The 57391-nt window shown below is 74.2% G+C and carries 53 protein-coding genes (2 of these 53 cut by a window edge); 22 read left to right on the forward strand and 31 right to left on the reverse strand.

Features of this window, described 5'->3' with window-relative positions; genetic code table 11:
• The 6 genes from H7X46_RS21805 to H7X46_RS21830 form a co-directional block, all read right to left on the reverse strand.
• Window positions 1-196 carry the start of an ABC transporter permease gene (locus H7X46_RS21805; RefSeq protein ID WP_370588898.1) on the reverse strand. 533 nt of this gene lie to the left of the window's left edge, so the window shows 196 of its 729 coding nt (coding positions 1-196); its start codon is at window positions 194-196; the stop codon falls past the left edge of the window.
• Window positions 169-813, reverse strand: a complete 645-nt coding sequence (locus H7X46_RS21810; RefSeq protein WP_186361170.1) for an ABC transporter permease subunit — start codon at window positions 811-813, stop codon at window positions 169-171. Before H7X46_RS21810 ends, H7X46_RS21805 begins: the two co-directional genes overlap by 28 nt.
• A 13-nt stretch (window positions 814-826) precedes the next feature.
• Window positions 827-1906 (reverse strand): ABC transporter ATP-binding protein, encoded by a 1080-nt coding sequence (locus H7X46_RS21815; RefSeq protein ID WP_186361171.1) that lies wholly within the window; start codon window positions 1904-1906, stop codon window positions 827-829.
• Window positions 1907-2023: 117 nt separating this feature from the next.
• Complete coding sequence (locus H7X46_RS21820; protein ID WP_186361172.1) at window positions 2024-4666, reverse strand: GGDEF domain-containing phosphodiesterase; 2643 nt, start codon at window positions 4664-4666, stop codon at window positions 2024-2026.
• A 317-nt stretch (window positions 4667-4983) separates the two neighbouring features.
• The gene (locus H7X46_RS21825) at window positions 4984-6168 is read right to left on the reverse strand and encodes an NADP-dependent malic enzyme (protein ID WP_186361173.1); all 1185 of its coding nucleotides are present in this window, start codon (window positions 6166-6168) and stop codon (window positions 4984-4986) included.
• Between the two features lie 244 nt (window positions 6169-6412).
• A complete protein-coding gene (locus H7X46_RS21830; RefSeq protein WP_186361174.1) occupies window positions 6413-7402 on the reverse strand; it encodes a trypsin-like peptidase domain-containing protein in 990 nt (329 codons plus the stop codon).
• Window positions 7403-7562: 160 nt separating this feature from the next.
• Between H7X46_RS21830 and H7X46_RS21835 the strand changes: the two genes are divergently transcribed.
• Window positions 7563-8180 carry a histidine phosphatase family protein gene (locus H7X46_RS21835; RefSeq protein WP_186361175.1) on the forward strand — a complete coding sequence of 206 codons (618 nt, stop codon included), beginning with the start codon at window positions 7563-7565 and terminating at the stop codon, window positions 8178-8180.
• Complete coding sequence (locus tag H7X46_RS21840; protein WP_186361176.1) at window positions 8177-8662, forward strand: GNAT family N-acetyltransferase; 486 nt, start codon at window positions 8177-8179, stop codon at window positions 8660-8662. Before H7X46_RS21835 ends, H7X46_RS21840 begins: the two co-directional genes overlap by 4 nt.
• A gap of 48 nt (window positions 8663-8710) precedes the next feature.
• Here H7X46_RS21840 and H7X46_RS21845 read toward each other — a convergent pair whose 3' ends face one another.
• From H7X46_RS21845 to H7X46_RS21870, 6 genes are all read right to left on the reverse strand, one after another.
• The gene (locus H7X46_RS21845) at window positions 8711-10243 is read right to left on the reverse strand and encodes a gamma-glutamyltransferase (protein ID WP_370588899.1); all 1533 of its coding nucleotides are present in this window, start codon (window positions 10241-10243) and stop codon (window positions 8711-8713) included.
• Between the two features lie 38 nt (window positions 10244-10281).
• Window positions 10282-11616, reverse strand: a complete 1335-nt coding sequence (locus tag H7X46_RS21850) for an MFS transporter (RefSeq protein ID WP_186361178.1) — start codon at window positions 11614-11616, stop codon at window positions 10282-10284.
• 72 nt (window positions 11617-11688) lie between these two features.
• The gene (locus tag H7X46_RS21855; protein WP_186361179.1) at window positions 11689-12798 is read right to left on the reverse strand and encodes an FAD-binding oxidoreductase; all 1110 of its coding nucleotides are present in this window, start codon (window positions 12796-12798) and stop codon (window positions 11689-11691) included.
• A gap of 32 nt (window positions 12799-12830) precedes the next feature.
• Window positions 12831-13856 (reverse strand): Gfo/Idh/MocA family oxidoreductase, encoded by a 1026-nt coding sequence (locus H7X46_RS21860; RefSeq protein ID WP_186361180.1) that lies wholly within the window; start codon window positions 13854-13856, stop codon window positions 12831-12833.
• The gene (locus H7X46_RS21865; protein WP_370588900.1) at window positions 13856-15508 is read right to left on the reverse strand and encodes a hydantoinase B/oxoprolinase family protein; all 1653 of its coding nucleotides are present in this window, start codon (window positions 15506-15508) and stop codon (window positions 13856-13858) included. Before H7X46_RS21865 ends, H7X46_RS21860 begins: the two co-directional genes overlap by 1 nt.
• Window positions 15505-17568, reverse strand: coding sequence for a hydantoinase/oxoprolinase family protein (locus tag H7X46_RS21870; RefSeq protein ID WP_186361181.1), 2064 nt, complete (start codon window positions 17566-17568; stop codon window positions 15505-15507). Before H7X46_RS21870 ends, H7X46_RS21865 begins: the two co-directional genes overlap by 4 nt.
• A 130-nt stretch (window positions 17569-17698) precedes the next feature.
• Here H7X46_RS21870 and H7X46_RS21875 point away from each other — a divergent pair, with 130 nt between their 5' ends.
• Complete coding sequence (locus H7X46_RS21875) at window positions 17699-18745, forward strand: LacI family DNA-binding transcriptional regulator (protein ID WP_186361182.1); 1047 nt, start codon at window positions 17699-17701, stop codon at window positions 18743-18745.
• Window positions 18746-18767: 22 nt separating this feature from the next.
• Here the strand turns inward: H7X46_RS21875 and H7X46_RS21880 are convergent, their stop codons facing one another.
• On the reverse strand, window positions 18768-19190 hold the full coding sequence (locus H7X46_RS21880) for a hypothetical protein (protein ID WP_186361183.1): 423 nt from the start codon (window positions 19188-19190) through the stop codon (window positions 18768-18770).
• A gap of 42 nt (window positions 19191-19232) precedes the next feature.
• On the opposite strand from H7X46_RS21880, the gene H7X46_RS21885 reads away from it, so the two are divergent.
• Window positions 19233-20183, forward strand: coding sequence for a diacylglycerol kinase family protein (locus H7X46_RS21885; protein ID WP_186361184.1), 951 nt, complete (start codon window positions 19233-19235; stop codon window positions 20181-20183).
• 447 nt (window positions 20184-20630) lie between these two features.
• Window positions 20631-20882, forward strand: a complete 252-nt coding sequence (locus H7X46_RS21890) for a WhiB family transcriptional regulator (protein ID WP_093340802.1) — start codon at window positions 20631-20633, stop codon at window positions 20880-20882.
• 379 nt (window positions 20883-21261) lie between these two features.
• Here the strand turns inward: H7X46_RS21890 and H7X46_RS21895 are convergent, their stop codons facing one another.
• A complete protein-coding gene (locus H7X46_RS21895; protein ID WP_186361185.1) occupies window positions 21262-22785 on the reverse strand; it encodes a PAS domain-containing sensor histidine kinase in 1524 nt (507 codons plus the stop codon).
• A 69-nt stretch (window positions 22786-22854) separates the two neighbouring features.
• Here H7X46_RS21895 and H7X46_RS30885 point away from each other — a divergent pair, with 69 nt between their 5' ends.
• Entirely contained in the window at window positions 22855-22929 is a 75-nt protein-coding gene (locus tag H7X46_RS30885; protein WP_370589081.1) for a 50S ribosomal protein bL37, read from the forward strand.
• 69 nt (window positions 22930-22998) lie between these two features.
• On the opposite strand, the gene rsrA is transcribed toward H7X46_RS30885, so the two are convergent.
• Window positions 22999-23328, reverse strand: coding sequence for a mycothiol system anti-sigma-R factor (gene rsrA, locus H7X46_RS21900; RefSeq protein WP_186362822.1), 330 nt, complete (start codon window positions 23326-23328; stop codon window positions 22999-23001).
• 32 nt (window positions 23329-23360) lie between these two features.
• Window positions 23361-24104 (reverse strand): sigma-70 family RNA polymerase sigma factor, encoded by a 744-nt coding sequence (locus tag H7X46_RS21905; protein WP_255426192.1) that lies wholly within the window; start codon window positions 24102-24104, stop codon window positions 23361-23363.
• 210 nt (window positions 24105-24314) lie between these two features.
• Between H7X46_RS21905 and ybaK the strand changes: the two genes are divergently transcribed.
• The 3 genes from ybaK to H7X46_RS21920 all read left to right on the forward strand — a co-directional run bounded on the left by ybaK (window position 24315) and on the right by H7X46_RS21920 (window position 27930).
• On the forward strand, window positions 24315-24791 hold the full coding sequence (ybaK, locus tag H7X46_RS21910; protein ID WP_186361186.1) for a Cys-tRNA(Pro) deacylase: 477 nt from the start codon (window positions 24315-24317) through the stop codon (window positions 24789-24791).
• Window positions 24792-24858: 67 nt separating this feature from the next.
• Window positions 24859-25662: an SAM-dependent methyltransferase gene (locus H7X46_RS21915; protein WP_186361187.1), complete on the forward strand. Its 804-nt coding sequence runs from the start codon at window positions 24859-24861 to the stop codon at window positions 25660-25662.
• A 75-nt stretch (window positions 25663-25737) separates the two neighbouring features.
• Window positions 25738-27930, forward strand: a complete 2193-nt coding sequence (locus H7X46_RS21920) for a GGDEF domain-containing phosphodiesterase (RefSeq protein WP_186361188.1) — start codon at window positions 25738-25740, stop codon at window positions 27928-27930.
• Here H7X46_RS21920 and H7X46_RS21925 read toward each other — a convergent pair.
• Together H7X46_RS21925 and H7X46_RS21930 are read right to left on the reverse strand one after the other, a co-directional pair.
• Window positions 27893-28531 carry an alpha/beta family hydrolase gene (locus H7X46_RS21925; protein ID WP_186361189.1) on the reverse strand — a complete coding sequence of 213 codons (639 nt, stop codon included), beginning with the start codon at window positions 28529-28531 and terminating at the stop codon, window positions 27893-27895. The genes H7X46_RS21920 and H7X46_RS21925 overlap by 38 nt on opposite strands.
• Window positions 28528-29313 carry an SOS response-associated peptidase gene (locus tag H7X46_RS21930; RefSeq protein WP_186361190.1) on the reverse strand — a complete coding sequence of 262 codons (786 nt, stop codon included), beginning with the start codon at window positions 29311-29313 and terminating at the stop codon, window positions 28528-28530. The genes H7X46_RS21925 and H7X46_RS21930 overlap by 4 nt, the downstream gene beginning before the upstream one ends.
• Before the next feature lie 35 nt (window positions 29314-29348).
• Between H7X46_RS21930 and aroA the strand changes: the two genes are divergently transcribed.
• The 3 genes from aroA to H7X46_RS21945 are packed head-to-tail and all read left to right on the forward strand — an operon-like array spanning window position 29349 to window position 32538.
• The gene (aroA, locus tag H7X46_RS21935; protein ID WP_186361191.1) at window positions 29349-30653 is read left to right on the forward strand and encodes a 3-phosphoshikimate 1-carboxyvinyltransferase; all 1305 of its coding nucleotides are present in this window, start codon (window positions 29349-29351) and stop codon (window positions 30651-30653) included.
• Between the two features lie 2 nt (window positions 30654-30655).
• Window positions 30656-31675, forward strand: a complete 1020-nt coding sequence (rsgA, locus tag H7X46_RS21940; RefSeq protein WP_186361192.1) for a ribosome small subunit-dependent GTPase A — start codon at window positions 30656-30658, stop codon at window positions 31673-31675.
• Window positions 31676-31716: 41 nt separating this feature from the next.
• Window positions 31717-32538: a hypothetical protein gene (locus H7X46_RS21945; RefSeq protein WP_186361193.1), complete on the forward strand. Its 822-nt coding sequence runs from the start codon at window positions 31717-31719 to the stop codon at window positions 32536-32538.
• A 42-nt stretch (window positions 32539-32580) separates the two neighbouring features.
• Here H7X46_RS21945 and H7X46_RS21950 read toward each other — a convergent pair whose 3' ends face one another.
• Both H7X46_RS21950 and H7X46_RS21955 read right to left on the reverse strand, forming a co-directional pair.
• On the reverse strand, window positions 32581-33087 hold the full coding sequence (locus H7X46_RS21950) for a hypothetical protein (protein ID WP_186361194.1): 507 nt from the start codon (window positions 33085-33087) through the stop codon (window positions 32581-32583).
• A 30-nt stretch (window positions 33088-33117) separates the two neighbouring features.
• A complete protein-coding gene (locus tag H7X46_RS21955; RefSeq protein ID WP_186361195.1) occupies window positions 33118-34557 on the reverse strand; it encodes a wax ester/triacylglycerol synthase family O-acyltransferase in 1440 nt (479 codons plus the stop codon).
• Between H7X46_RS21955 and H7X46_RS21960 the strand changes: the two genes are divergently transcribed.
• The 3 genes from H7X46_RS21960 to H7X46_RS21970 are packed head-to-tail and all read left to right on the forward strand — an operon-like array spanning window position 34556 to window position 36969.
• On the forward strand, window positions 34556-35356 hold the full coding sequence (locus H7X46_RS21960) for an RNA methyltransferase (RefSeq protein WP_186361196.1): 801 nt from the start codon (window positions 34556-34558) through the stop codon (window positions 35354-35356). The two genes, H7X46_RS21955 and H7X46_RS21960, sit on opposite strands and share 2 nt — an antisense overlap.
• 20 nt (window positions 35357-35376) lie before the next feature.
• On the forward strand, window positions 35377-36648 hold the full coding sequence (locus H7X46_RS21965) for an alpha-hydroxy acid oxidase (RefSeq protein ID WP_255426193.1): 1272 nt from the start codon (window positions 35377-35379) through the stop codon (window positions 36646-36648).
• 18 nt (window positions 36649-36666) lie between these two features.
• On the forward strand, window positions 36667-36969 hold the full coding sequence (locus tag H7X46_RS21970) for an antitoxin (protein ID WP_186361198.1): 303 nt from the start codon (window positions 36667-36669) through the stop codon (window positions 36967-36969).
• 113 nt (window positions 36970-37082) lie between these two features.
• Here the strand turns inward: H7X46_RS21970 and H7X46_RS21975 are convergent, their stop codons facing one another.
• Genes H7X46_RS21975 through H7X46_RS21990 form a run of 4 tightly spaced genes read right to left on the reverse strand, consistent with a single transcriptional unit; the run spans window position 37083 to window position 39788 of the window.
• Window positions 37083-37484 (reverse strand): HAD-IA family hydrolase, encoded by a 402-nt coding sequence (locus H7X46_RS21975; protein ID WP_222131384.1) that lies wholly within the window; start codon window positions 37482-37484, stop codon window positions 37083-37085.
• A 17-nt stretch (window positions 37485-37501) separates the two neighbouring features.
• Complete coding sequence (locus tag H7X46_RS21980; protein ID WP_186361199.1) at window positions 37502-38266, reverse strand: ABC transporter permease; 765 nt, start codon at window positions 38264-38266, stop codon at window positions 37502-37504.
• A complete protein-coding gene (locus H7X46_RS21985; RefSeq protein WP_186361200.1) occupies window positions 38263-39240 on the reverse strand; it encodes an ABC transporter ATP-binding protein in 978 nt (325 codons plus the stop codon). The genes H7X46_RS21980 and H7X46_RS21985 overlap by 4 nt, the downstream gene beginning before the upstream one ends.
• 8 nt (window positions 39241-39248) lie before the next feature.
• A complete protein-coding gene (locus H7X46_RS21990; RefSeq protein WP_186361201.1) occupies window positions 39249-39788 on the reverse strand; it encodes a MarR family winged helix-turn-helix transcriptional regulator in 540 nt (179 codons plus the stop codon).
• Window positions 39789-40929: 1141 nt separating this feature from the next.
• Between H7X46_RS21990 and H7X46_RS21995 the strand changes: the two genes are divergently transcribed.
• Window positions 40930-41580, forward strand: a complete 651-nt coding sequence (locus H7X46_RS21995; protein WP_186361202.1) for an Rv3235 family protein — start codon at window positions 40930-40932, stop codon at window positions 41578-41580.
• A 79-nt stretch (window positions 41581-41659) separates the two neighbouring features.
• On the opposite strand, the gene secA is transcribed toward H7X46_RS21995, so the two are convergent.
• From secA to mtrA, 6 genes are all read right to left on the reverse strand, one after another.
• The gene (gene secA / locus H7X46_RS22000) at window positions 41660-44554 is read right to left on the reverse strand and encodes a preprotein translocase subunit SecA (RefSeq protein WP_370588901.1); all 2895 of its coding nucleotides are present in this window, start codon (window positions 44552-44554) and stop codon (window positions 41660-41662) included.
• Between the two features lie 221 nt (window positions 44555-44775).
• Window positions 44776-45435, reverse strand: coding sequence for a ribosome hibernation-promoting factor, HPF/YfiA family (gene hpf, locus H7X46_RS22005; protein ID WP_186361204.1), 660 nt, complete (start codon window positions 45433-45435; stop codon window positions 44776-44778).
• 325 nt (window positions 45436-45760) lie between these two features.
• On the reverse strand, window positions 45761-46465 hold the full coding sequence (locus H7X46_RS22010; RefSeq protein ID WP_186361205.1) for a ComF family protein: 705 nt from the start codon (window positions 46463-46465) through the stop codon (window positions 45761-45763).
• 166 nt (window positions 46466-46631) lie between these two features.
• Window positions 46632-48347: an LpqB family beta-propeller domain-containing protein gene (locus tag H7X46_RS22015; RefSeq protein ID WP_186361206.1), complete on the reverse strand. Its 1716-nt coding sequence runs from the start codon at window positions 48345-48347 to the stop codon at window positions 46632-46634.
• Window positions 48344-50155 carry an MtrAB system histidine kinase MtrB gene (gene mtrB / locus H7X46_RS22020; protein WP_186361207.1) on the reverse strand — a complete coding sequence of 604 codons (1812 nt, stop codon included), beginning with the start codon at window positions 50153-50155 and terminating at the stop codon, window positions 48344-48346. The genes H7X46_RS22015 and mtrB overlap by 4 nt, the downstream gene beginning before the upstream one ends.
• Before the next feature lie 64 nt (window positions 50156-50219).
• Window positions 50220-50897: an MtrAB system response regulator MtrA gene (gene mtrA, locus H7X46_RS22025; RefSeq protein WP_186361208.1), complete on the reverse strand. Its 678-nt coding sequence runs from the start codon at window positions 50895-50897 to the stop codon at window positions 50220-50222.
• Between the two features lie 189 nt (window positions 50898-51086).
• On the opposite strand from mtrA, the gene H7X46_RS22030 reads away from it, so the two are divergent.
• The 6 genes from H7X46_RS22030 (at window position 51087) to H7X46_RS22055 (ending at window position 57125) form a co-directional block, all read left to right on the forward strand.
• Complete coding sequence (locus H7X46_RS22030) at window positions 51087-51794, forward strand: SDR family NAD(P)-dependent oxidoreductase (protein ID WP_186361209.1); 708 nt, start codon at window positions 51087-51089, stop codon at window positions 51792-51794.
• A 143-nt stretch (window positions 51795-51937) separates the two neighbouring features.
• Window positions 51938-52813: an SDR family oxidoreductase gene (locus tag H7X46_RS22035; RefSeq protein ID WP_186361210.1), complete on the forward strand. Its 876-nt coding sequence runs from the start codon at window positions 51938-51940 to the stop codon at window positions 52811-52813.
• A gap of 42 nt (window positions 52814-52855) precedes the next feature.
• Window positions 52856-54016 (forward strand): zinc-binding dehydrogenase, encoded by a 1161-nt coding sequence (locus tag H7X46_RS22040; RefSeq protein ID WP_186362825.1) that lies wholly within the window; start codon window positions 52856-52858, stop codon window positions 54014-54016.
• A gap of 25 nt (window positions 54017-54041) precedes the next feature.
• The gene (locus H7X46_RS22045) at window positions 54042-55019 is read left to right on the forward strand and encodes an alpha/beta hydrolase (protein WP_186361211.1); all 978 of its coding nucleotides are present in this window, start codon (window positions 54042-54044) and stop codon (window positions 55017-55019) included.
• A gap of 40 nt (window positions 55020-55059) precedes the next feature.
• A complete protein-coding gene (locus H7X46_RS22050; RefSeq protein ID WP_186361212.1) occupies window positions 55060-56037 on the forward strand; it encodes an alpha/beta hydrolase in 978 nt (325 codons plus the stop codon).
• Between the two features lie 104 nt (window positions 56038-56141).
• Window positions 56142-57125 (forward strand): hypothetical protein, encoded by a 984-nt coding sequence (locus tag H7X46_RS22055; protein WP_186361213.1) that lies wholly within the window; start codon window positions 56142-56144, stop codon window positions 57123-57125.
• A 61-nt stretch (window positions 57126-57186) separates the two neighbouring features.
• On the opposite strand, the gene H7X46_RS22060 is transcribed toward H7X46_RS22055, so the two are convergent.
• Window positions 57187-57391 carry the 3' portion of an EthD family reductase gene (locus tag H7X46_RS22060; protein WP_186361214.1) on the reverse strand. Its footprint extends 104 nt past the window's final position, so only the last 205 of its 309 coding nucleotides appear in the window; the start codon falls outside the window, past its right edge; its stop codon occupies window positions 57187-57189.

Consider the following 57391-nt stretch of genomic DNA (forward strand, 5'->3'; position numbering starts at 1 on the left):
CCACGAACCCGCCGCGTCCGGTGTGCCCGATCCAGGCACCCAGCGGCAGCGCGATCGCCATCGCGACCAGCATCGTGAGCGCCGTGTAGCCGAGGTGCTCGGCCAGCCGGACCAGGATCCCCTCCGGACCGGTCCAGTGTGCACCGTCGAACAGCCAGCCCAGGTAGGTCATCGGCGTGCCCCCGCCCGCTCCCACGGCGTGAGCAGCCGGCCGGTCAGCACGAGCACGCCGTCCACCACCAGGGCCAGCAGCAGGACCAGCACGATCCCGGAGATCGTCTGCTGCGGGATCTCCCGCTGGAAGCCCTCGGTGAACATCTTCCCGAGCCCGCCGAAGCCGATCACCGAGCCGACGGTGACCAGGCTGATCGCGCTCACCGCCGCCACCCGGAGCCCGGCGACGATCACCGGGACCGACATCGGCAGTTCGACGGTGAGGAACCGGCGCACCGGCCGGTAGCCCATCGCCGTCGCCGAGTCGACCACCCGGGCCGGCACCGCCTCGAGCGCGTCGGCCACCGTCCGGACCAGCAGGGCCAGCACGTAGACGGTCAGCGCGACGATCACGTTCACCGGGTCGAGGATCCGGGTGCCGATGATCGGCGGGAGGAACACGAACAGCGCCAGCGAGGGCAGCGTGTAGAGGAATCCCGCCGCGTTGAGGGTCAGCGTCCGGGCCCACGGCCTGCGGTTCGCCAGCCAGCCGAGCGGCAGCGCGAGCAGCAGCCCGATCAGGACCGGGACCAGCGAGAACACCAGGTGCTGGCCGGTCAGTTCGAGCACGAGTGAGGAGTTGCGGAACACCCAGTCCACGGTCGCGGGCCCCTCAGGCGGCGGACTCGTCGCGGGCGGCGGGCAGCGCGGCGAGCACGTCGTCGGCGGTGACCGAGCCGGCGACCCGGCCCTCGGTGTCCACGGCCACCCCCTGCCCGGACGGCGACGACAGTGCCGCGTCCAGCGCGCCGCGCAGCGACCCGGAGCCGACCGCGTACAGCGAGCCGCCGGGGACGATCGCGTCCTCGGTGACCGGGCCGTCCCCGGCCTCCACCCAGCCCAGCGGCCGGGCGGACCCGTCGACGACGAGTGCCCACCCGCGGTCGGGGCGCGGGTCACCGACCGAGACCATGTCGAGCGAGCCGAGCGGGATGGCCTCCGACGTGAGGAAGCCGAGGCCGCGGTAGCCGCGGTCGCGGCCCACGAAGTTGTCGACGAAGCCGTCGACCGGGCGGGACAGCAGCACGCCCGGCTCGTCGTACTGGGCGAGCCTGCCGCCGACCCGGAACACCGCGACCCGGTCACCCAGCTTGATCGCCTCGTCGATGTCGTGGGTGACGAACACGATGGTCTTGTCCAGTTCGGACTGCAGCCGCAGCAGCTCGTCCTGCAGGCTCTCGCGGACCACCGGGTCGACCGCGGAGAACGGCTCGTCCATCAGCAGCACCGGCGGGTCCGCCGCGAGCGCGCGGGCCACGCCGACCCGCTGCTGCTGGCCGCCGGAGAGCTGGACCGGGTAGCGCTTCGCCATCGCCGGGTCGAGGCCGACCGTCTCCATCAGCTCCAGCGCCCGGTCCCGGGCCGCCTTCCGGCCCCGGCCGATCAGCATCGGCACGGTCGCGATGTTGTCGAGGATCGTGCGGTGCGGGAACAGCCCGGCCTGCTGGATGACGTAGCCGATGCCGCGGCGCAGCTCGGCCGGGTCCGCGCCGAGCACGTCCCGGCCGTCCACCCGGAGCTCACCCGACGTGGGCTCGACCATCCGGTTGATCATGCGGAGGGACGTCGTCTTGCCGCAGCCGGACGGGCCCACGAAGACCGTGATCCGCCCACGCTCCGCGACGAGGTCGAGCTCGTCGACCGCGACCGTCCCGTCCGGGAAGCGTTTCGTGACGCCCCGGAACTCGATCATCGCCGGTTCCCCCTGCCGTCGACTGCGACCCGCCATCGCATGGTGGCAGCACACTAACCCCGGACGTGCGCGACCGGCGACCTGCCGGCGGCTCGGCGCACCGGTGAGCCGTCCGGCCTACCAGGCGCCCGGGGTGCCGCCCGGCGGGGTCGCGGCCGTCGCCGGGGTGGGGAGCCCGCCCCCGCGCAGTACCCGGTGCAGGTCCTCCGGGCGCAGCGACCGGGCGAACAACCAGCCCTGGAACGCGTTCACCCCGAGCCCGCGCAGCACGTGGAACTGCTCGGCGGTCTCGACGCCCTCGGCCACGGTGACCCGGCCCATCGCCCGCGCCACCTCGACGACGGCGCGGGCCAGCGCGAAGTCGGCCGGGTCGGTGCCGACACCGGTGACGAACGCCCGGTCCACCTTCACCGTCTGCGCGGGCAGCTCCTTGAGCCGGGCCAGCGACGAGTACCCGGTGCCGAAGTCGTCGACGGCGAACCGGACCCCGCGCCGCACCAGCTCGCTCATGGCGTCCAGCGCGGGCCGCGGCAGCGCGACCAGGCTGGTCTCGACGAGCTCGAGCACCAGCTGGTCCCAGCCGAGCCCGGTTCCCTCCACGACGGCGGTCACCTCGTCGAGGAACGCCGGGTCCGCGGGCAGCAGCCCGGCCAGGTTGACCGCGACGCCGATCCGGCGGCCGTGCTGCGGCCAGGTCGCCGCCTCCGCGGCCGCGGTCCGCAGCACCCACAGGTCCAGATCCCGCTGCAGGCCGCTGCGCTGGGCGACCGGCAGGAACTCGCCCGGGGAGACGTCGCCGTGCACCGGGTGCGACCAGCGCAGCAGCGCCTCGGCGGACAGCACGGTGCCGTCCGGCCCGACGACCGGCTGGTACTCCAGCCGCAGCGAGTCGGACTCGATGGCGGCGCGGAGCTCGGCCTCGAGCACGAGCTGGCGCTGCGCGGGGCCGACGGTGCCGCGGTCGGCGATCGCGACGGTGCCGCGGCCCCGCTGCTTGGCCTGCTGCACCGCGACCTCGGCGGAGCGGAGCAGGTCGTCGCCGCGTGGGGCGCGCGGGCAGGCCGGCACCGACTCGGGGGTCGCGACGCCGACCGACGCGGTCAGCGTCACCGGCCGGCCGTCGACGGTGACCGATCCGCGGAGCAGGTCGGCGACCGTGCCGGCCAGCGCGGTCACGCCACCGGCCTCGTGCACGTCCGCGCAGACCACGGCGAACTCGTCCGCGGACAGCCGGGCCGGGGTGCACAGCGGCGGCAGCTCGCGCTGCAGCCGGCCCGCCAGCTCGACGAGCAGGGTGTCCCCGGCCTCGTGCCCGAGGCCGGTGTTGACCCGGGCGAAGTCGTCGACGTCCCCGCAGACCACGGCGACCCGGGCGGCGTCCGGGCCGCCGAGCAGCCGGTCGGCGAGCTCCAGCAGCCCGGCGCGGTTCGGCAGCCGGGTCAGCGGGTCGACCGTGTTCGCCTCGCGCAGCACGTCGGCGGCGCGGCGCCGCTCCCCGACGTCGGTGATCACCAGCAGCCAGAACGGGCGGCCGTCGTCGGAGGGGGCCGCGTTGACGACGACCTCGCAGTCGACCCGGGTGCCGTCGGCCCGCAGCAGCGGCAGCGAGTCGATCCGGTAGGTGGCCTCCGGGTGGGACGGGTCGCGCAGCCAGTCCGGCAGCCCGCCGCGCGCGCCCGACTGCGGCTCGGCGGACAGGCTGCGGGCGGGGACGCCGCGCAGGGTCTCCAGGTCGGCGTCGAGCAGCTGGCACAGCGCGGGGTTGGCGTCGACGATCCGGCCGCGGCCGTCGAGCATCGCGACGCCGGTGGTGATGGTGGCCACCAGGTCGGCGAACCGCTGGCCGGAGCGCTGCGCGCGGGACTCCGCTCGACGCCGGTCGGTGACGTCCTGGACGGTGCCGATCAGCCGCAGCGGGGCACCGCCGGGGGTGCGCTCGACCCGGGTGCGGCAGGACAGGACGGCGCCGCCCTCGGGGCGGATCTCCGAGGAGTGGGCGGCGCGGCCGGGCGCCGGGGAGTCCTCCGGGCCGCGGCGCAGCAGCCGGCACACCCGCTCGACCTGCTCGCCCTCGATCGGGCCGTCCGGCCCGTCCGGGCGCACGCCCAGCGCGCGGTAGAGCTCGACCAGGCCCTCGCTGCGGGTGAGGGTGCCGGCCTGCAGGTCGAACGTCCAGGTGCCGGAGCGGGTCGCCCGCTCCAGGTCCAGGGTGGGTGCCTCACCGGACGGGTCCGGGGTGGCGTCCGGGAACGCCGTCAGCAGGACGATCGTCCGGTCGCCGGGCTGGGGCCAGCGGACCACCTTCACCCGGGCGAGCCTGCGGTCCGCCCGGACCAGGCGGGCGTCGGAGTCCGGGCCGACGAGCAGCTGCGGGAGCTTCATCCCGGTCGGGTCGGCGGCCCCGGCGAGCCGGCGCAGCGCGGCGTTGGTGTGCAGGACGGTGCCGGTCGCGTCGCAGAGCATGGCCGGCGACGGCGGGAGCTGCACCGCCGAGTGGTCGGCGAGATCGGGGCGGTCGCCCGGCTCGGCGAGGCCGTCGAGGGCGTCGGCCACCGGCTCGTCCTCCGCGGCACGGGGGGTGGGCGCGGGTCGCGGCCGCGCGGCCTGCGTCCCGCCCGGCCCGGCGAACGCGCGGGCGAGGTCGCCTGCCAGCCCGGCGGGCCGGTCGAGGTCCCGGCACGCCCCGTCGATCGGGTCGTCCGACGCGCCACGGGACGCACCACCCGGACGGTGCCCCGTCCGCGGTTCCAGCTCGGCCACGCCCCGCCTCCGTTCTGCTCGGTAGCTCCACGGGGCCCAACGAGCCACCGGGCCGGGCGATCCGGCCTGGTAGCCCGATCGAGCCAGCCTGCACAGCGGGTAATGGGACCGTTCGGCGTAATCCCGGCCCGCCGGGATCCACTCACCGGCAGTGAGCCCCCGGGACCACAGGGTGAAGGGCGTGCGGAGTTCGACGAACGGTGTCCCCGGCGCCCCGTGCCCGCGGACGACCGCTCACAGCGTGACGTACCGCTCACCGCACGGACCCGTCGTGCACGCTTCGTGACCGGCTGTGCGCGAGGTCGGTCAGCCCGGCGTCACCTCTGGTTCACCCCGGATTCAGCTGCCGCACCGGCCACGGCAGCCGCGACGGCGGGCGCCACCCGCGGGTCGAACGGCCCAGGGACGATCTTCGACGGCGACAGCTCGTCGGCCACGACGTCGGCGATCGCGCGGGCCGCGGCGAGCTTCATCGGGTCGGTGATCCGGCGGGCGTGCGCGTCCAGCGCGCCCCGGAAGATCCCGGGGAACGCGAGCACGTTGTTGATCTGGTTGGGGAAGTCGCTGCGGCCGGTCGCGACGATCGCCGCGTGCCGTGCGGCGACGTCCGGGTGCACCTCGGGATCCGGGTTGGACAGCGCGAAGACCATGCCGTCCGGGGCCATCGTGGCCAGCACGTCCTCGGGCAGGGTCGCGCTGGAGAGCCCGACGAAGACGTCCGCCCCGGCGAGCGCCTCGGCGATGCCGCCGGTCACGCCGCGCGGGTTGGTCACCCCGGCCAGCTCCGCCTTCACCCCACCCCGGCCGGCGTCGACGATCCCGCGCGAGTCGAGCAGCACGACGTCCGACGCACCGGCGGCGAGCAGGATCCGCGTGCAGGCGACACCGGCCGCACCGGCGCCGGAGATCACGACCCGCAGGCCGGTCAGCGCGCGGTCCTGCACCCGGCAGGCCCCCTGCAGCGCGGCCAGCAGCACGACGGCGGTGCCGTGCTGGTCGTCGTGCATGACCGGGCAGTCGAGGGCCTCGACGAGCCGGCGCTCGAGCTCGAAGCACCGCGGGGCGGCGACGTCCTCGAGGTTGACCGCGCCGAACGTGGGCCGCAGCCGCACCAGGGTCTCGACGATCTCGTCGACGTCGGTCGTGTCCAGCACCAGCGGGATCGAGTCGAGCCCGGCGAACGACTTGAACAGCGCGGACTTGCCCTCCATCACCGGCAGCGAGGCACGCGGGCCGATGTCCCCCAGGCCGAGGACCGCGGTGCCGTCGCTGACCACCGCGACGAGCCGGTGCGCCCACGTGTAGCGGGACGCCAGCGCGGCGTCGCAGGCGATCGCCCGGCACACCTCGGCCACGCCGGGCGTGTAGGCGATCGACAGGTCCCGGGCGTCGGCGAGCGGCGTCGTGAGACCGGTGGAGAGCTTGCCGCCCTCGTGCGCGGAGAACACGTCCTGCGAGGTGGGTGCGGTGGTGGTCGCCGGCCGGTCCTGGGCGAGCGTCATCGATGACTCCATGCGGGTGGGTACGTGAGCGGCGCGAACGCGGGGCGCCTGCCGTTGCACCGAGGGTCGCGGTGTCGACCGGTTCGCGGTGCCGGACGGCCATCCCGCCGGTACGGATCCGGATGCGGCTCGGCGGCGGGACTCGGCTGTCGGGTCTCGGCGCAGTCTAACCAGGACCCCGCCCCGATCGGCGCCTCCCGCACCGTGGGATCAGGCACAGGACGGGCGTACTGCAGACCCGGGCTCAGCGCAGGGGCACGGGGGTGAGGTCGGGCAGCAGGGCCGCGGGCCCGGGCGGCAGCTCGGTGAGCGGCCCGGTGGGGGCGAACGGCCGGGTGCCCGGCACGAGGTCGAGCGCACCGACCGAGCCGTGCTCGGCCGCGTACGCGAGCGCCTGCGCGAGGTCGGTGACCCCGTTCGTGGTGGTCGGCACCATCAGGCTCGACAGCAGGCCGAACGCCCGGCCCTCGGCGTCGAGGTAGCCGGCCCCGGAGTCGCCGGGGACCCCGGGCGGGACGGTTGCGACCACGTGCGTCCGCGGGCCTTCGGGCCGGCCGAAGCTGACGCCCTGCTTGTTCGGCGTGGCCGGCTCGTTCGGGGACGGAGCCTGGTCGGGCTGGTGGCTGTAGACCCGCTCGCCGTGGACGGTGCCGTCGGTGTCCAGCGCCGTCGGGCCGCCGAAGCCGGGCACCGTCGGGTCGGCGACCGCCGCCGCCTCCGGGCTGAGCTCGATCAGCGCGAGGTCGTTGGCCAGGCACAGGTGCGGGTCCGTCTCGCCCCGCTCCTGCATGACCGTCCAGGAGTTGTAGGCGACACGGCCGGTGTAGGTGCGCCCGTCCCGGCCGGTGATCCGGACCTCGATGCCCTCCGGCTGCACCGGCTCGGTGCAGCCGTCCACCGAGGACATCGCCTCCGCGGCGGCCGTGCAGTGCGCCGCGGTGCCGAGGTAGAGCTTCCCGGTGGGCGCGCTCGGCGCGCCCGCGCCGTGGCCGTCCCGGTGGCCGTCCTGGCCGGCCACCGGGGTGTAGAGGAAGTTCGCGGTGCACACCTCCGCGCCGCCGGCGACCGGGGTCGCGATCCGGACCCCGGGGCCGATCGCGGCCGGCGCGGGCGCGGCCGATGCGGCGACGGGCACGGTCACGGCAGCGGCGACGGCGAGGCCGGCGACCGCGGCGATCCCGGCGATCCGCCGGACGGCGCTCCGCAGGACGGCGCGACGCGGCTGCGGCGACATGGCACTCCTCGGGAAGCCGGTGGACCCGGGCGGGCCCGGGTCCGGGTGCACCCGATCTCACCGGACGCCACCGCGGGCGCGGCGTTCCCACGACCGGTGGCCACCCGGACGGGTTCCGAAGCCGACCCGTCCGGGTGAGGTACGGGTAGCGTCGCCGTGCGTGACCCCGCATGCCGATCCCGCCGGCCGGATCCTGTTGTTGCGCCACGGCGAGACCGAGTGGTCGCGCACCGGCAAGCACACCAGCCACACCGACGTTCCGCTCACCGACGCCGGCCGGTCCGCCGCCCGCCGGGTCCGCGGCGCGCTGGCCCAGGTCCGGCTCGACGGCCCGCCGGCCCGTGTCTGCTGTTCCCCTCGCGCCCGCGCGCGCGACACCGCCGACCTCGCCGGGCTGGACGTCGACGAGATCGACGAGCGGCTCGTCGAGTGGGACTACGGCGACGCCGAGGGCCGCACCACCCCGCAGATCCGCGAGACGCTGCCCGGCTGGACGATCTGGGACGGCCCGTGGCCCGGCGGCGGCGAGACCCCGGACGAGGTGTGCGCCCGCGCCGACGCCGTGCTGGCCGACGCGCGGGGCCTGCTCGACGGCGGCGACGTCGTCCTGGTCGGGCACGGCCACTTCTCCCGGGTGCTGACCGCCCGCTGGATCGGGCTGCCCGCCACGGGCGGGGTGCACTTCCGGATGGACCCGGCCGGTGTGACCGTGCTGGGTTTCGAGCGCGGGGTCCCGCGCCTCGACCACGTCAACCAGCGCCCGGTGGAGGAGCGGTGAGCGGTGTCCGCGCGGCCCGCTCCGACGACGTGCCGGCGCTGATCCGGCTGGTCCACGAGCTTGCCGACTACGAGAAGGCCCCCGAGGAGTGCGGCCTCACCGACGACCAGCTGCACGCGGCGCTGTTCGGCGACGACCCGGTCGCGGGAGCGCTGGTCGCGACCGACACCGGTGGTGAGGTCGCCGGGGTCGCGATCTGGTTCCGCACGTTCTCCACCTGGGAGGGCGTCGCCGGCATGCACCTCGAGGACCTCTACGTCTCCCCCGCCCACCGCGGCGCCGGCCACGGGCGGCGGCTGCTCGCGGCGCTGGCCGCCGAGTGCACCCGCCGCGGCTGGGCCCGGCTCGAATGGAACGTCCTCGACTGGAACACCCCGGCGATCGGGTTCTACCGCTCGATCGGTGCGGGCCCGAACGAGGGCTGGACGACCTTCCGGCTCACCGGGGCGGCGCTGGCGGACCTCGCGGGGCGGAGCGCCTGACCGCGCAAGTCCCGTGCTCGCACCGGTCGGTCCCCGGCCGGTCCGGGATCACCACGCCTCGGCGGCGCCGTTCCGGCGCGGGTCGGCGCAGCTGTGCAGCTCGCCGGTCACGGTCGAGAACGTGACGGCCTCGAGATTCCCGGTGAGCGAATGCCACGGCCCGATGCTCCGGGTCCACCGGCCACGCACGGTCGCTCTGCGGTGGAACTCGGGCTCGACGCCGTCGGCGAAGCCGTGTTCCACGGTGACGCCCGGAAGCCAGCCGTGCGCGGGCTCGTGCGGGCGGACCCCGAAACGTGGCGCCTCGACCGCCTGCTCGACGGGCATCTCGAAGTCCACCACGTTCACGATGCCCTGCAGGATGCACGCGACGAGCGAGACCGACGGCGAACCGCACGCCATGACCGGCCTGCCCTCGCGGAGGACGACGGTCGGGGCGAGGTAGACGAGGGCCTTCTCCCGCGGCCAGGGCATGCCTCGCTGGAAGAACGAGCCGCCGCCGGACAGCGCGAACCCTTCCGCGAACAGCCCGTTGACCCACGGCGACGCCATGTGCGAATGCGTGATCGACGCCACGTTCCCCTCGCCGTCCAAGACGGTGATGTGGATCGTGCCCGGGCTCGGCACCGCCGCCGCCGACGGTGCACGCCCGAGCCGATCGATCCGCCGCCGTGCGAACTCCTTGGACAGCCGCCCGCCGCGGTCACCGGCGTCGCGCCGCGGTGGTGCGTAGTAGACCTCCTCGTGCACGTCCGTGAGCAGCTCGAGCGTGTCGACCGACGCCGACGGCGGCCCCATCGCGCGCAGGTCGAACAGCTCCAGCAGGTTCAGCGCCTCGATGACCTGGCTACCGCCGTCGTCCGGTGGCACGGAGGAAAGGACCTCGTTCCCGCGGTAGGTACCGCGCAGCGGCGACGACCACCGAGGGTCGTTCGCGGCGAGGTCCTCGGACGTGATCACGCCACCGCCCCGCCGCGCCTCCTCGGCGAAGGCCCGGGCGAAGTCGCCGAGGTAGTAGTCGAGGTCCTCCCCCGCCAGGCGTTCCAGGGTGCGGGCGACGCGGGGCTGCCGCAGCGTCGCGCCCGGCTCCACGAGGCTCCCTGCGGGGAGGAACACCTCCCGACCCTGGGGGTGCGAACCGAGCACGGTGCGGTTCGCGTACACCTCGCCGTACAGGTAGGGCCCGACCGGGAAACCGTCCCGGGCCACCCGGATCGCCGGGTCGAGGAGCCGCGCGAGCGGCAGCGTGCCGTGTCGCGCGCTCGCGGCCCGGAAGGCCGGCCACCACCCGGGAACCGGCACGCCACGCCCGGTGGTGAGGTCGGCGCCGGTGAACCCGGGCAGTGGCGCCGCGGGTGCGGCGACGTTGCCACCGAGGTACTCGGCCACGCCGCTGGCACCGTCCCGATGGAGCATCGACAGGCCGCCGGTGAGGGAGGTCATGTGCGGCTCGACGACGAGCTGCATCGCCGCTGCGGCGAGCGCAGCGTCGACCACCGTGCCGCCGTCGCGCATCGCCTCGCGTCCGGCCCTCGTGGCCAGCGGATGGGAGGTGACGATCGCGGCCCGTCGCCCCTGCACCGGAGGCTTCCTGCCGAACCGCGCCGGTGCGAGGTCGATCACGGCACGGTCACTGCGGAGTCGCGCTGCTCGTCGACGGCCTTCGGCATGGCGAACAGCGCCACGCCGATCGAGATCAGGCAGATCACCGTCATGTACCAGCCGAAGGCCACATCGGAGCCGGTCAGCCCGTACAGCCAGGACGCGATGAGCCCCGCGGTCGAGCCGAGCAGGGTCGTCCCGACGTTGTAGTTGAGCGCGGAGGCGCTGCCCCGCACCTCGGCCGGGAAGCTCATGACGTACGCGGTGGTGAGCGGCGCGCCGACGAAGTTGTTGATGAACGTGAACACCACGACGGCGGTGGTGGCCAGCAGCAGGTTCTCCCCGCCGAGCAGGGTGAACGTCGGCACGGTGCACAGGACGAACAACCCGTAGCCGATGACGACGGGCAGCCGCGCGCCGAAACGATCGGCCAGCCGCCCGCCCCAGATCGCCGGGAGCGGACCGATGACGTAGGTGAGCAGCGAGGCGAGCAGGGCGTTCGACGCGCCGAAGCCCGCGTTGACCATCGCGGTGACGAAGTAGGCCTGGATGACGAACGAGCCCACACGCTGTCCGGCGCCCAGCCCGATCGCCTTGAGCATCGCCGACCAGTGCTCGCGGACCGCGGTCCGGAACGGCGTCTGCTTGACCGCACTGGCTGCGGCCCGCTCCTTCAGCTCCTTGAACTCGGGGGTCTCGTCGACGTGCTTGCGGATCCACAGCGTGACGAGCGCCAGCGGCAGCGCGACCAGGAACGGGATGCGCCAGCCCCACGCCTCGAAGGCCGGCTCGTCGACCGCCTGGATGGTGCCGAAGGCGACCAGCGTCGCCAGCAGGGGCCCGACCGACGTCGACGCGACCGACAGTCCGGCCAGGAAGTTCCGGCGGTTCCCGGTGTCGTGCTCGAAGATGAAGTTCGCGGCCGTGGTGTACTCGACCGCGGCACCGATCGCCTGCAACACCCGGCAACCGATGATCAGGATCGGGGCGGCCAGGCCTATCGCGGCGTACGTCGGCATGATCCCGATGCCGACCGTTCCCACGCTCATGCAGACGATCGTGAGCAGCAGTACGAACTTGCGGCCCTTGATGTCCACCAGCGGGCCGAGCGCGATCGCGGCGACCGGCCGCAACGCATAGGCCAGCACGACACCGGCGTACGCCGCCATCAGCGCGGTCGTGGGGTCGTCGCTCGGGAAGAACTGGTGGGCGATGAACACCGCGAGCGTGCCGTAGAGACTGAAGTCGTAGTACTCGACGATGTTGCCGAGCAGGGCCCCCAGGAGGACCTTCCCGCGGGCCCGGGTTCCGGTACCGCCGTCCCGGGACTCCGACGTGTCAGAAGCCGTCATTGCCTTCTCCGTCATCACATTGATCCGTTGTCATGTCCTGTTCGGCGCCGGCCTGCGCTCGGCAGGCCCGGCTCAGCCGACGAACCGCTCCGGCCGGAAGGTGTCGAGCATCGGGTTGCGGGCACCGGTGCACACCTCGGCCGCCAGCAGCTCGCCCGCGATGAGACCGAGCGTGGCGCCGGAATGGGTGAAGGCCACGAAGCACCCGGGGACCCGATCCAGTTCGCCGAGCACCGGCTCGCCGTCACCGGGAATCGGTTTGCGCCCGAGTCGCCAGTGGCCCGGCCGGAGATCGGCGCCGTCGAGCACCGCGTTCGCCTCGGCGACGAGCTCGTGCACGATCGACACGTCGATGCTCGGAGTGCCGTTCGCCTCCCGGATGGCCTCCTCGTACCAGGAGTGGTCCAGCGCGTAGCCACCGGACGGATCCGGTCGCATCGCCACCCGCGGCGAGTTGATCACCGCTCGGGTGCCGGCGTCCGACGGCGTGGTCGTCACCAGCATCGACAGCGGCGACGCGTCCGGAATCGACACGCCGAGGCCGGACACGACCCCCGGCGTGCCCGCCCCGCAGGCGACGACGACGGCGTCCCCGTCGTACCTGGCCCCCGTGCCGGCGACGACGGCGCGGGCACGACCGTGCTCCACGACCACGCGTCCTCGCCCCGCCGCGGTCACGATCCGGCCACCGAGCCTGCTGAACTCCGCCGCCAGGTGGTCGATGAGGTGCGGCAACGACACCCACCCCTCACCGCGGTTGTGGATGGCGAGCTCGGGCACGGCGTCCTTCGCGACGCCGGGCACCGCAGTGGCGACGTCGTCGGCGGCGAGGAGGCGCGAGTCGTATCCGTGGCTCGCCTCCGCCGCGTGCCGGGTCTCCTCGTCTGCCCGGTGTCCGGCCGCCGACCAGTGCAGGCCACCGTCGAACCGCAACCAGTCCCGGGTCGGGTCCTCCGCGAACAGCGTGCGGTAGCGGTCGATACCGGCCATGCGCAAGGCGTGGTACGGCTGCGACCGGTCACCGGCGGAGTTCAGCCAGGACAGCGATCGTCCGGACGCGCCGTCGCCGAGCTCGCCGTCGGTGACCAGCGTGACGGGCACGCCGGTGCGCTGGACGTGGGTGGCGGTCGAGATTCCGAGGATGCCGCCGCCGAGTACGACGACGTGCCGGGGTGCTGCCATGTTCGCGGGTTCCTTCCTCCCGCCGCCGCGGGTCAACGACGGTGGATGCGTTCGATGAGCTCGAGCACGGCGATCGCGTCGCGGGGATCGACCGGGGGTGGCGCACCGTCACGGATCGAGCCCACCAGCGCGTGGTAGAACGCGCCGTAGTCGCCTCGTTCGAGCTCCACGCCGCGGACGGTGCCGCCGACGCCGACGACGCTGCGGCGGTCCACCGGCCCGGTCCCGAAGCCGGGATCGTCGGGCCGGACGCCGGTGGCCAGCTCCGCTTCCTGCGGGTCGAGCCCCCACGTGGTGTGTCCGGCCCGGGAGCCGAGCACGTGGAACCTCGGCCCTGCCAGCGCGCTCCGGCTGGACATCACCAGCCGAGAGCGGGTGCCGTTGGCGTGCCGCAGCGCCACGAACGTGTCGTCGTCGGCGTCGTGGGCACCGTCGTCGGCACGGCGTACCGGGTCCGCCCAGACATCGGTCACCGCGCCGAAGAGCACGATCGCCTGATCAATGAGGTGGGTGCCGAGGTCGAAGAGGATGCCGCCGCCGTCGGCGGTCGACGTCGTCGCCTTCCAGCGACCCGGGCCCTGCGGCTTCCACCACTCGAAGCGGGACTCGAACGTGTACACCTCGCCGAGGTCCCCGCTCCGGACGAGCCGCCGGACCGTGCGGAAGTCACCGTCCCACCTGCGGTTCTGGTACACGGTCAGCACCCGTCCCGCGCGCTCGGCAGCGGCGACGATCCGCTCGGCCTCCCGGACGGAGGGCGCGAACGGCTTGTCGACGACGACGTGCAGCCCGCGGGAGAGCGCCTCGGCCGCGAGGTCTGCGTGCGTGCCGGGGGGTGTGGCGACGACGGCCAGGTCGACCCGGTCCGCCCGCCGCCAGAGCTCCGGAACGGACTCGACCACCTGCGCACCGGGACACGCGGCCCGGGCGCGTTCGGCACGCTCCGGGTCGGCGGTCACGATCACGTCGAGCGAGTACTGCTCGTTCGCGGTGAGGAAGGGGGCGTGGAACACCCGCCCGGCGACGCCGAACCCGATCAGCGCGGTACGGATCGGCATCACGACTGCCACCCGTAGACCTCGCGGGCCGTGTCGGCGCTGATCCGTCCGTCGGTGACGTCCCGTTGCACCTCGTCGGGGGCGCGCTCGCCGGGATCGCCGTAGCCGCCCGCTCCGGCCGTGTGGATCGCGACCCGGTCGCCGGCATCGAGCCGGGTGTATCCGTGCACGATCGGCCGCGCGCCGTCGGACAGCTCGGCGGCCGCCGACGCACCCGGTCCCCCACCGAACAGGCCCCATGGCCGCGAGCGCATGCGGGACGTGTCGAGCCAGAAGTGCACCCCGTCGGCCTCCACCCGCACGGTCCGCCGGATGCCCATTCCACCGCGGTGCGCACCCACGCCACCGGAGTCGTCGATCAGCGCGTACTCCTCGACGCAGAGCGGGTACTCGCTCTCCAGGGCCTCGACCGGGAGGTTGCTCGTGTTGGTCATGTGGACCTGCACGCCGTCGAGGCCGTCCTTGGTCGCCCGGGCACCGCAGCCACCACCGATCGTCTCCAGGTAGACGAAGTAGCGGCCGGTGCGCGGGTCGACACCCGAGAAGTGCACCCCGGTGTTCGCCCCGTTGCTGGCCGCCGTGACCGCCTCGGGCACGGCATCCGCGAGCGCGCCGTGGATGAGGTCGACGACCCGCTGGCAGGTCTCGCTGCGCCCGTTGACGGCCGCCGGTTCGACGCAGTTGAGCACGGAGCCCTGCGGCGCGGAGATCGTGACCGGCCGGTGCAGGCCGGCGTTCGCCACGATGTCCGGGTCGACCAGCGTCTTCACCGAGTAGTAGACCGCGGCGTACAGCGCCGTCCACACCACGTTGATGCTCGCCCGCACCTGCTCCGGCGCGCTGAACGCCACGTCCACGCTGTCGCCCCGCACGGTGACCACGACGCCGAGCTCCAGCTCCTCGTCCAGCTCGGGGCAGTCGAACAGGTCGGTGAACGCGTACTCGCCGTCGGGCACCCGGGCCAGGGCCGCACGCGTACGGCGTTCGGTGTAGTCCAGCAGGGCCGCACCGGTCCGTTCCAGCGTCTCGCAGCCGTACCGCTCGGTCAGCTCGATGTAGCGGGTGACGGCGAGCCGGTTCGCCGCGATCTGCGCGCGCAGGTCCGCGCGGCGCTCGTGCGGCACCTGGCAGTTGAGCAGGATCAGGTCGAACAGGTCCTGCTGGAGCTCCCCGGCCCGCATCAGCCGCACCGGGGGGATCCGGATTCCCTCCTGGAAGATGTGGGCGTGGCCCCGGTCCCCGAAGTCGGCGTGGTGTGCGAGGTTCGCCACCCAGGCGACGATCTCGCCGTCGACGTGCACCGGGGAGACCAGCACGATGTCCGGTAGGTGGGACCCGCCGCCGTTGAACGGGTCGTTGCCGATGAACACGTCACCGGGCGCGACCTGATCGGGCGGGTACCGGGTGGTGATCGCGTCGACGACCCCCATCAGCGACCCGAGGTGCAGCGGCGAGCCGCCCTCGTCCTGGGCGAGCATCCGGCCGCCGGCGTCGAACACCGACGCCGTGCAGTCCCTGCGTTCCTTGATGTTCGTGGAGAAGGCGGCGCGGACCAGCGTCTCCCCCATCTCCTCGACGATCGACGACAGCGCCGAGCCGACCACCTCGACGAGGATCGGGTCCACCTGTGCCTTGTCCGATTGCCGCGTCACCGGGCCACCTCCACGACGAGATTGCGATAGCCGTCCACGACGGCGTGGTCTCCTGGCAGCAGGACCGTCGTCGTGTCCATCTGCTCCACGACCGCCGGTCCCGCGATCCGATGCCCCGGCCGCAGGTGTCGCCGGTCGAACACGGGAGCCCGGACGAGCCCGCCGGACTCCGGGACGTGCATGGCCCGCTCCTCCCGGAGCGCCTCGGCCGGGTCGGGGTCACCGAGCTGGTGATGCTCCAGCCGCGCACGCCGCACCCGGCCGATCGCGCGCAGGCGGTAGGTGACGAGCTGTACGTCGTCGTCCGACACGTACCCGTACAGGCGTTCGTGCTCGGCCACGAACCGCTCCCGGATCCGCTCCAGGAGGCCCGGCGTGACCTCACCGTCCGGCACCTCGACCGCCAGCTCATGGTTCTGCCCGGCGTAGCGCAGCTCCGCCCGCCGCTCGATGCGCCGGTCCGTCTCGGGTACGTCCTCGTCGGCCAGCCACCGCGTGGCGTCCGCGCTCAGCTCGGCGAAGACCTCCGCGACGGCGCCCACCGTCCCGGACGTCGGGCGGGCGTCGATCGCGGTCAGCTGCGTGCGCATGAAGTCGGCGCGGACGTCGGTCATGAGCAGCCCCGAGGCGCACTGCGTGCCCGGCACCTCCGGGACGAGGACCCTCCGCATGCCCAGTTCCCGCGCCAGCCGGACGGCGTGCAGCGGCCCGGCCCCGCCGAAGGGCACCAGGGTGTAGTCACGCGGGTCGTGTCCCCGCTGCACCGAGATGACGCGGATGGCACGGGCCATGTTGGCCGTGACGACCTGCAGCATGCCGAAGGCCGCTTCCTCGACGCCGAGCCCGAGGGGCTCGGCGACCCGCGCCACGGCCCGCCGCGCCGCATCCGCGTCGATCGGCATCTGGCCGTCGAGCAGGTGGTGCTGGTTGAGCGTGCCCAGCACGACGTTGGCGTCGGTGACGGTCGGCTCGCCGCCCCGCCCGTAGCACGCGGGTCCCGGGTCGGCGCCCGCGCTCTGCGGACCGACCTTGAGGGCACCGCCCGCGTCGATCCACCCGATCGACCCGCCGCCCGCTCCGACCGTGTGGAGATCGAGCATCGGGGCGCGCACCGGACGACCGGCTATCTCGGTGCCCGTCGTCTCGCGCGGCACACCGCCCCGCACCAGCGACACGTCCGAGGAGGTCCCACCCACGTCGAACGTGATGACGTCCGGGTACCCGGCCACGCGGGCGATCTCGGCGGCACCGACGACACCGGTGCTCGGGCCGGAGAGGATCATGCGTGACGGCATCGCCTCGGCCGCCGCGAACGGGATGATGCCGCCGTTGGACTGCGTGACGTGCGGGACCGCGACCAGGCCGCGCTCGGCCAGCGATATCCGGAGCTTCGCCAGGTACCGGGACACGACCGGCCCGATGTAGGCGTTGACGACCACGGTCGACAGCCGCTCGTACTCGCGGAACTCCGGCAGCACCGCGGAGGAGATCGAGACGTACACGTCGGGCAGTTCCTCGGCGAGGACCTGTCGCACGAGCTCCTCGTGCTCGGGCCGGACGAAGCTGTACAGCAGGCAGACGGCGACCGCGTCGACGTTCTGCCCGCGCAACCGGGCCGCGATCTCCCGCACCTGCTCGACGTCGACGGCGCGCTCGACCCGGCCGTCGTGCCGCACGCGCTCGTCGAGCTCGTGCCGCCGGTCCCGGGACGCCAGCGCCGTGGCCTTGTCGGCCTGCAGGTCGTAGAGCGAGGGCCGACGGCCACGGCCCAGCTCCAGCAGGTCCTTGAACCCCCGGGTGGTGATCAGCCCGGTGTCGGCGCCGCGCCCGGTCAGCAACGCGTTCGTGCCCACCGTCGTCCCGTGCGCGAAGTAGGTGACGTCACCGAGCTCGCTCCCGCCGATCTGGTCGAGGATGCGCGACACACCGTCCTGGATCGCCCGGCCGGGATCGTCGGGCGAGCTCGGCACCTTGCACACGTGCATCCGCCCGGTCGTCTCGTCCAGCGCGCTGACGTCGGTGAACGTCCCGCCGGTGTCGACCCCGATCCTCAGCGTCATCGTTGCTCCCTGCCTGCCGGAAGGCGTCGCCGCCACACCTTGGTGAGAACGTTCTCTGCATCTCGGGGAGAACGTTCTCAGGATTCGTTACGATGTGTCAAGACCCGCAACCCAGCCCGAGGAGACCTCCGTGAGCCGCTCCGGCGTTCCGTCCCTCATCGACGTCGCGCGGCGCGCAGGAGTCTCGACGGCCACCGCAGGACGCGCCCTGGGTGGCTACGGCCAGGTACGCGAGGACACCCGCACCCGCGTGCAGAACGCCGCGGCCGAACTCGGCTACCGTTCCAACGGCCTGGCCAGGAGCATGATCACCGGGTCGACCCGGCTCATCGGCGTGATCGTCACCGACGTGGCGAACCCGTTCTTCGCGTCCGCGCTGCGCGGGATCACCGACACCACCCAGGCCGCCGGCTTCGACGTCCTGCTGTCCAGCACGGGCAGCGACCTCGACGCCGAGGTCCGCGCGGCGCGGGTCATGTCCGAGAAGCGGGCGGACGGGACGATCGTGGCCGCGGCCGACCCGGCGCACGCGGCGCACCTCGCCCGGCTCGACAGCGCGGGTGTACCCCTGGTGCTGCTCGACCGGCAGATCACCGGCCTTCCCGGGGTGGGCACCGTGATGGTCGACCACGCGCACGCCATGCAGGACGCGGTGCAGCACCTCCTCGCCCTCGGGCACCGCGACATCGGGATCGTCACCGAGGCCACCGCCGACCGGCCCGACCACGCCCCGCTCCCCAGCCGGATCCGGTTCGACGCCTACCTCGCGGAGATGGCCGCCGCAGGGATCGAGGTCCCACGGGAGTGGGTCGCGACGGCGGCCTACGACCGCGCCGCCGCGTACGCCGCCACGATGACCCTCCTCACCGGAACCCACCGGCCCACCGCGCTCGTCTGCACCGACAGCGTGCTGGCGTCCGGGGCGTTCCGTGCGGTCCAGGATCGGGGCATCGCGGTCCCGCGCGACCTGTCGATCATCGGGTTCGACGACGACACCTGGACCACGCTGGTGCGGCCCGAGCTCACCGTCGTCGCGCAACCCAGCTACGAGCTCGGCGAGTACAGCGCCCGGCACCTCATCGGGCGGATCACCGACGACGGCGAGCAGGCCCGGGACATCCGGCTTCGCGCCACCCTGGCCCACCGGGCGTCGACGGCACCGCCGCCACCCCGCTGAACCTCGCGACGGCGCTCGTGACTCAGTCCGGGTACTCGTCGCCCATCGACCACCGCCGGGACTGCTCGCTGATCAGCAGCAGGAACGTGAGCAGCACGTAGAGCCCGCAGAGGATCCCCCAGAGCAGCTGCCGGCTCGGGCCCAGGACGTAGTAGATCACCGGGAACAGCAGCAGCTGGATGACGATGGCCGGGGTCCGGCAGCCGCGCACCCCGCGGAACAGGCCGTATCCGAGGCCGGCTACGGCCCCGGCCATGAGCAGGAAGATGCCGGCCTCGGCGAGGCCGTAGTAGCCGCGTGCCCCCTCGGCCCCGAACGCCCGCAGACCGAGCACGACGGCGACGACCAGACCCGCCACGCCCTGCACCGCCACGAGGCACCCGGCGACCTTCACGTTCTCCGGGACCGCCGCGCGTGCGGCGCCCTTGTCCTGCTCCTCGGCCACGGGGTCGAGGATCCCAGACGGCCCGGTCGTTACAGTCGCCCCGTGCGCGCGCTGCTCGTGGTCAACCCCCAGGCCACGTCGACCACCGCCGCCGGACGGGACGTCCTGACCAAGGCGCTCTCCAGCGAGCTCAAGCTGGAGGTGCTGCAGACCCGCTACCGGGGCCACGCCGCGGAGGCCACCGCGGCGGCCGTCGCCGACGGGTTCGAGCTCGTGGTCGCGCTCGGGGGCGACGGCACGGTGAACGAGGTCGTGAACGGGCTGCTGGCCGCGCAGACCGGCACCGGAGCCGGTGCGCCCCGGCCGGACCCGGACGCCACCGCGATGCTGGCCGTCGTCCCGGGCGGCTCCGCGAACGTGTTCGCGCGGGCACTGGAGCTGCCCCGGGACCCGGTCGACGCGACCGGGCAGGTGCTGGAGGCCCTCGCCCGGCGGCGGCGCCGCCTCGTCGGGCTCGGCCACGCCGACGACCGCTGGTTCACCTTCAACGCCGGCATGGGCTGGGACGCCGACGTGGTCGCCGCCGTCGAGCGGGCGCGCGCCCAGGGGCACGAGGCCAGCCCGGGCCGGTACGCCGTGACGGCCGTCGCGCAGTACGTCGCCCAGCTCCGCCGCCCGCCGTCGATGACGGTGGAGATCCCGGGGGCCGCGCCGCTGGCCGGGGTGAAGCTGGCGTTCGTCTCCAACACCGACCCCTGGACCTACCTGTCCGGCCGGGCGGTGCGGACCAACCCGCGCTCGTCGTTCGGGAGCGGGCTCGGGCTGTTCGCGCTGACCGGGCTCGGGCCGCGGACGATCGCGTCCACCCTGCGGCAGATCCTGTCCGCGGACGGCGACCCGCACGGAAAGCACATCGTCCGGCACGACGCGGTTCCCCGGGTGCGGATCGCGTCCGACCGCCCGCTGGCGCTGCAGCTCGACGGCGACCACCTGGGAATGCGGACCGACGTGGAATTCCTCAGCGTGCCCGGGGCGTTACGGGTCGTCGTGTGAGACGGGCGGTTCGTCGCGCCCCGTGCGGGCACTCTCACACGCTGGAGTGAGCAACCGCGCCATTCACCGATGTGAGCGGACCGTCGGTCCCGTTGGGGCTTACACCAGCCCAAACCGGTGATCCAAGGTGGTCCCTACGCAAGCGAGGACGCGGGCAGCGCCGCCCGTGGTGGTTCACAAGGGTGTTCGGTACGACACCGGATTCGGGTAGCCGAGTCCGTGCCGTACGGGGACACTGGTCGGAGGAACCGGCTCGGGGCCGAATGGTCCAGGGCACCGGTCTGTCGTGCGCGGGTGGCGAGCTATGAGGCCACTCACGCATCCGACGAGCAGTATCCCGTTGAGGACCGCTGCAGCTCGTGAAAGCATTCACAAGCTGCGAAACACGCACGTAGCAAGGACGACGATCGGCGCGACCCCGATCGCGCACCAGAGGAGTAAGCAATCATGGACTGGCGTCACGACGCGATCTGCCGCGACGAGGACCCGGAGCTCTTCTTCCCGGTCGGCACCAGCGGCCCCGCCCTGATGCAGATCGCCGAGGCCAAGAGCGTGTGCCGGCGCTGCCCGGTCACCGAGTCGTGCCTGCAGTGGGCTCTCGAGTCCGGGCAGGACGCGGGTGTCTGGGGCGGGATGAGCGAGGACGAGCGGCGCGCCCTGAAGCGGCGCGGCAGCCGCCCGCGAGCCCGCACCGCCTGAGCGGTACCCGTATCTGAACTGAAGAAGTAGCTCCCCGACCTCGGGCCCGTAGCCGGACGCCACCGGCCACGGGCCCGAGGTGTGTGCGGGGTGATCTGCCACCCCGCGTGGCCCGCCCACCACGGTGCCGGCGCGACCACGGCACCGGGATCGACGGTCACGCCACGAGGGTATCCGGTCCCCGCCCGGGCGGCACCCACGCCCCGGGTCACCCGCAGTGACGGATACGGTCACCCGGCGCACCGGACCTACCGCCCGGGGACGAGCAGCGTGGCGAGCCGGCCGCGCAGCTCCTCCGCGGCCCGGCAGCCGCCCACGAACAGCAGCCGACCTGCGTGGTCGTTGCCACGCCGGCCGTCGTACCGTCGCCGGACCCCGGTCAGGAGCCGCCCAACGGCACCCGGATGCGCGCCACCGTGCCGCCGCCCTCGCGGTCGGCGACCGAGAGGGACGCCTCCAGCTCCGAGCTCAGCAGGGTGCGCACGATCTGCAGCCCGAGACCCTTCGACTTCTCGACGTCGAACTCGGGGGGCATGCCGTGGCCGTCGTCGGCGACCGAGACCTCCAGCCGGCTGGCGGACCGCTGCGGGCTGACGACGACCTCCCCCGCCACCCCCGGGTCGTAGGCGTGGGCGAGCGCGTTGTGCACGAGCTCGGCCAGCACGAGCACCAGCGGGGTGGCCTTCCCCGCGGGCAGCGCGCCGAACCCGGGCTCCACCCGCACCCGGGCGCGGGACTCGGTCGTCGCGCCGTCCCGGATCGCCGGGAGCACCTTCGGCAGCAGCTCGTCGAGCTCGACGACCTCGGCCACCGCGTACGCGAGCGCCTCGTGCACCAGCGCGATCGAGGTGACCCGGCGGACCGCCTCCTCGAGGGCGCGGCTGGCCTCCGGGTGCTCGCTGCGGCGGCCCTGCAGGCGCAGCAGCGCCGCGACAGTCTGCAGGTTGTTCTTCACCCGGTGATGGATCTCCCGGATGGTGGCGTCCTTCGACATGAGCGCCGCGTCCCGGCGGCGCAGGTCGGTGACGTCGCGGACCAGCACCAGCGCGCCGGCGGCGTCGCCGCGCGGGCGCAGCGGCAGCGCCCGCACCAGCATCGTCGCCCACCGGCCCTTGATCTCCATCCGGCTGGAGGACTTGCCGCCGAGCGCGTCGGTGATCCGGGTGGCGACCTCCGTGCCGTCGAACGGGTCGGGCACCAGCGACTTGGTGACCGCGGCCAGGTCGGCCCCCGAGACGTCGCTGGCGTGCCCCATCCGGTGATACGCCGACAGCGCGTTCGGGCTGGCGTAGGCGACGTTGCCGTGCACGTCCAGCCGCACGAGACCGTCGCCGGCGCGCGGGCTGCCCTCGGCGCTGCCGGGCGGCCCGGACTGCGGCGGGAACGTGCCGTCGACGATCATCTGGCACAGGTCGGACGCGCTGCCCAGGTAGGCGATCTCCAGCGGGGACGGCACCCGCGGGGTCGACAGGTTCGTGTCCCGGGACAGGACGGCGACGGTGCGGCCCCGGAACCGGACCGGGATGGTCTCGCGGCGCACCGGGACCTCCAGGTGCCAGCGCGGGTCGTCGTCGCGGCAGATGCGGCCCTCGAGGACGGCGCGGCGCAGCTGCCCGACCTCGACGGTGGCGGCCCGCCGGCCGACGACGTCGTCCGGGTGCGCCGTCGGCGCGGTCGTCGGGCGGGCCTGCGCGACGCAGAGGAACTGCGCGGTCGCCGCCCGGGAGGGGGCCTCCGCCGGGTCCTCGGCGGCGTGCAGCTCGTCCAGCGGCACCCACAGCAGGAAGTCGGCGAACGACATGTCGGCCAGCAGCTGCCACTCCCCCACCACCCGCTGGAGGTGGTCAGCGGTCTCGCCGTCCATCGCCGTGTGCTCGGCGAGCAGCTCGCTCAGCGTGGTCACGGTCGCCCATCCCACCACATGCAACAATCACCCCGGACCCCGAGAGCGTTCCCGAGAGGAGGGCCGATCATGTCGAAGCGTGCCCGCAAGCGTCGTGACCGTGCCAAGAACAAGGCGAACCACGGCAAGAAGCCGAACACCTGAGTCGCCGTGCGAGACGGCGAAGGGCGGGTCATCCACTCCGGATGACCCGCCCTTCGTGCGTCAGGGGGTTCAGCGCTCCCGGTACTCGGTCCGCCGCCGGGAGACCGACACGCTCGTCCCCTCCGGCCGGCGTTCGACGGTCACCTGGGCCTGTTCCAGCACCGCCGAGCGGATCTGGGTGCGCAGCCGGTCCTTGAGCGACTCCGGCGCCGACTCACCGCCGCACTTGCGCGCCAGCAGCGCCTTGAGCTTCTCGTCGATCCCGTACTCGGCCAGGCAGGGCGCGCACTCGTCGAGGTGCTGCTGCAGGATCCGCCTGCGGTCGGGATCGCACTCCCGATCCAGGAACAGCCACACCTCGGCGAGGACCTCACCGCAGTCGGTCCCGCCCCCGGCCATCGGGTTGCGCTCGGGTGGAGTGTCCTCGCCGGTCACGGCGTCGTCACCTCCTGGTTGCCGCCACGCACGATGCCGCGCTCGCGGGCGACACCGGTCAGCATGTCGCGCAGCTGGCGACGGCCCCGGTGCAGCCGGGACATCACGGTGCCGATCGGCGTCCCCATGATCTCGGCGATCTCCTTGTAGGCGAACCCCTCGACGTCGGCCAGGTACACCGCCATCCGGAAGTCCTCCGGCAACGCCTGCAGGGCCTCCTTCACGTCGCTGTCCGGCAGCGCGTCCAGGGCCTCCATCTCGGCCGACCGGAGCCCGGTCGAGGTGTGCTCACCGGCCTGCGCGAGCTGGTAGTCGGTGATCTCGTCGGTGGGCGCCTGCACGGGCTGGCGCTGCCGCTTCCGGTACCCGTTGATGTAGGTGTTGGTCAGGATGCGGTACAGCCACGCCTTGAGGTTGGTCCCGCGGCGGAACGACCCGAAGGCCGAGTAGGCCTTGAGGAAGGTCTCCTGCACGAGGTCCTCGGCGTCGGCCGGGTTCCGGGTCATCCGCAGCGCGGCGCCGTACAGCTGGTCGAGCAGCGGCATCGCGTCCCGCTCGAACCGGGCGGTGCGCTCCTCGACGCTCTCGTCGCCGGGTGCGCGGTTGCCGTCCGCGTCGGCCGCACCGACCTCGTCGGCACCGTCGGCGGCACCGACCTCCTCGGCACCGACCTCCTCGGGGCCGTTCTCCTCAGGCTCATCGGGCGCGCGGACCGCGTCCTGCTCCGAGTGCTCCGACAACTGTCCCCTCTCCAGTGACACGAGCCGCGCACCGGTGCCGGTCACCGGTACTGCGGACCCGTGGGAGGGTACGCGCCCACGACGCACGCGGCCGGTCGGCGGCGCCTCCATCACTGCTGTGGTCACGGCCGGAACAACGGTGCGGCCCGGCCCGGCATTCCCGTAGGTTCGCCGCGCGCACGTGCGGAGCGCGAGGAGGGGACGACGGCGATGGCGGGCAAGGGCACCCCGGCGACGGCACTGCTGGCCAGGCACGAGGTGCCGCACGACGTGCACACCTACACCCACCACGACGGCGCCGGCTACGGCGAGGAGGCCGCCGCGGTCATGGGCCAGGACCCGCGCCGGGTGTTCAAGACGCTCGTCGCGCGGGTCGACGGGACGCTGACCGTCGGGATCGTGCCCGTCTCGGCGCAGCTCGACCTCAAAGCCCTGGCCGCGGCCGCGGGCGGGAAGAAGGCGGTCCTGGCCGAGGTCGCCGACGCCGAGCGGGCCACCGGCTACGTCGCGGGCGGGATCTCCCCGCTCGGCCAGCGCAGGCGGTTGCCGACCGTGCTGGACGCGTCCGCCCGCGAGCACGCGACCGTGTTCTGCTCCGGTGGGCGGCGGGGCCTGGAGATCGAGCTCGCTCCCGACGACCTCGTCGCGCTCACGTCGGCCGTCGTCGCTCCGATCGCGACACCCTGACCACCGGCGATACCGGTCCGGTTAGGGTTGCCTCGTCATGCGTCGTCGAGCGGGTGTGGGGTAGATAGTGGACAGACCATCGTGGGCCCCGGACGAGATCGACATCACCCGCCCGAGCGTGGCCCGGGTCTACGACTACTACCTGGGCGGCTCGCACAACTTCGAGGCCGACCGGGAGTTCGCGGCGCAGGTCCTCGAGGTGCTGCCGGAGATGGCCACCGTCGCGCAGGCGAACCGGGCGTTCCTGCGCCGGGTCGTGCGCCACCTCTGCGCCCAGGGCATCACCCAGTTCCTCGACCTGGGTTCGGGTATCCCGACCGCGGGCAACGTGCACGAGATCGCGACCGCCGAGAACCCCGAGGCCCGGGTGCTCTACGTCGACAACGACCCGATCGCGGTCGTGCACAGCCGCGCCCTGCTCGACGGTGACCCGCGCACCGAGGTGCTCGACGCCGACCTCACCGACCCCGGTACGGTGCTCGACCATCCGCTGACCCGCGGACACCTCGACCTCGGCCGGCCGGTCGCGGTGCTGCTGGTCTCGGTGCTGCACTTCGTCCCGGACGAGGCCGACCCGGCCGGGGTCGTCCGGGCCTACGCCGGGGCGACCGTCCCCGGCAGCCACGTCGTGATCACACATGCGAGTGACGAGGGCGGGCACTCCGGTGCGGCCCGGGCGCAGAACGTCTACAACCGCGACCGGTCGCCGAACCGGATGCGGATGCGCTCCACCACCGAGGTGCGGGAGCTGTTCGGTGACCTGGAGCTGCTGGATCCGGGCGTCGTGCGGATCCCGATGTGGCGGCCGGAGTACCCGGTCGGCCCCGAGGCGCAGCGCTACCCCGGGCTGGCAGGTGTGGCCCGGCACTGACCGGGCTTTCGCGCGGCCGGCACCGGCCGGGCGCCCGCCGCCCGGCCCGGACGGAGACCGCAGAGGAGGTGCGCCGTGGGCGTTCCCGCACCCGCCGGATCCGGCGGGCGAGCCGATCCCGGCGTCGAGCGGCTGACCGACGCCTGGGTCGCGGCGATCCATGCCCGCGGTTTCGTCTCCGCCGGCCGGGCCGAGCTGCACGCCGTGCTCTCCGGCGCCGCCTGGTGGACGACCGCCGTCGTCGACGGCCGGGCCGAGGCCGACATGGCCGCCGAGGTCGGCTCGGAGCTCGTCGCGGCGCACCTGACCGACCCGGCCGCGCTCCGCTGCTCGCTGGACGTGCTGGCGACGCACTTCGCCGAGCGGATCGGCGACCCGGCACGGCAGCGCCGGTTCACCGCGGCCGTCGGGGCGCTGTCCGCCGGGTACGCCCGGACCCTGCAGGAACGCACCCGCACCGAGCAGGACCGGATCAGCACGGCGGCGTTCGCGGCCCGCAGCGCGGCGGAGAACGCCCGGTGGCGCTCGGAGGCCCGCTACGGCGCCGTCTTCGAGAACACCGCGCTCGGGATCAGCGTCGCCGACACCGAGGGCCGGATCCTGGAGGCGAACCGCGCCCTCACCGACATGCTCGGCTACCGGCCCGGCGAGCTGGTCGACCGCTCGGTGTTCGAGTTCATCCACCCCGAGGACACCCCCGACATGTGGCCGCGGATCGAGGCCATGCTCCAGGGCAGGGTCGGGCACGTCCGGATGGAGAAGTCCTACTACCGCAAGGACGGCGAGCAGATCTGGACCCAGCTCGTCGTCTCGCTGATCCGTGACCCCGGCGGCACGCCGCTCTACCTGGTCGCGATGGTCGAGGACGTCACCGAGCGGCACAGGCTGCAGGTACGGCTCCGGCACCAGGCCGAGCACGACCCGCTCACCGGGCTCCCCAACCGGGCCCTGTTCTTCGGCCGGCTCACCGCCGCGCTGGACGCCTGCCCCCGGGTCGGTGTCTGCTACCTGGACCTCGACGGGTTCAAGGCGGTCAACGACACCCTCGGCCACGACGCGGGCGACCAGCTGCTGCGCACCGTCGCCCACCGCCTGCGGGACGCGCTCGGCGTGGACGGCCACACCCTCGCCCGGATGGGCGGTGACGAGTTCGTCGTGCTCGTCGAGGACTGCACCGGGATGGACCAGCTGACGGCGACGGCGGCGCGGGCCCTCGACGTGCTCCGGGAGCCGGTCGCGCTGCGCGGCCGCGAGGTCGTGGTCTCGGCCAGCATCGGGGTCGTGGTGTGGCCGGTACCGCCGGACACCGGTCCGGGCGCGGCCCCGTCACCCGGTGGCGCCGCGGAGCTGATGCAGGCCGCGGACACGACCATGTACTGGGCCAAGCGGGACGGCCGGGACCGCATCGCCGTCTTCGACCCGGTCCGGCACCGCAACGACGTCCACCTGTTCGAGCTGGCGGGCCGGATGCCCGGTGCGCTCGAGCGGGGCGAGTTCGCACTGGACTACCAGCCGCTGGTGTCCCTCTCGGACGGCCGGGTGTCCGGGGTGGAGGCGCTGGCCCGGTGGCGGACCGCCGACGGCGAGCAGCTCGGCCCGGACGTGTTCATCCCGCTCGCCGAGCAGACCGGCCTGATCGTCTCGCTCGGGCTGCACCTGCTGCACCGGGCCTGCTCCGACGCGCGGGCGTGGGCGGACGCCGACCCCACCCGCGAGTTCGTGCTGAGCGTGAACGTCGCCGGGCGGCAGCTGCGCCAGCCCGACGCCGTCGAGCGGGTCGCCGGCGTGCTCGAGCGGACCGGCTGGCCGGCGCACCGGCTCCAGCTGGAGCTGACCGAGAGCGACCTCATGGCGGCCGGCGGGCGGCCGACCGAGGCGCTCGAGGAGCTGTCCCGGCTCGGGGTGCGGATCGCGATCGACGACTTCGGTACCGGCTACTCGAACCTCGCCTACCTGCACCGGCTGCCGGTGGACGTGCTGAAGCTCGCGGGGTCGTTCGTGTCGGGACACGGCACGCGCGGCCCGGACGCCGGCCGCTCGGGCCGCGCCGTGGACAACCCGGTCATCCTCTCCGCGATGATCGAGCTGGCGCACCGTCTCGGCCTGCACGTCGTCGCCGAGTCCGTGGAGACCGCCGCGCAGGCCGGTCAGCTGCGGTCGCTGGGCTGCGACGTCGGGCAGGGGTGGTTCATCGCCCCGCCGCTGCCGCCCGGCGAGGTCCCCGGGATGCTCAGCCGGACCGTGGCGCTCGGCGACGGTCCGGGCTGACCGGCCCCGCCAGCCACTCCCCGACCGCCGCCTTCAGCGCGGCGTGCTCCTTGCGCAGCCCGTGGTCGCCGTCGACCAGCACCACCTGCCGCTGCGGCCCGTCACCGGGGACCCCGAACCGGTCCGCGCGGCCCTGCACGACGAGCACCGGCACCCCGGCGCCGTCCAGCTCGGGCAGCCGGGTCCGTTCCGGCTTCCCCGGCGGGTGCAGCGGGAACGCCAGGCACAGCACGCCGGTGGCACCGGTCGCGGCGGCCGTGCGGCAGGCCACCCGGGCCCCGGAGCTGCGGCCGCCCTGCACCAGCGGGAGGTCCCGGTCCTTCCGCATCGCGGCGGCGACCGCCAGCCAGGCCTCGTCGAGGTGCCCGGCCGGGGCCGGAGCGCGCCGGCCCGCCACCCGGTACGGCTGCTCGACCAGGCCGACGTCGAACCCGGCCGCCGTGGCCGCGGTGGTCGCGGCCAGCAGGTCCGGTGCCCCGATCCCGCCGCCGGCGCCGTGACCGAGCAGCAGCAGGCCACGGGCACCCGCCGCGGTCGCCGCCGGGTGCAGCGTCACCCGGGCCGGGCCCCGCGGCGTGTCGATGTCGTGCGTCCCGCTCACGACAGCAGGTCGAGCTGGATCGGCTCGGCCACCTGGTCGTCGGGGAGGCGGTCGAGCAGCTCGGGGCCGTTGTTGCGGACGCTGTTGACCCGCGTCGACACCGGCCGGATCTCGAGCGTGGACACGAGCTCCGGCGGCGGCGGGACGAGCAGCCGGGACATCGGGCCCTCGGTGGGACCCGCGTCGGGGTCGAGCCAGTCGCCCCAGGCGTCCGGCGGGAGCACCAGCGGCATCCGGTCGTGCACCTGGGCCAGCGGGCCGACCGCCTCCGTGGTGAGCACGCACCCCGTGACCAGGCCGTCGGGGTACTTCTCGGCGAGCTCGCCGTCCTTGGGGCGCCAGAACTCCCAGAGCCCGGCCACCGCCATCGTCGCGCCGTCGGCGTAGTGGGTGAAGTACGGCTGCTTGGCCGACTTGCTGCGCTGCCACTCGTACCAGCCGTCCATCGGGAACAGGCAGCGCCGGGACGCGGCCGCACGCCGGAACGCCGGCTTCTCGGTGATCGTCTCCGAGCGGGCGTTCACCATCCGCGCCCCCGCCGACGGGTCCTTCGCCCAGAACGGCACCAGGCCCCAGCGCACCGTGCGCAGCGAGCGCTCGGTGGTGGCGGGATCGGCGTTGCCCTCCTCGTCGCGGGGATGCCGCTCGACGACGACGGTCACGTCCTTGGTCGGCGCCACGTTGTAGTCCGGCCGCTGCGCCGTCTCGGCCGTGGCGTCGACGGCGTGGAACTCGTCGGCCAGGTCCGCGGGGGCCTTCGTGGAGGCGTAACGGCCGCACATGCGTCCCATCCTTCCACGTGGGGAAAGATGGGGGCGTGCGCAACTGGCCCGCCCCTTTTCCGCAGGTCCCCGTCACCGGCACCGTCACCGTGCCCGGCTCGAAGTCGGTCACCAACCGGGCCGTCCTGCTCGCCGGCCTGTCCGGTGGCGCCTGCCGGGTCGACGGTGCTCCGCCGACCCGGGACACCACGCTGATGTCCGGGGCGCTGGCCGCGCTCGGCGTCCCGGTGACCGCCGAGGGCGACACGGTCCTGGTCGGGGCGCACGACGGCCTCCGCGGCGGGACGCCGGACGCCCCCGCGGAGATCGACTGCGGGCTGGCCGGGACGGTCATGCGGTTCGCGCCGCCGGCCGCCGCCACCGCGGAGGGCACCGTCCGGTTCGACGGCGACCCGCGCGCCCGGGAACGCCCGATGGGCACCGTGCTCGCGGCGCTGCGCACGCTCGGGGCCCGGGTCGACGGGGACGCGCTGCCGTTCCGGCTCGACGGCGGGCCGATCCCGGGCGGCGAGGTGACGATCGACGCGTCGGCGTCGTCGCAGTTCGTGTCCGGCCTGCTGCTGTCGGCGGCCCGGTTCGCCCGGGGCGCCACGGTCCGTCACGCGGGCGCTCCGCTACCGTCGCTGCCGCACATCGCCATGACCGTCGACATGCTGCGGGCGGCCGGCGTCACCGTGCACGACGACGAGCCGGACACCTGGCGGGTGGAGCCCGGGCCGATCGCGGTGCGGGACTGGGCCGTCGAGCCGGACCTGTCGAACGCCGCGGTGTTCCTGGCGGCCGCCGCCGTGACCGGCGGCCGGGTCACGGTGCGGGGCTGGCCGGCGTCGACGACCCAGCCGGGCGTGGCGGTGCTGGGGGTGCTGGAGGAGTTCGGGGCGACGGTCTCGCACGACGACGGCGGGCTGACCGTCACCGGGCCCGACCGGCTGTCCGGGGTGGACGTCGACCTGCACGACGCGGGCGAGCTCACGCCCACCGTCGCCGCGATCGCCGCGCTGGCGACCGGCCCGTCCCGGCTGCGCGGCATCGGGCACCTGCGCGGCCACGAGACCGACCGGCTCGCCGCGCTCGCCACCGAGCTCACCGCGCTGGGCGGGTCGGTCACCGAGACCGACGACGGCCTGGTCATCGAGCCGAAGCCGCTCACCGGCCGGCCCGACCGGCCGTGGGGTGCCTACGCCGACCACCGCATGGCGACCGCCGGCGCGATCGTCGGGCTCGTCGTGCCGGGCGTGCTGGTCGACGACATCGGCTGCACCGACAAGACCATCCCGGACTTCCCGGGGCGCTGGGCGGCGCTGCTCGAGGGGGCCTCGACCGGCGGCGGTACCGCCTGACCATGCCCCGCCGCCGCGACGTCCACGCCCTCGACGAGTCCGACGTCCGGGTCCGCCCGGGCAGGCGCGGCTCGCGGCCACGCAGCAAGCTGCGGCCCGCGCACGCCGACGCGACCCGCGCGATGGTCACCGCGGTCGACCGCGGCCGCTGGACGTGCGCGCCCGGCGCCGACCCGGACCGGCCGCCGGTGATCGCGATGCGGGCCCGCGAGCTCGGCCGGACACCGGTCGTCGTCGGGGATCGGGTGGACCTCGTCGGGGACCTGTCCGGGGAGCCGGACACCCTCGCCCGGATCGTGCGGGTCGCCGAGCGGGACACCGTGCTGCGGCGCACCGCCGACGACACCGACCCCTTCGAGCGGGTCGTCGTCGCGAACGCCGAGCGGCTCGTCGTCGTCACCTCGGTCGCCGACCCGGCGCCGCGCACCGGGTTCGTCGACCGCTGCCTGGTCGCCGCCTACGCCGGCGGGCTGGAACCGGTGCTGTGCCTGACCAAGTCCGACCTGGCCGACCCGGAGCCGTTCGCCGCGCAGTACCGCGACCTCGGCGTGCCCCTGGTGGTGACCGGGCGGTCGACCGCCGGGCCGCCCGCCGGGCTCGACGCGTTGCGCGCCGAGCTCTCCGGGCGGCTGTGCGCGCTCGTCGGGCACTCCGGGGTCGGCAAGTCGACGCTGGTCAACGAGCTCGTCCCGGCCGCCGACCAGGCCGTCGGCCGGCTGTCGGGGATCGGCAAGGGCCGGCACACGACGACGGCGGCGCTCGCCTTCCCGCACGCCGACGGCTGGGTCGTCGACACCCCCGGCATCCGGTCGTTCGGGCTCGCGCACGTCGGCGCGGACGACGTCGTCGCCGCGTTCGGCGACCTCGCCGAGGCCATCGACGACTGCCCGCGCGGCTGCGGGCACCTGGGGCCGCCCGCCGACCCGGAGTGCGCACTGGACGACCTGGTCTGCGCCGGAGCGCTCGGCGCGGGCAGACTCGAGGCGTTGCGTCGCATCCTCGTGGCGCTGCACCAGGCCTGATCCGCGATCGGCGACGACGGCCGCGGCGAACGGAGGGGGACGTGCCGGAACGGCGGCCAGCGGCGCTGGTGGTCTGCGCCGCCGCGCTCACCGGCCTGCTCGCCGGGGCGCTGTCCGGCTGCACCGGGCCGGGCCCGTCCGGCTCCCCGCCGCCGTCGGCGGTGTCGCTGCCGAAGTACTACGACCCGGCGCCGCTGCTCGCCGACGTCGACGCCCGCACCCGCTCCGACGGCGCGGCCACCCTGTCGGTCGCCGGGACGCTGACGGGGGCCGCCGGGCCGGTCCCCGTCACCGGCGACGGCGCGGTCCGGCTCGACCCGGGCGGCGCGGGCCCCGCGGTGCGGCTGGCCCTGCGCAGCGGACCGGAGGGCACCGTGCCCCGGTCCGTCGAGCTCGTCCGGGTCGGGAGCCGCACGTGGTTCCGCCCCGCCGGCACCGGGTGGAGCGAGGCCGGCCGGAGCCCGCTGCCACCGGCCGCGGTCGCCGACGCGACGCTCGCCGCGAACGTCGCCGCCGGGGTGGACCCGCTCGCCGCCGTGGCCCGGTACCCGGACGCGGTGCTGGTCGCGGAGGCCACCGACACCGACGTCGACGGCATCCCGGCCGTGCACTACGTGCTGGTCGTGGACCTGGGCCGGGCGCTCGCGACCGAGAACGACCCGGCCCGCCGGGAGGCCCTCGCCGCCCAGCACCGGGCCGGGATCACCCGGATGAGCGCCGAGATCTGGCTGGACGCCGACCGGCGCCCGCTGCGGAGCCGGCTGCGCCAGCAGCTCCCCGGGACCGGGGTGCTCGACTTGCTGATCCGCTACCGGGACTGGGGCGCGCCGGTGACGATCGAAGGGCCGCTCCGCGGCTCGTGAGTGGTTGCGAGGGCTCCGGCCCGCGCAACCACTCACGGGGCGCTAGCCCAACTCGACCAGGAACGGCAGCTCCGAGGGGTCGTACCAGGCCAGCTCGTGGTCCTCGGCCTCCCCGACGAGGAACTCGGCGTCGAGATCGCCCAGGTCGGCCTTGTCCACGGCGGCCGCCGCCTCCCGGACCGCGTGCTCGGCCTCCGGCAGGTCGACGTGCACGGCCGCGATCTTCGCGACCGGCACCGGGCCGGTCACCCGCACCGCGCCGTCGTCGAGGTCGGGGCGGAGCGTGACGTCGTCGGTGTCGGCGGCGACGACGACCCGGCGGGCCGGGGTGCCCTTCTCGCCGAGACCGAACTCGACGGCGAGCAGCCGCAGCGACGCCCGCGCGGCCTCGCTCATCGCGGCGTACTCCAGCTCCTCGTCGTCACCGGCCACGTAGGCCTCGCGGAGCTTCGGGGTCAGCGCGAACGCGGTCCCGCCGAGCGGCTCGAAGCTGCCGGTCGAGACGGTGCGGGCGAGCATCGGCCAGGTCGCGGGAAGGTAGATCCGCACGTCGGGTGGTCCTTTCTGGTGGCTCGCCGGCTACTGCCGCAGGGTCTCGAGCAGCTCCTCGAGCGACTCGTTCACCATCCCGGCGAGCACGTCGAGATCGGGCATCGCGTCCCGGTCACCGTTGAGTCCGTAGTAGACGCCGCCGTCGTAGCTGGTCAGGCCGATGGAGACGGCCTGCCCCTTGGCCAGCGGCACCACCGGGAACATCTCCAGCATCCGGGCACCGGCCGCGTAGAGCGGGAACTGCGGGCCCGGCACGTTCGTCACGACCAGATTGAAGAAGTGCCGGGACATGCCGCTGGCGGCCCGGGCCCCGACGGCGTGGAGGGTCGGCGGGGCGAACCCGCCGATCCGGACGAGGGTGTCGGCGCCGACGGCGTCGCCGGTGTCGGTGTGCTCGCGCATCTGGTGGGTCACCTGGTGGAGCCGCACCAGCGGGCTCGGCTCGCCCACCGGCAGGTCCACCAGGAACGACGCCACCCGGTTGCCGAGCGAGCCGCCGGTCGCCGAGCTCGGCACGTCCCCCTCGCCGCGCACCGACAGCGGCACCAGGGCCCGCACGCTCGACGACCCGCCGACCGGCTCGCCGCGCGACATCAGCCAGGTTCGCAGCGCCCCGGCGATCACCGCGAGGACCACGTCGTTGACGTCGCAGCCGTAGGCGGCGCGGACCTTGCGGTAGTCCTCCAGGTCGGTGCGGGCGAGCGCGAACCGGCGCTGGGTGGAGATCTCGGCGTTCAGCGGCAGCCCGGGGGCGCGGCGGCCCGCGGTGCGGGCCATCGTCAGCACCTTGCCCGCGGCCCCGGCGAGCTTGCCGACCGTGGCGAGCGCGTCCCCGGCGGCGACCCGGACGTTGTCGGCCAGCTCGGTCGGCCGGGTCACCGCCTCGCCGATCGCGTCCAGGACCAGCTGGCCGTCGCTCGGTTCGGGCCGTGGCATCCACAGCTCGTCCGGGGTCTCCCGGGGGTCGGGCGAGACGTCGAGGATCACCTGGCCGATGTCGATGGCGGAGATCCCGTCGACCATCGCCTGGTGGGTCTTGGTGAGGATCGCGACCCGGCCGGCGCCCGCGTCCCGGCCGTCGCCGGGGGCCGCGAGACCCTCGATGAGGTACATCTCCCACAGCGGGCGGGTGTGGTCCAGCGGCCGCGACATCAGCCGGGCGACCAGCTCGGTCAGCTGCTCCTCGCTGCCCGGGCGGGGCAGGGCGGACCGCCGCACGTGGTAGGCGATGTCGAACTCGGGGTCGTCGACCCACACGGGCCGGGCCAGGTTCCCGGGCACGTGCCGGACCTTCTGCCGGAACCGGGGCACCAGCGCGAGCCGCCGCTCGATGAGCTCGACCAGGCGGTCGTAGTCGAACCCGTCCGGCGGGCGGTCGAACACCGAGATCCCGCCGACGTGCATGGGCGTGGTCGCCTCCTCCAGGTAGAGGAAGGAGGCGTCGAGCGCGGAGAGCCGGGACGGCATGGCCGCGATCCTACGTGCGCGTGGGATTCTGGCCGTCGTGACCGACCCCGCCGTGTCCCCCAAGGACCGCTTCATCACCGTCTACGGCCGCAAACCCGTGCTGGAGGCGCTCGCGGACCCGGACCTCGAGGTCGACAAGGTCGTGCTCGCCGATACGGTCCGTGGCGGCGGGGAACGGGACATCACCGCCGCGGCCCGCGGGCGCGGCGTGCCGGTGCAGCGGGCGTCCGCGCAGCGGGTGAAGGTCCTGGCCGGCAACGGGCGGCACGACCAGGGGGTGCTGGCCGACGTCGTCGCCCCCCGGATGGCACCGCTGCCGGTGTTCCTGTCCGACCTGGGGAGCCGGCGGCCGGCGTCGGTGCTGGTGCTCGACGCCATCACCAACCCGTCGAACGTCGGGATGCTCCTGCGCAGCGCGACCGCCGCCGGCCTGGACGGGGTGCTCCTGCCGCGCCGCGGGGTGCCGGCGATCGACCCGCTCGTGATCAAGGCGTCGGCCGGGGTGGCGTTCTCGGCACCCGTGCTGCGGTGCGGCACCGCCGCCGAGGGCATCGACCTCATGCAGGGCGCCGGCTTCGCGGTGTTCGGCCTCGACGCCGGCGGCGACTCGCTGCTCGACGCCGACCTGCCGCACCGGGTGGCGCTGGTGCTCGGCAACGAGACCGACGGGCTGACCGACCCCGTCCGGGACCGGATCGACGGCGTCCTGTCGCTGCCGATGTACGGCGGCGTGGAGTCGCTCAACGTCGCCTCGGCGGGGGCGGTCGCCGCCTACGAGCTGCTGCGCAGAAAGAGCTGAGATCGTTAGGGTCGGGCGGCATGGTGCGCCGACGCATGCCCCGACCGTCCGAGCTGGCGCCGCTGCTGCGCCCCGCCCCCGTCACCCTGGACCGGACCGCCGCGCACCTGGCCCGGGCGGCGAGCATCGGTGACCTGCGCCGGCTCGCCCGCCGGCGGGCGCCGCGCGCGGTGTTCGACTACACCGACGGAGCCGCCGAGGACGAGCTGAGCCTGCGCCGGGCCCGCGAGGTGTGGGCGTCGGTCGAGTTCTCGCCCACCGTGCTGCGCGACGTCTCCCGGGTCGACACCGGCCGGGACGTCCTCGGGAAGCGGTCCGCGCTGCCGTTCGCGCTGGCCCCGACCGGGTTCACCCGCATGATGCACACCTCCGGCGAGCGGGCGGTCGCCGCCGTCGCGGCCGAGGCGGGCATCCCGTACGCGCTGTCCACCATGGGGTCGACGACGATCGAGGGCGTCGCCGAGGCCGGGCGCGGCGGGCGGCACTGGTTCCAGCTCTACCTGTGGAAGGACCGCTCGGTCGCGCACGAGCTGGTCTCCCGCGCCGCGGCCGCCGGGTACGACACGCTGATGCTGACCGTCGACACCCCGGTCGGCGGCAACCGGCGCCGCGACGCCCGCAACGGGCTGTCCATCCCGCCCGCGCTGTCGCTGCGCACGCTCGTCGACGGGGCCCGGCACCCCCGCTGGTGGTTCGACCTGCTCACCACCGAGCCGCTGACGTTCGAGTCGCTGGCCGCGGGCGGCGGCACCCCGCTCGAGGTGATCAACCGGGTCTTCGACCCCGCCCTGACCATGGACGACGTCGCCTGGTTGCGGGAGACCTGGCCCGGGAAGCTGGTCGTCAAGGGCGTCCAGTCGGTGGCCGACGCCCGCCGGGTCACCGACGCCGGGGCGGACGCCGTGCTGCTGTCCAACCACGGCGGCCGGCAGCTGGACCGCGCGCCGGTCCCCGCCGAGCTGATCGAACCCGTGGTCCAGGAGCTCGGGGACGACGCCGAGGTGCTGGTCGACACCGGCATCCTGCACGGCGGCGACGTCGTGGCCGCCGTCGCGCTGGGCGCCCGGGCCGCCCTGGTCGGCCGGGCCTACCTGTACGGCCTGATGGCCGGCGGCGAGGCCGGCGTGCGGCGGGCCGTCGAGATCCTGCGGGCCGAGGTGGAGCGGACCCTGCAGCTCCTCGGGGTGACCCGGGTGGACGACCTCCGCCCGGAGCATGCCCGGCTCCGTTCACCGATTACCGGCTCCGCTCACCCGGATGGAGGACGTGCCGCAGGTGCGGGTGGACGCTGACCGCGTCACGATGGCCGCATGGGTTTCCTGGACAAGGCCAAGGATCTGCTCGGCAAGCACGACGACAAGGTCGACCAGGCGCTGAACAAGGCCGGGGACGCGGCCAAGAAGAAGTTCGCCGGTAACGAGCAGCACGTCGACACCGCGACCAAGTTCGCGCGCGAGCGGACCGGTGAGGGGGACAGCACCGCGCAGCAGGCCCCGCCGCCCGGCGAGCAGGCCCCGCCCCCCGGTGAGCAGGCGCCGCCGCCCGGTGAGCAGCCGCCCCCGCCGCACGGCCAGCAGCCGGGCCAGGCTCCGCCGCCGCCCCCGCAGCAGTGAGCCGCCGCCGGTAGCACCGGCGCGGCCGCACGACCGGCCCGGCACCCGCCGGGGCCGGCGGATCACGAGGCGCCGTCCGCAGCCGCGGGCGGCGCCTCCGCACGTCCGGCCGGTCAGGCGTCCGCCGGGACCCCCAGCAGCACCTCGAGCTCGGCGAGGGTGCCGCCGGCGTCGACGTGCTGCACGCCGACCGCGCCGGCCGCGGCCGCCCCGCGCACGCAGGCGCCCAGGTCGTCCACGACCACGCAGTCGGCCGGGTGCAGCCCGAGCTCGGCGGCGGCCGCGGCGAACGCGTCCGGGCTCGGCTTGCGGGCGCCGCGCACCGCGCCGAGCAGCACGGTCCCGAACGCGGCCGCGCACTCGTCCGGCACGGCGTGGGCCCCGGAGAACAGCGCCGTGCGGACGCCGGCGCCGGCCGCCCGCCGGGCGTAGTCGAGCAGCCGGGCCGCACCGTCCGGCTCGTCGAGGACGCCGCCGTAGTCGACGATCAGGCCGCGCAGGGTGCGTGGTTCCACCGGCGCGACGCTACCGGTCAGTCCAGGGCCCGGCGGAGGAACCCGCGGATGCCCAGCAGCGTGAACAGCACGATCGCGAGTACCGGCACGAGCACGCAGGTCCAGCTCGCCAGGTGCGGGACGTCCGGGACGAGCGCCGCGCGCAACCCCTCGCTGACGTAGGTCAGCGGGTTCAGCGCGGACAGCACCTGGAACCAGCGCATGTCCTGCAGGGTCAGCAGCGGGTACTGCACCGAGCCGGTGAACAGCAGCGGCGTGAAGATCACCGCGAACAGGATGTTGATCCGCCGCGGCGGCACCGCCGTCCCGATCGTGAGCCCCATCGCGGCACCGAGCAGAGCGCCGAGCACGACCATCAGCAGTGCCGGGAGCAACCCGGACGGCGGCCAGTCCACGTCGATCATGAACAGGCCGATCGGGACCATGAGCAGGCTGGCCAGCAACCCGCGCAGCCCGGCGAACACGACCTTCTCGACGGCCACCGCCCACACCGGCATCGGCGCGAGCAGCCGGTCGTCGATCTCCCGGGTCCAGGACAGCTCGAACACCAGCGGCAGCGTGACGCTCTGCAATGCACCGAACACGGCGTTCAGCGCGATCAGGCCGGGCAGCATGATCTCGCCGTAGCCCTCGGCGACGAACCCGCCGCGGCCGAGGACGACCACGAACACCAGCAGGAAGAAGAACGGCTGCACCAGCGTCTGGGCGAGGAAGGAGGGCAGCTCCTTGCCCGTGACGAAGACGTCGCGGCGCAGCACCGCCAGGAACGCGCGCCCGCTCACCGCAGGTCCCTCCCGGTCAGGTCGATGAAGACGTCCTCGAGCGTCGCCTCGCCGAGCGACACGTCGCGCACCGCGGCGCCGTGCCGTCCGAGCAGCTCGACGACCGGGGCGAGCAGCGACGCCGGCTCGCAGGTCACCGACAGGCGGAAGGTCTCGGCCACCGCCCCGTCCCGCCCCGGCGGCGTCTCGACCCGGGCGACGGCGTCCAGCCCGGACAGCGCGGTGCGCAGCGGCTCCGGCCCGCCGGGGCCCGGCTCGGCGACGACCTCGAGCGTCGCGCTGCCGGGCAGCGCGCGGACCAGCGCGTCCGGGGTGTCCAGGGCGAGCAGCGTGCCGTGGTCGACGATGCCGATCCGGTCGGAGAGCTTGTGCGCCTCGTCCATGTCGTGCGTGGTGAGGACGACCGTGATCCCCTCGTCGCGCATCCCGCGGATCTGGTCGTGCACGAACAGCCGCGCCTGCGGGTCGAGCCCGGTGGACGGCTCGTCGAGGAACAGCACCTCCGGCCGGTGCATGAGCGCCCGGGCGATCATGACCCGCTGCGCCTGGCCGCCGGACAGGTCGTCCGCGACGGCCTTCGCCTTGCCGGTCAGGCCCATGCGCCCCAGGAGCTCGTCGGCGCGCCGGTTCCGCTCGGCCCGGCCGACACCGTGGTAGGCGGCGTGGAAGACGAGGTTGTCCCGCACCCCGAGCGAGCGGTCCAGGTTCTGCCGCTGCGGGACGACGGCGAGCTTCGCGCAGACGGCGACGGAGTCCGTCCGCACGTCCAGCCCGGCGACCCGCGCGGTGCCGGACGTCGGCACGACCCGGGTGGTCAGGACGCCCACCGTGGTCGTCTTGCCGGCACCGTTCGGCCCGAGCAGGCCGAACACCTCGCCCTCGAAGACCTCGAACGACAGGCCGTCCACGGCGTTGCGGTCGGCCTTCGGGTACCGCTTCACCAGATCGACGACCTCGACCGCGGGCTGCCCCATCGTTCCCCCTACGACAGCGGATCGGGGTGATCCTGCTCCAGGAACGCGAGCACCGCGACCAGATACTCCCGGAGCGCCCCGGCGTGCCCCGGCGGCGGTTCGGGCAGCCGCGGCCCGCGGGCAGCCGGCCGGACCGCGTGCAGCCGGCCCCGGCCGGCCCCGGTGATCGTCACCCGGCGGATCCGGCGGTCGCCCGGGTCGACGCGGCGGGCGACGAGGCCCCGTTCCTCCAGCGCGTCCAGGACCGGGGTGAGCGTCGTCGGCCCGACCTGCACCCGGGCCGCGAGCTCGCGCTGGACCAGGCCGTCGGCACGGTCGAGCACGTCCAGCACGGCGACCGCCGTCAGCGGGAGGCCGAGCCGTCCCACCTGGCCGCGGCGCGCGGCGAGCACGGCCGCCCCCGCCCGGATCAGGAGGTCGGCCAGGGTCGCGGCGGGCTCGGCGGGGTCGCGGGGTGCCGGGAGCAGGCGGGGTGGGTGGAGCAGCTCGCTCCGCGCGCCCGGTGGCCGGGGTCCGGGTGGTGGGGCGGCGGGGAGCGGTAGATCCATACCCGGTATCCCGGCGTACGACGTGGGCAGCGGCAGGTCTGCGCCTGGGAGGCCGGCCGGCGACGTGGCCGCCGGCGGCGGCAGGTCCGCACCCGGCATCCCGTCCGGCGACGTGGCCGCGGGCGGCGACAGATCCGCACCCGGCATCCCGGCAGGCGGTCCGGGGCGCCGATCGGCGGCCGTCGGCGCGCCGGCATCCGACGGGCCGGCCGGGATCGGTGGTCGATCGGGCATCGCGCGAGGGTAGGTCGCCGGGGTGCGTTCCCGGCCCGGATCGGGTGGCGGACGATGCGGGAGCGAACGGTCCGCCGTCGCAGGGCCCAGATCGATCAGCACGATCGCGCCGTGGTCGCGTCGGAAACGTGCAGGCCGGCAGTGCCCTGTCGGCCTGCTCGCCGTCGACCAGCACGCTTCCGCCCTCGACCGGGCAAGAACGTGCACACCGATCAGGCACCCAGAGTCGATCAGCACGAACCCGCCCCCACCACGGCGACAGCGTGCACGCGGAGCCCGAACCACCTGTCGAGCGGCACGCATCCGCCCTCGCTGGGGCGGAAACGCGCACACCGACGGCGTCCGTGGGGTCGATCCGCGCGATCCTGCCCGGTGACGGGCGACAACGTGCGCCTCAGCCGCACCGGGCCCGCGGCGCCCGGTGACGTCGCCACCCACCCCGCGCCCTCGCGGTCTGCGCCCTTCCGGCCCACACGGCGCGGAAGGCGCACGTCGGCGCACGGGTCGGCCGGCGCGGCGGCACGGCCCGGCTGGCCGGGCAGCACCGGCTTGGTGAAGCGGGCGCCCATCGCCACGAGCAAGGCGGGGTCGCCGTCGCGCACGTTCTCGGCCGCCGGGCCGACCGACGTGCGGCTCGACGCGGTCCGGCACGACGCCGGCGCGGTGCGGTGCGGCAGGAGGTCTGCTCCGACAAGGTGAGGGGGCGGCACGCCGCCAGGCGCGGCGCGGGCCGGAACCACCCGCTGCGGCGCGGAACGCAGGGCGGTCGTAGGCGCACCCACCGACACCGCAGCCACATCGTGCTGCCCTGGACCATCCGGAGACGGACGGTGCGGCGGTGGACGGTACGGCGACGGATCCGGGCCGTACCCCGTCCGCGCGTCCTGCCGCGGCGCACGCTCGACGGGTGACCACGACGACGGAAACCGCGACCCCCGGTGCTGCGCCCGCCGACACCGCAGCCGCACGCACCGCGCCCGTCGGCACCGCTGACCCGGGCACGGCGGCCCAGGAGACCGTGCTCGTCGCGCACACGGTGGACGACGTGCCACTCGAGCTCCCGCCCGGGCTCGTCGTCGTCCTGCCGGGGGGCCTCCGGATCCGCTCCGGTGCCGTGCTCGCACCACCACCACCGCCGCCACCGGCGCCGGACGTCGCCCCACCGCAGGTCGTCCCACCCGACGCCGGGGCCACCCGCGCCCGCGCGGCCGAGCTGACCCGGCTCGTCGTCGAGGTGCTGGCCGGGCGCCGCACACCGGAGCAGCTCACCGGCCTCGCGGCGCCGCGGGTGCTGCGTTATCTCGGTGCGGCGCGTGCCGCCGCCGTTGCGCGACCGACGCTCGCCACCGCGGGGCGCGGTGGCCGGGCGGGCGCGCCGGGATGCAGCACCGCACCCCCGCCGCGAGCGGCCCGGGTCCACGTCATGCAGCCGCATCCGGACGCCGCCGAGGTCTGTGCGACGCCGACGGTCGCAGGTCGACCTCGGGCGGTCGTGCTGCGCCTCGACCGGCGATCCGGTGACGCCCCCTGGACCGTCACCGCCGTCCGGCTCCTCTGACCGTGCTCAGCCCGTGCCCGTCCCGGAGTAACCGACACGCCGGCGGCATGCCCGGCCGTCCCCGGAACCACCCGGCGCGTCAGCGACGCCGGCGGTTCGCCCGCTCGGCCCGCCGGCGCTCGGCACGGTTGCCCCCGGCCGCGGCCTGGTCCGGTGCGCCACCGGTCCCGGCCCCACCCTGAGGGGCCGCCCCGCTCTGAGGTCCGGCGTTCGGCATCGGGGTCTGCGCCCGGCTGCGCGGCGCCGCGTAACGACCGGTGCGGCCGCTCCCCGACGCCGGGGTGCCGTCCTCGGCGCGACGCGCGACGCCACCGTCCTCGCCGGGCCCGCTGTACTGCAGGTTGCGGGGCGGGGTGGTGCGGAACAGGTTGGGCAGGACCACGGTGCTCTCGCTCGGGTCCTCGGCGGGCACCTGCCGGACGACCGGGATCTCGGTCGTCTCGGGCTCCTCCTCCTGCACCGGGGCTGCCGGCTGCTGCACCTGGACGACGACGTTGAACAGGTGCCCGATCGTCTCCTCCTTGATGCCCTCGAGCATCGCGGAGAACATGTCGTACCCCTCGCGCTGGTACTCGATCACCGGGTCGCGCTGGGCCATCGCCCGCAGCCCGATGCCCTCCTTGAGGTAGTCCATCTCGTAGAGGTGCTCGCGCCACTTGCGGTCGATGACCTGCATCAGCACCTGGCGCTCGAGCTCGCGCATCCCGCCCTGCGGGCCGATCAGCGCGTCGATCTCGGCCTCGCGACGGGCGTAGGCGTGCTCGGCGTCGGCCAGGATCGCCTTCTCCAGCTCGTCGGCTGTGAGGTCCTCCACCTCGTCGGCGAGCGCCCGCCAGTCCAGCGAGATCGGGTAGAGCGCGCGCAGCGCGGTCCACAGCTTCTCGAGGTCCCAGTCCTCGGAGTAGCCCTCGGAGGTCGCGCCGGTGACGTAGCCGTGGATCACGTCCTCGAGCATGTTGCGGGTCTGGCGCTGGACGTCCTCGCCGTCGAGCACCCGGCGGCGCTCGTCGTAGATGATCTTGCGCTGCTGGTTGAGGACCTCGTCGTACTTGAGGACGTTCTTCCGGATCTCGAAGTTCTGCTGCTCGACCTGGGTCTGCGCGCTCCGGATGGCGCGGGTGACCATCTTGGCCTCGATCGGCACGTCGTCCGGCAGGTTGAACCGGTTCATGATCGACTCGACGACCTGGCCGTTGAAGCGGCGCATCAGCTCGTCACCGAGCGAGAGGTAGAAGCGCGACTCGCCAGGGTCGCCCTGCCGGCCGGACCGGCCCCGCAGCTGGTTGTCGATGCGGCGCGACTCGTGCCGCTCGGTGCCCAGCACGTAGAGACCGCCCGCGTTGCGGACCTCCTCGGCCTCGGCGGCGACCTGCTTGCGCATCCGGGCGAGGACGGCGTCCCAGGCCGCCTCGTACTCCTCCCGGGTGTCGACCGGGTCGAGCCCCTGGCTGCGCAGCTCCAGGTCGGCGAGGAACTCCGGGTTCCCGCCGAGCATGATGTCGGTACCGCGGCCGGCCATGTTCGTCGCGACCGTGACGGCGCCGGCGTGCCCGGCCTGGGCGATGATCGCCGCCTCGCGGGCGTGGTTCTTCGCGTTCAGCACCTCGTGCGGGACACCCCGCTTGAGCAGCAGCTTCGCCAGGTACTCGGACTTCTCGACGCTGGTCGTGCCGATCAGCACGGGCTGACCGGCCTGGTGCTTCTCGGCGATGTCGTCGGCGACCGCCTCGAACTTCGCGGGCTCGGTCTTGTAGATCAGATCCGCCCGGTCGGCACGGACCATCGGCCGGTTCGTGGGAATCGGCACCACGGACATCTTGTAGATCTCGTGCAGCTCGGCGGCCTCGGTCTGGGCCGTACCGGTCATGCCGGCGAGCTTGTCGTAGAGCCGGAAGAAGTTCTGCAGCGTGATCGTCGCCAGGGTCTGGTTCTCCGGCTTGATCTCGACGCCTTCCTTGGCCTCGATCGCCTGGTGCATGCCCTCGTTGTAGCGACGCCCGGCGAGCACGCGACCGGTGAACTCGTCGACGATCAGGACCTCGCCGTTCGAGACGATGTAGTCCTTGTCCTTCTTGAACAGCTCCTTGGCCTTGACGGCGTTGTTCAGGTAGCCGACCAGCGGCGTGTTCGCCGACTCGTAGAGATTGTCGATGCCGAGCTGGTCCTCGATCAGCGCGACACCCTCCTCGGTGATGCCGACGGTGCGCTTGCGCTCGTCGACCTCGTAGTGGATGTCCTTCGTGAGCATGGGGGCCAGCCGGGCGAACTCCTGGTACCAGCGGGCGCTCTGCTCCGCCGGGCCGGAGATGATCAGCGGCGTCCGGGCCTCGTCGATGAGGATCGAGTCGGCCTCGTCGACGATCGCGAAGTTGTGCCCGCGCTGGACCATGTCGGCGACGTTCCACGCCATGTTGTCGCGCAGGTAGTCGAACCCGAACTCGTTGTTCGTGCCGTAGGTGATGTCCCGGGCGTACTGCTCGCGGCGCTGCGCCGGGGTCATCTCGGCGAGGATCACGCCGACGCTCAGGCCGAGCCAGCGGTGGATCCGGCCCATCGTCTCGGAGTCGCGCTTGGCCAGGTAGTCGTTGGTCGTGACGACGTGCACGCCCTTGCCCTCGAGGGCGTTGAGGTAGACCGCCAGGGTGGAGGTCAGGGTCTTGCCCTCACCGGTCTTCATCTCGGCCACGTTGCCCATGTGCAGCGCGCCGGCGCCCATCAGCTGGACGGTGAACGGCCGCTGGCCCAGGGTCCGTTGCGCGGCCTCGCGGACGGTCGCGAAGGCCTCCGGGAGGATCTCGTCCAGGGTCTCGCCACCGGCGAGCCGCTCGCGGAACTCGTCGGTCTTGGCACGCAGCTGGGCGTCGGTGAGGCCCTCGAATTCCGGTTCCAGGCCGTCGATGTGCGCGGCGATCTTGCCGAGCCGCTTCACCACCTTGGTCTCGCCGGCCCGGAGGAGTCGACTCAGGAAGGGCACTGCCGACCTCATTCACGTCGCGGTCAGGACACGGGACGGGCGCCACTCACCGAAAGAGGTCACACCGCCCTTGCCGCCATGGTACGGGCCCGGCACGACCGGTCCCGCGCCGCTTCGGCGACGCCCTGCCCGCGACGACGTGGCGCGCCGGTCCGGCACGCCGCGGGAACCGCCGGGCGCGGGTGCGCCGCCGTGGGCGGCGGGGCACCCGCGCCGGACGGTCAGCCGCCGAGCCGGATGACGCCGTAGTCGTAGCCGTGGCGCCGGTAGACCACCGACGGACGGCCGGTCTCACTGCAGGAGAACAGGTAGAAGTCGTGCCCGACGAGCTCCATCCGGGACAGGGCCTCGTCGACCGTCATCGGGGCGGCGGCGTGCGTCTTCTCCCGGACGATGCGACCGGGCCGGTACTCGGCCTCCCACTGCTCCTCGAGGCGGGCGACCTCGTCCTCGGGCACGGTCTCGTCGTGCGATCGGGGTTCGGGGATCGTGTCGGTGGCCGGCGGGGCCGCTTCCATCAGCGCGACGGCCGACGCATCGGCCGCCATCCGCGAGGCCTGCACGCGGTCACGACGGCTGGGCTTTCGACGGTCGTGCGAGCGACGGAGCCGTTCGGCGAGCTTCCCGACTGCCATGTCCAGGGCGGCATAGAAGTCCGCTGCCGCCGCCTCGGCCCGCGCCACGGCACCGCAGCCGCCACGGCCGGTGATCTCCACACGCTGGCAGGACTTGTGCTGTCGGCGGTTCGGCTCGTGGAAGAGCTCCACCTCCATCCCGACGATCTTGTGGTCGTGGCGTTCCAGGCGGGTCAGCTTCTCCTCGACCAGACCACGGAAGTGATCCGGCACCTCGACGTTCCGGCCGGTGACGACGATCTCCACTCGGACATCCCTCGCTTCAGTCGTGCTGAACCCGGGACTCGACGACGGCCCCGGGGGCGGGCTATCGGTCGTTCCTCCTGGTGTGCTAGCGGGTCGGAGTTCATCGGACGTTAGCGGTAAATCCGCCCGCCCGACAGGTCGTTCGTCGACCCGCTCGTGGGATGCCCTCCCCTGGTCCCGCTGCTGTCCGCGACCGGCGCACCGCACCCGGGTGACACCCGCCCCTCACTTCGCCCGCTCACCGGGGGAACGAACGGGTCGCCGGGGCCGCCGCCCCCGGGCCTCGACCACGGTGCGCCGAACGGAGCAGCGAATGTGTCCCCCATCACACCCGTCCGGTCGTCGTCGCGTCGGCCAGCAGCACCGAGCCGACCGGCCCGAGGCCCCTTCGGACCAGCACCGACCGGCACGCCCGGAGCGTCGCACCGGTGGTGACGACGTCGTCGACCAGCAGCACCGGTTCCCGGCCCGGGCCCGCCCGTCCGGCCGGCGCGGTCGTGCGCAGTGCCGCCGCGAGGTTCGCCGCCCGGGCCGCCGCACCCAGGCCGACCGAGTCCCGCGCGCGCCGGTCGAGTGCGAGGGCCACCACGGTGCGGGCAGGCAGCCCGGCCGCGGCCAGACGCGTCTCGAGCGCCCGGCACAGCCGGAGCACGTGGTCCCCTCCGCGGGCCCGCGCGGCGCACGGACGGGACGGGGCCGGCACGAGCCGGACACCGCCCGGGTCGCTCCCGGCCGGGAGCACCGCCGCGACCGCCGGGACGAGCAGGGCCGCCAGGTCCGGCGCGAGATCGCGGCGCCCGCGCTCCTTGTAGGCGAGCACGGCCCGGCGCAGCGGCCCGCGGTACCGCCCCGCCGCGACCACCCGGCCGGCACCCGGCACCCGGACCGCGAACGGGCCCGCGGTGTCCTCGGCGCAGGCCGGGCACCAGCCGCCGCCGCCCGGCGGCCCGGCCCCGCAGCCACCGCAGGTTCGGGGCAGCAGCAGGTCCAGCAACGCCGCGAACGGGGACGGGGACCGGGTCGTCGTCATGCGGGCAGGATCCACCGAGGGCCCGGCCGGCGACGTCCGCGCGGCGCCGCCGGGCCCGAGTTGTCCACAAGTGGGAAATCCATCCACAGGGAGCGAACTCGCCCGTCCCGCGGCGCTCCACCGGCCCATCCTGGAGCGCGGCCGGCCCGCGGGGGCCGGCCCACGGTCAGCCCGGGTAGAAGGGGCGCGCGGCGGTGGAGGACCCCACCGACTGCCGCCACGCGTCCAGGTCGCCGCCGGAGTAGCTCCAGAGCCCGGTCCGGTCGGTCACGTAGATCTCCCGCCCGGGGGCCGCGGCCACCGCACGCAACGGAGAGGTGAGGTTCGTGCCGGGAACCTGGTCGAGGGTCAGCCCGTCGACGGTGACCAACGAGACCGGGCGGTCGGAGTCGGCCGCCACCACGAGCTGCTCGCCGGAGCGCCAGTCGACGGCGACCACGTCACGCAGCTCGCGGGGCCGGAGCTCGCGCAGCTCGCCGATCGACACCGAGCCGCCCGGGCCGGGGACGACCGGCCCGACCAGGGCCCGCCCACCGGCGACGACGGCGATCCGCCCGCCCTCGCGGGAGAGCGCGACGTCCCGGAGCTCGCCCAGGCCGGCGAGGCGCCCGGCGTCCAGCGGAGCCTCCGCCGGCGGCCCCTGGGCCGGGGCCGCGACCCGCCGGAGCCGGCCGTCGGCCACCGCCCAGATCTCGTCACCCGCGGCGTTCCAGCTCAGCGCCGTCACGGTGGCGCCGGAGACCGGCGTCGCCGTGAGCTGGCCCCCGGCCGGGCCGGTCAGCAGCCGCTGGGTGCCGGTCTCCTCCCGGGAGACCACCGCGATCCGGCCGCCGCGCGCGGACGCGGCGGCGTCGACGACGTCGAACGAGCCGTTGCCCGCCTGGCCGGCCACCGGGGTCTCCCGTCCGCCCTCGCCGAGCTGGTGGACCCGGCCGCCGTCGACGACCATCGGGAAGCTCGGGAGCTGGTCGGGAGCCATGACCATCCCGGCGAAGTCGTCCCGGGTGACCTCGGGCCGGTCGGGCAGCAGCGGGTCGCCGTCGGACAGCAGCCGCACGCGCGGCACGCTGACCTCGGCGAGGGTCAGCGAGACCTGGGCGGCGAGCAGCCGCCGGTCCCGGTCGGACAGCCCGGAGACCCCGGTGAGGTCGACGACCACGGCGCCGTCCGGCGACTCGGTGACGGCCGAGCGCAGCCGGGCGGTCGCCGGGAACAGCGTGACGGCCGCGCCCGCCAGCCCCCTCGACGGTCCGCGCAGCAGCACGTCGGTCGCCCGGGCGGCGAGCTGCGCCGGCCGGGTGCTGGGGATGTAATGGGTGTCGGCCATCAGCGTGCCCCGCGCCGGGTCGACGAACCACGCCCGGACCGAGCGGTAGTTCGCCCGGAAGTCGGAGAGCCGCACCATCACCCCCGGCGGGAGCCGCTCGACCCGCCAGTGGTCGTCCTGCCGGACCACACCGATGTCGACCTCGACGGGCGCGGGTGCCGTCTCGAACGCCCCGGCCGCGCTGACCGTCCCGAGCCGGGTGCCCCGTACGCGCACGACCGCGCGGTCCGGGCCCGCGTCGGCGCTCCGCGGCGCGAAGACGGTGTCGAACCGCTCGGAGAGGACGGTCAGCGACGCCCCGTCGTCCCAGTTCGCGGCGGGGGCGGCCAGGTAGCGGCGAGCGGATGCGTGCCGGTCGTCCGGGCGGCCGGAGGCGTAGACGAACCCGCGGACCAGGCCCAGCGGGTCGCTGTCCTCGATCGGGCCGTCCGGCACGGTGCCGCCGGTGTCGCCGGTCTGGCGCAGCACCTGCACCGACGAGTGCTCGGGCACGGTCGCGCACCCGGCGAGCACCGCGAGGCAGACCAGCAGCCCGACCACGGTCACCTTGCTCACCGGTCACCGCCCGGGTCGGTGATGGCGCGTTCGGCCGGCCGGACCGGCGCGGGGTCGTGCCCGCCGGCGTTCCGGTCGTCCTCCGGCGTGTCCTCCCGGCCGCGCCAGTCGTCCCAGCGGGTCGCGATGCCGCGCGGCGGTGTGGGCACCGAGGATCCGGGCCGCCCGTCGCGGCGCTCGTCGGGGTCGTCCTCGCCGGCCGGTGGGCCGAGTGGGAGCGGCGAGACCGAGATGTGCCCGCCGACCTGCCGGGGCAGCGTCAGCCGGAACGCCGACCCGTTGCCGGGTTCGCCCCAGGCCTGCAGCCAGCCGCCGTGCAGCCGGGCGTCCTCGATGCTGATCGACAGGCCGAGGCCGGTGCCGCCGCTGCGCCGCGCCCGGGACTCCTCGGCCCGCCAGAACCGGTTGAACACGAGGTCGGCCTCGCCGGGCCGCAGTCCGACACCGTGGTCGCGTACGAGCACGGCCACCGACGCCGGGTCGCCGGCCATCGTCACCTCCACCGGCCGTCCCTCACCGTGGTCGATCGCGTTCGCCACCAGGTTCCGGACGATCCGCTCGACCCGGCGCGGATCGGCCTCGACGTACTCGTCGGCGGGCAGGTCGAGCACGAGCTCGGTCCCGGCGTCCGCCGCCAGGCCGCGGACGGTGTCCACCGCGTGCCGTACCACCGCGGCCAGGTCGATCTGCTCGGCGCCCAGCTCCGCGACACCGGCGTCGAGCCGGGAGATCTCGAGCAGGTCGGCGAGCAGCGCCTCGAACCGGTCCAGCTCGGTGACCAGCAGCTCGGAGCTGCGCCGCAGGGCGGGCAGCAGCTCGTCCCGGGACGCGTACAGCACGTCGGCGGCCATCCGGACGGTGGTCAGCGGGGTGCGCAGCTCGTGGCTGACGTCCGAGGTGAACCGGCGCTGCAACGCGCCGAACTCCTCCAGCTGTGCGATCTGCGCGGCCAGGCTGCCCGCCATCTCGTTGAACGACTCGGCGAGGCGGGCCACCTCGTCCTCACCGCGGACGTCCATCCGCTCGTCGAGATGACCGCCCGCGAAGCGTTCCGCCACGTCGGCGGCCTGCCGGATCGGCCGCACCACCTGCCTCGTCACCAGGCTGGCGATCGCGGCGAGCAGCACGAGCAGCACGAGGCCACCGACGATCAGCGTGCTCTGGACCAGGTTGAGCGTCAGCCGCTCGCCCTCCAGCGGGAACAGCAGGTAGAACTGCAGCTCCCGGCCGGCCGTGGAGACCGGCTGCCCGATCACCAGCGTGGGCACGCCGTCGACGGTGGTGTACTGGCGGCTCACCCCGCCCTCGGCGACCGTGGCGCGCTGCTCGGGCGTGACCTGGGCGACGTCACCGGAGGAGATCTCCGGCCCGTTCCCGGAGCCGGTGGTCAGCGCGGCGCGGAACTCACCGGCCGCCGGCGACCCCGGGGCGACCCCCTGGGTGTTGGTGAGCCGCTGCAGCGCGGCGTCGAGCGTCTCCTGGGCCCCCTCCCGGTCCGGATCGACCCCGGAGAGTTCTCCCTCCAGCACCACGCGGCCGGCGTCGGCCTGCACGAGCGCGCCGTTGAGCTTGCTCTGCAGGAGTCGCTCGGCGATCTCGCTCTGCAACACCAGCCCGAGCACCAGCACGACGGCCGAGGACAGCGCGAGCGTCGACACCACGACGCGCAGCTGCAGCGACCGCCGCCAGGACGCCGCGACCAGCGCGCCGAGCTCGTGGGCTTGCGCGCGCAGCGGGGCGAGCGCGCGGGCCGCCCGGCGCATCCCCGGCAGCCGGGCGAGGCGGCGGCGCAGCCCGAACCGGGTCATCGCCGGAGCACCCGGGTCCCGTCTGGGCCGGGCGTCCCGCCGCCGGGACCGCGACCGCCGTCCATCACGGGGGCCCGGCCTTGTACCCCACCCCGCGCACGGTCAGGACGACCTCGGGGCGCTCCGGGTCGCGCTCCACCTTGGACCGCAGCCGCTGCACGTGCACGTTCACCAGGCGGGTGTCGGCGGCGTGCCGGTAGCCCCAGACCTGCTCGAGCAGGACCTCGCGGGTGAACACCTGGCGCGGCTTGCGGGCCAGCGCGACCAGCAGGTCGAACTCGAGTGGGGTGAGCGCGATCGGCCGGCCGCCCCGGGTCACCTGGTGCGCCGGGACGTCGATGTCGATCTCACCGATGGAGAGCTGCTCGGCCGGCTCGGCCTCGTTGCGCCGCACCCGGGCCCGGATCCGGGCGACGAGCTCCTTCGGCTTGAACGGTTTGACCACGTAGTCGTCGGCGCCCGACTCCAGGCCCAGCACGACGTCCACCGTGTCGCTCTTCGCGGTGAGCATGACGATCGGGATGCCGGACTCGGCGCGGATCGCCCGGCACACGTCGATGCCGTTCATCCCGGGCAGCATCAGGTCGAGCAGCACCACATCGGGCTGCGTGTCCCGGACGGCGGGCAGCGCCCGGGTCCCGTCGGAGACGACCGTGGTCTCGAACCCCTCGCCCCGCAGCACGATGGTGAGCATCTCGGCCAGGGCCGGGTCGTCGTCGACCACCAGCACGCGCGACTTCATACGGCCCAATATCCCACCCCGGGCTCGGCACCCGGGCGGGGAGGGCGGTCAGGCCGGCCGAACCGCACGAACGGCGGGTCGAACAGCTGACATCTGCGGCGAGTTGCGGTGTCACCTCCCGTGTGACGGTGATCACCATGGACGGACGCCGGCGTGGTCGCCGGCCCGGGCACCGCGAGGGAGAGAGCCATGGTCCAACTCGCAGGAGACGCGGCGTTCGTCACCGGTGGGCGGTCGCGGATCGCTCGCGGAGTCGCCGGCGCCCTTGTCGCCGCGGGCGCCAGGGTGGCGATCGCGGACGCCGACGAGTCCGGGCTCGCGGAGGCTGCCGACGAGCTGAGGCGTTCGGGCGGCACCGTGACGACCGTACGACTCGACGCCGGCGACGCGCAGAGTTGGACGGATGCGGCCGAGGCGGCTGAGGACGCGCTCGGCCGCATCTCGATCGTGTGCGACCTGGACGACGAGGCCGGGAGCAGGGCGACCGGCGACGAGCCGTTCCGGGTGTGCCGGTGGACGTCCGGGGTCGGGACCGGCCGGCGCCTCCCCGCGGCGCACACGTTCCTCCCCCGGTTCCGGGCCCGGGGGGTGCGCCCCCACATCCTGAGCACGGCGCCGGTCTCCGGCCTGGTGGCGATGGGGCTGCTCGTCCCCGGCTCGGTCGCGACCCGCGTCCGCTACACGGTGGGCGTGGCAGCGGCCGGGCTGTTCGGGTCCGCGAGGAGCGGGCAGGCCGCAGGGGCCGTCCACGCCGGCCCCGCCGCGGCAGCCGGTCCGACCGAGGTCGGCCGGCAGATCGTCGAGGCGCTCCCCCGGGACGGGTACCTCATCGCGACCCAGCGGGAGTGGACGACGTCGACGCCGTCGACCGCAGCACTGCTGCCGATCCCGGCCTGACCGGTCACGCCGGTGCCGCTCGAACGGCGGGTCGCACGGCCGGCATCCGCCGCACTTGGCGGTGGCCCGGTCGACGGGCCGTTGCCCATCATCGAAACCAGCCCACCAACGGCGGTGCGGCGACGCCGTCTCGAGGAGAGAATATGGTCTGGCCTGCTGGGGAAGCTGCCTTCGTCACCGGGGCCGCGTCCGGGATCGGCCTCGGGATCGCCCGCGCGCTGGTCGGCGCCGGCGCGAAGGTGGCGCTCGCCGACGTCGACGAGGCCCGGCTCTCCGAGGTCGCCGAGGAGCTGCGCACGGCAGGCGGCACGGTGACCGCCGTGCCGCTCGACGTCAGCGACGAAGCGGGCTGGACGGCTGCGGCCGACACCGCGGAGGCCGCACTCGGTCCGATCTCGATCCTGTGCAACGTCGCCGGCGTCAACGGTGGCGGCACGATCGAGGACACCCCCTTCAAGGTCTGGCGCTGGGTCCAGGGCGTGAACATCGACGGCATGTTCCTGGGCGTGCACACGTTCGTCCCGCGGATGAAGGCCCGCGGCACCCGCGCCCACATCCTCAACACGGCGTCGATCTCCGGCCTGGTCGCGATGCCGCACGTCGGCGCGTACACCGCATCGAAGTTCGCATCCGTCGGGTTCACCAAGGTCCTGCGCCAGGAACTCGGCGACACGGACATCGACGTCTCGCTGCTCGTTCCCGGCACCGTCGCAACCCGGATCAACTACACCGCCGGCGAGGCCGAGGCCCGGCTGCTCGACCGGGAACCGAACCGCGAGGTCATCGAGGCCAACCACGCCGTCCTCGCCAAGGGCGCAGACCCGGACGCGGTCGGGCAGCAGGTCGTCGAAGCGCTCCAGGAGCGCGCGCCCGTCATCGTCACCCACCGCGAATGGGGCGAGCTCCACCGCCGCGAATGTGCCGAGATCGGGGCGGCGTTCGACGCGTTCGACGGCCGCCACGGTCCGGACACGACGGCCCGGATGCTCCTCGACGGCGCCACACCGGTCTCGGCCTGACCACCACACCGCCCCACCCGGAAGGTTGATCGCGTGTCCACGATGAACGCCGCCGTCTGCACGCGGGGCGAGCTGACCGTGCGGGAGGTTCCCGCGCCGCGACCGGGCCCCGGACAGATCCTGCTCGACGTCGCCCGGGCAGGGATCTGCGGCTCGGACCTCCATGCCCGCGTGCACGCCGACCATCTGGCGGACATGTCGGCGACCGTCGGCTACACCGACGCCCCGCGATCCGAGGACGAGGTCGTCTTCGGGCACGAGATCTGCGGGGAGGTCGTCGAGTACGGCGCCGGCACCCACCGCCGGTGGAGCCCCGGCAGCCTCGTGGTGGCGATGCCGATGATCCGCAACGGGCGGACGCCGTACATCCTCGGCACCTCCAAGCACGTGACCGGGGCGTACGCCGAGCAGATCGTCGTGCAGGAGTCGTTCACGTTCGACGTGCCGAACGGCATGCCGGCGCAGCACGCCGTCCTCACCGAGCCGATGGCCGTGGGGTGGCACGCCGTCCGCAAGAGCCGGATCACCAGGAAGCAGACCGCCTACGTCATCGGCTGCGGCCCGGTCGGCCTCGCGGTCATCGGGATGCTCAAGGCCGCCGGCGTCCGCACGATCATCGCCTCGGACCTCTCCCCCGCCCGGCGGGATCTCGCCGGCCGGCTGGGTGCCGACGTCGTCGTCGACCCCCGCACCGCGGACCCCTTCGAGTCGTCACCGCACCCGCCGAAGCTCAGCACGATCCCCGAGTTCCTCAACCTCGGCTTCGACGCGATGGAGAAGCTCCGCCGGATCCCGCGCACGCCCTGGTGGCTGGCCTTCCGCGCCATGCACGGCCTCCGGCTCGGCGACTCCCGTCCGGTGGTGTTCGAGTGCGTCGGGGTCCCCGGCATGATCGACAGCATCCTGGGCTCGGCACCCCTGATGAGCACGGTGGTCGTGGCCGGTGCGTGTCTCGAACCGGACACCTTCCACCCGAGCCGGGCGATCGGCAAGGAGATCGACGTCCTGTTCTCGGTCGGCTACGACCCGGGCGAGTTCCGCGACACGCTGCACATGCTCGCGGACGGGACCGTCGACCCGAGCCCGCTCGTCACCGGCACCGTCGGGCTGCACGGCGTCGAGGCCGCATTCAGCGCGCTGGGAGATCCGGAGCGCCACGCCAAGATCCTGATCGACCCGCGCAGCGACGCGGTCGCTCCCTGATCCGCTTCGATCGGAGGAAACCCCGTTGACCGATTCCGACGGCACACAGACCCCGCTCGCACCGCGGTTCGACCCCGAGATCGAGGACGCACTGTTGGCGCTTCGGGATGCCACCCCTGCGTTGAGCGACGACAACCTCGGTGCGCTCCGGCGCATCTTCGACGATGCTCCGCCACCGGACCTCACCGCCGGCGGTCGGATCGTCGTCGACGAACGCCTCGTCCCCGGCCCCGCCGGGGCACCGGACGTTGCGCTCACCGTGCTCTCCCCCGCGGCCGCGACCACCGACCTGCCGGCGATCTTCTACGTTCACGGCGGCGCGTTGGTGCTGGGCAACCGGTACATGTACATCGACGAGCTGCTCCCCTACGTGGCGGAGTCCGCAGCGGTGGTCATCTCGGTCGGCTACCGGTTCGCGCCGGAGCACCCGGCACCCGGTCAGGTCGAGGACTGCTACGCCGGTCTCACCTACACCGCCGACCACGCAGCCGAACTCGGGATCGACCCCGAGCGCATCATCGTTCTCGGTATCAGCGCGGGCGGCGGTCTGGGTCTGGGCGTGTCCCTGCTCGCCCGCGACCGCAAGGGGCCGGCACCGTCCCACCAGGTGCTGGTGTCACCGATGCTCGACGACCGGATGGAGACCCCGAGCAGCACGATGCTCGACGGGTACCCGAGCGACCGCAACGACATCGCCTTCGGGTGGAGGGCGGCGCTCGGCGAGCAGCAGGGCCGCGCCGGCGTCTCACCGTACGTCGCTCCCGCCCGCGCGGCCGACCTGGCCGGCCTGCCCCGCACGTTCATCGACTGCGGAGGCAGTGACGGGTTCCGCGACGAGGCGATCGAGATGGCTCAGCGGCTGTCGCAGGCCGGCGTCCTGGTCGACCTGCACCTGTGGGGCGGCGGCTACCACGGGTTCGACTTCGCGGCTCCCGACGCCGCCGTATCCCGAGCTGCGAAAGCCGCCCGCGACGAGTTCGTCCGCCGGGCCCTCGGCGCCTGACACCCGCCGGCCGATCACCCGCCCACGAGAGGAGCCCGGCATGACCGGCACCGACGTCACCGCCGTCCCCCGGCCGCCGTTCGACCCCGAGCTCGAGCTCGTGCTGACCACCATGTCGGACGAGGCTCCGCTCGTCATGACCGCAGAGATGATCCCGCTGGTCCGCGAGAACCCTCCGTTCCAGCTGACCGAGGCGGACTTCGAGTCACTGGGCCTGGTGGTCGAGGACGTCACCGTCCCGGGATACCAGGGCGACGAGATCCTGGTGAGCGTCGTGAAGCGGAAGGATCACCACGGCCCGGGGCCCGGGATCTTCTACACCCACGGCGGCGGCATGATCACGGGCGACCGCTTCGCCAGCCTGCAGCTGGCGCTGCCCTGGGTCGTCGACCACGACGCGGTCGTGGTCACCGTCGAGTACCGGCTGGCCCCGGAGTTCCCCGACCCCGTCCCGGTCGAGGACTGCTACGCCGGCCTGGTGTGGGCGGCCGGGAACGCACGCGCGCTGGACTTCGACCCCGAGCGCCTGATGATCGCGGGCACGAGTGCCGGCGGGGGGCTCGCCGCGGGCGTGTCCCTGCTCGCCCGCGACCGCAACGGCCCCCACCTGATCGGCCAGGTGCTCAGCTACCCCATGCTCGACGACCGCGACCGGACCGTCTCCTCGGTGCAGATGGACGGGGTCGGCATGTGGGACCGGCAGAGCAACCGGCTCGGCTGGACCTCGCTGCTCGGCGACCGGCGCGGCACGGACGCCGTCTCCGTCTACGCCGCCCCGGCGCGGGCGACCGACCTGTCGGGCCTGCCGCCCGCCTACATCGACTGTGGATCTGCCGAGGTCTTCCGCGACGAGGACGTCGCCTACGCCTCGGCGCTGTGGGCCGCCGGAGTCCAGGCGGAGCTGCACGTGTGGCCCGGCGGATTCCACGGGTTCGACCTCATGGCGCCCGAGAGCACACTGGGCAAGGCGATGATCCGTTCCCGCAACGCCTGGGTCGGACGCCTCCTCGGCGGTTGACGCTCCCGGACTCCGCTCCCGGGCGGCCGGTCGACCGTCGCCCGGGAGCGGCACCAGCCTGCGGCCCGCCGCAGTAGGCTGGTCGCGCGCACGAGGGAGAGCACATGCAGGAACTGGTGGACCGCCTGACAGCCCTCGACCCCGAAGCCGGCGAGTCCTTGAAGGTCGTCGCCTACTTCGACGCGCTCGTTCTGTCCGGTGCCGGGCTCGATGCGCTCCTGCGGGGGGCAGCCGCGCTGTCCGGCGCGATCGCGGGTGCCGAGCGCCACGGCCGGGTGACCCGGCGCAGCCCGGACGGGCGGAGTGCACCCGAGCCTGCGACCGTGCCTCGCTCACCCGAGAGCACGTACTCGGCCGGGACGGTCTGGCTCGAGCGCGAGACGAAGCCGCACGCCCGCGACGCGATGATCGTCGAACGGCTCGCGCTGGCCGTCGGCGTGCTCGAGTCGCGTCGTGACCCGACGGGTGACCTCGAGGTCGTGCTGGATCCCGAGAAGACGATCGACGAACGCACGAAGGCGCTCGCGCGGTTGCACGTCGACGCAGGCTCGCGGGTCCGGGTCATCGCCACGCATCCCCGGTCCGGCGACGCCCGCAGCGCCCTCACGACCCTGGTGCCGACGAGGTACGGCATCGTGCGGGCCACCCTGTGCCGGGGAGACACCGAGCCACCGTCCACACCGGCCGGGATCGGTCAGTGGGTCGCGGCCGATCACGCACCGGAGTCCTGGCAGGGCGCCCTGATCTCGCTGCAGGTCATCGGAGACGATCGCCCCGTCCTGGACGCCGAGCTGCTCGGCGTGCTGCTTCCGGTCGCGCTGGCCTGCGACCCGGAGTCGCCGCACGACGACGTCCGTGCGCTCGCGCGCCTCGACGCGCGCTCCGCCCACATCCTGCAGATCCTCGTGGAGGCGGACAGCCTCCGCTCGGCCGCCGCCACGCTGGGCATGCACCACTCCTCGATCCAGGCCAAGCACGAGTCGCTCACGAGAGAACTCGGATACGACCCGCGCACCATCACCGGGCGGATCCGCTACGGGATCGCCGAGCTCTACCGGCGCCTCACCGATCCCCGCGTGCTTCCCTGACGCGCGGCGCCACGCCCAGGACCGGGCCGGCTCTCGGTCGACGGCGTCCGCAGGGCCCTGCTCAGTCCCCGTCGACGGCGCTGACCAACAGCGTCGCACCACCGGTCGCGAACGTCGCGATGTCCGCCGCCGCGGACCGTCCCTGAGGTGACGCCATTGCCGCATCGAGGCTCGCGAGGTCGGGGAACCACAGCTCTGCCATCCGGTAGTAGGGCGGCGTCTCACCGGACGGGCTCGGGCCCACCCTGGCCGTCTCGATGCGCGTC

Origin of the sequence: Pseudonocardia sp. C8 (assembly GCF_014267175.1) — a bacterium.
Lineage (GTDB): Bacteria > Actinomycetota > Actinomycetes > Mycobacteriales > Pseudonocardiaceae > Pseudonocardia.

Coding starts and splice junctions, on each gene's coding strand:
- H7X46_RS21815 (WP_186361171.1), bottom strand. CDS start 1,906: ATGATCGAGTTCCGGGGCGTCACGAAACGCTTCCCGGACGGGACGGTC.
- H7X46_RS21825 (WP_186361173.1), bottom strand. CDS start 6,168: ATGACGCTCGCCCAGGACCGGCCGGCGACCACCACCGCACCCACCTCG.
- H7X46_RS21830 (WP_186361174.1), bottom strand. CDS start 7,402: ATGTCGCCGCAGCCGCGTCGCGCCGTCCTGCGGAGCGCCGTCCGGCGG.
- H7X46_RS21850 (WP_186361178.1), bottom strand. CDS start 11,616: ATGACGGCTTCTGACACGTCGGAGTCCCGGGACGGCGGTACCGGAACC.
- H7X46_RS21855 (WP_186361179.1), bottom strand. CDS start 12,798: ATGGCAGCACCCCGGCACGTCGTCGTACTCGGCGGCGGCATCCTCGGA.
- H7X46_RS21860 (WP_186361180.1), bottom strand. CDS start 13,856: ATGCCGATCCGTACCGCGCTGATCGGGTTCGGCGTCGCCGGGCGGGTG.
- H7X46_RS21870 (WP_186361181.1), bottom strand. CDS start 17,568: ATGACGCTGAGGATCGGGGTCGACACCGGCGGGACGTTCACCGACGTC.
- H7X46_RS21890 (WP_093340802.1), top strand. CDS start 20,631: ATGGACTGGCGTCACGACGCGATCTGCCGCGACGAGGACCCGGAGCTC.
- rsrA (WP_186362822.1), bottom strand. CDS start 23,328: ATGGCCGGGGGCGGGACCGACTGCGGTGAGGTCCTCGCCGAGGTGTGG.
- ybaK (WP_186361186.1), top strand. CDS start 24,315: ATGGCGGGCAAGGGCACCCCGGCGACGGCACTGCTGGCCAGGCACGAG.
- H7X46_RS21930 (WP_186361190.1), bottom strand. CDS start 29,313: ATGTGCGGCCGTTACGCCTCCACGAAGGCCCCCGCGGACCTGGCCGAC.
- rsgA (WP_186361192.1), top strand. CDS start 30,656: ATGCCCCGCCGCCGCGACGTCCACGCCCTCGACGAGTCCGACGTCCGG.
- H7X46_RS21960 (WP_186361196.1), top strand. CDS start 34,556: ATGGCCGCGATCCTACGTGCGCGTGGGATTCTGGCCGTCGTGACCGAC.
- H7X46_RS21955 (WP_186361195.1), bottom strand. CDS start 34,557: ATGCCGTCCCGGCTCTCCGCGCTCGACGCCTCCTTCCTCTACCTGGAG.
- H7X46_RS21965 (WP_255426193.1), top strand. CDS start 35,377: ATGGTGCGCCGACGCATGCCCCGACCGTCCGAGCTGGCGCCGCTGCTG.
- H7X46_RS21970 (WP_186361198.1), top strand. CDS start 36,667: ATGGGTTTCCTGGACAAGGCCAAGGATCTGCTCGGCAAGCACGACGAC.
- H7X46_RS21985 (WP_186361200.1), bottom strand. CDS start 39,240: ATGGGGCAGCCCGCGGTCGAGGTCGTCGATCTGGTGAAGCGGTACCCG.
- H7X46_RS21990 (WP_186361201.1), bottom strand. CDS start 39,788: ATGGATCTACCGCTCCCCGCCGCCCCACCACCCGGACCCCGGCCACCG.
- H7X46_RS22010 (WP_186361205.1), bottom strand. CDS start 46,465: ATGACGACGACCCGGTCCCCGTCCCCGTTCGCGGCGTTGCTGGACCTG.
- mtrB (WP_186361207.1), bottom strand. CDS start 50,155: ATGACCCGGTTCGGGCTGCGCCGCCGCCTCGCCCGGCTGCCGGGGATG.
- mtrA (WP_186361208.1), bottom strand. CDS start 50,897: ATGAAGTCGCGCGTGCTGGTGGTCGACGACGACCCGGCCCTGGCCGAG.
- H7X46_RS22030 (WP_186361209.1), top strand. CDS start 51,087: ATGGTCCAACTCGCAGGAGACGCGGCGTTCGTCACCGGTGGGCGGTCG.
- H7X46_RS22035 (WP_186361210.1), top strand. CDS start 51,938: ATGGTCTGGCCTGCTGGGGAAGCTGCCTTCGTCACCGGGGCCGCGTCC.
- H7X46_RS22040 (WP_186362825.1), top strand. CDS start 52,856: ATGAACGCCGCCGTCTGCACGCGGGGCGAGCTGACCGTGCGGGAGGTT.
- H7X46_RS22050 (WP_186361212.1), top strand. CDS start 55,060: ATGACCGGCACCGACGTCACCGCCGTCCCCCGGCCGCCGTTCGACCCC.
- H7X46_RS22055 (WP_186361213.1), top strand. CDS start 56,142: ATGCAGGAACTGGTGGACCGCCTGACAGCCCTCGACCCCGAAGCCGGC.